The organism is Actinosynnema sp. NPDC050801 (genome assembly GCF_040673975.1).
Taxonomy (GTDB): Bacteria; Actinomycetota; Actinomycetes; order Mycobacteriales; family Pseudonocardiaceae; genus Actinosynnema.
This window is the reverse complement of sequence record NZ_JBFAQZ010000011.1, coordinates 1-56350: the sequence shown is the minus strand read 5'-3', so window position 1 is coordinate 56350 and position 56350 is coordinate 1. Positions and strand designations below refer to the sequence as shown.

52 protein-coding genes and 1 other RNA gene (1 of these 53 cut by a window edge) are annotated in these 56350 nt (G+C 71.9%); 31 read left to right on the top strand and 22 right to left on the bottom strand.

The window, feature by feature from the left end; genetic code table 11:
- Positions 1 to 172: the final stretch of a cobalamin biosynthesis protein gene (locus AB0K14_RS24005; RefSeq protein WP_360458928.1), read on the top strand. Its footprint begins 797 nt before the window's first position; only the last 172 of its 969 coding nucleotides appear in the window; the start codon falls outside the window, past its left edge; the stop codon is at positions 170 to 172.
- Here the strand turns inward: AB0K14_RS24005 and AB0K14_RS24000 are convergent.
- Genes AB0K14_RS24000 through AB0K14_RS23985 form a run of 4 tightly spaced genes read right to left on the bottom strand, consistent with a single transcriptional unit; the run spans position 114 to position 2811 of the window.
- Positions 114 to 941 (bottom strand): SURF1 family cytochrome oxidase biogenesis protein, encoded by an 828-nt coding sequence (locus AB0K14_RS24000; RefSeq protein WP_360458930.1) that lies wholly within the window; start codon positions 939 to 941, stop codon positions 114 to 116. The two genes, AB0K14_RS24005 and AB0K14_RS24000, sit on opposite strands and share 59 nt — an antisense overlap.
- A 16-nt stretch (positions 942 to 957) precedes the next feature.
- On the bottom strand, positions 958 to 1521 hold the full coding sequence (locus AB0K14_RS23995; protein WP_360458932.1) for a DUF1349 domain-containing protein: 564 nt from the start codon (positions 1519 to 1521) through the stop codon (positions 958 to 960).
- A 7-nt stretch (positions 1522 to 1528) separates the two neighbouring features.
- Positions 1529 to 2359 (bottom strand): fructosamine kinase family protein, encoded by an 831-nt coding sequence (locus AB0K14_RS23990; RefSeq protein WP_360458934.1) that lies wholly within the window; start codon positions 2357 to 2359, stop codon positions 1529 to 1531.
- The gene (locus AB0K14_RS23985; RefSeq protein WP_360458958.1) at positions 2356 to 2811 is read right to left on the bottom strand and encodes a low molecular weight protein-tyrosine-phosphatase; all 456 of its coding nucleotides are present in this window, start codon (positions 2809 to 2811) and stop codon (positions 2356 to 2358) included. The genes AB0K14_RS23990 and AB0K14_RS23985 overlap by 4 nt, the downstream gene beginning before the upstream one ends.
- Before the next feature lie 63 nt (positions 2812 to 2874).
- Between AB0K14_RS23985 and AB0K14_RS23980 the strand changes: the two genes are divergently transcribed.
- The 6 genes from AB0K14_RS23980 to AB0K14_RS23955 all read left to right on the top strand — a co-directional run bounded on the left by AB0K14_RS23980 (position 2875) and on the right by AB0K14_RS23955 (position 8542).
- On the top strand, positions 2875 to 3348 hold the full coding sequence (locus AB0K14_RS23980) for a hypothetical protein (RefSeq protein ID WP_360458936.1): 474 nt from the start codon (positions 2875 to 2877) through the stop codon (positions 3346 to 3348).
- A gap of 407 nt (positions 3349 to 3755) precedes the next feature.
- Positions 3756 to 4715, top strand: a complete 960-nt coding sequence (locus tag AB0K14_RS23975) for a polyprenyl synthetase family protein (RefSeq protein ID WP_360458938.1) — start codon at positions 3756 to 3758, stop codon at positions 4713 to 4715.
- Positions 4716 to 4756: 41 nt separating this feature from the next.
- Entirely contained in the window at positions 4757 to 5800 is a 1044-nt protein-coding gene (gene cobC / locus AB0K14_RS23970; protein WP_360458940.1) for an Rv2231c family pyridoxal phosphate-dependent protein CobC, read from the top strand.
- Positions 5797 to 6663 (top strand): Nif3-like dinuclear metal center hexameric protein, encoded by an 867-nt coding sequence (locus AB0K14_RS23965; protein WP_360458942.1) that lies wholly within the window; start codon positions 5797 to 5799, stop codon positions 6661 to 6663. Before cobC ends, AB0K14_RS23965 begins: the two co-directional genes overlap by 4 nt.
- A complete protein-coding gene (locus AB0K14_RS23960; RefSeq protein WP_360458944.1) occupies positions 6660 to 7397 on the top strand; it encodes a C4-type zinc ribbon domain-containing protein in 738 nt (245 codons plus the stop codon). Before AB0K14_RS23965 ends, AB0K14_RS23960 begins: the two co-directional genes overlap by 4 nt.
- A complete protein-coding gene (locus tag AB0K14_RS23955; RefSeq protein ID WP_360458946.1) occupies positions 7394 to 8542 on the top strand; it encodes a bifunctional RNase H/acid phosphatase in 1149 nt (382 codons plus the stop codon). Before AB0K14_RS23960 ends, AB0K14_RS23955 begins: the two co-directional genes overlap by 4 nt.
- On the opposite strand, the gene ssuE is transcribed toward AB0K14_RS23955, so the two are convergent.
- The gene (gene ssuE, locus AB0K14_RS23950) at positions 8539 to 9096 is read right to left on the bottom strand and encodes an NADPH-dependent FMN reductase (RefSeq protein WP_360458948.1); all 558 of its coding nucleotides are present in this window, start codon (positions 9094 to 9096) and stop codon (positions 8539 to 8541) included. The two genes, AB0K14_RS23955 and ssuE, sit on opposite strands and share 4 nt — an antisense overlap.
- A 222-nt stretch (positions 9097 to 9318) precedes the next feature.
- Between ssuE and rnpB the strand changes: the two genes are divergently transcribed.
- Both rnpB and AB0K14_RS23940 read left to right on the top strand, forming a co-directional pair.
- Positions 9319 to 9719: RNase P RNA component class A (gene rnpB / locus AB0K14_RS23945), an RNA gene on the top strand.
- Between the two features lie 173 nt (positions 9720 to 9892).
- Positions 9893 to 11503 (top strand): DUF6345 domain-containing protein, encoded by a 1611-nt coding sequence (locus tag AB0K14_RS23940; RefSeq protein ID WP_360458950.1) that lies wholly within the window; start codon positions 9893 to 9895, stop codon positions 11501 to 11503.
- A gap of 350 nt (positions 11504 to 11853) precedes the next feature.
- On the opposite strand, the gene AB0K14_RS23935 is transcribed toward AB0K14_RS23940, so the two are convergent.
- A complete protein-coding gene (locus tag AB0K14_RS23935) occupies positions 11854 to 12198 on the bottom strand; it encodes a hypothetical protein (RefSeq protein ID WP_360462520.1) in 345 nt (114 codons plus the stop codon).
- A gap of 383 nt (positions 12199 to 12581) precedes the next feature.
- Between AB0K14_RS23935 and AB0K14_RS23930 the strand changes: the two genes are divergently transcribed.
- The 9 genes from AB0K14_RS23930 (at position 12582) to AB0K14_RS23890 (ending at position 21989) form a co-directional block, all read left to right on the top strand.
- Positions 12582 to 12857 carry a hypothetical protein gene (locus AB0K14_RS23930; protein WP_360462517.1) on the top strand — a complete coding sequence of 92 codons (276 nt, stop codon included), beginning with the start codon at positions 12582 to 12584 and terminating at the stop codon, positions 12855 to 12857.
- 3 nt (positions 12858 to 12860) lie between these two features.
- A complete protein-coding gene (locus AB0K14_RS23925) occupies positions 12861 to 13334 on the top strand; it encodes a hypothetical protein (RefSeq protein ID WP_360462514.1) in 474 nt (157 codons plus the stop codon).
- A gap of 25 nt (positions 13335 to 13359) precedes the next feature.
- On the top strand, positions 13360 to 16176 hold the full coding sequence (locus AB0K14_RS23920) for an ATP-binding protein (RefSeq protein WP_360462511.1): 2817 nt from the start codon (positions 13360 to 13362) through the stop codon (positions 16174 to 16176).
- A gap of 73 nt (positions 16177 to 16249) precedes the next feature.
- On the top strand, positions 16250 to 18181 hold the full coding sequence (locus AB0K14_RS23915) for a hypothetical protein (protein WP_360462508.1): 1932 nt from the start codon (positions 16250 to 16252) through the stop codon (positions 18179 to 18181).
- Positions 18181 to 18789 (top strand): hypothetical protein, encoded by a 609-nt coding sequence (locus tag AB0K14_RS23910; protein ID WP_360462505.1) that lies wholly within the window; start codon positions 18181 to 18183, stop codon positions 18787 to 18789. The genes AB0K14_RS23915 and AB0K14_RS23910 overlap by 1 nt, the downstream gene beginning before the upstream one ends.
- Before the next feature lies 1 nt (position 18790).
- The gene (locus AB0K14_RS23905) at positions 18791 to 19792 is read left to right on the top strand and encodes a C40 family peptidase (RefSeq protein ID WP_360462502.1); all 1002 of its coding nucleotides are present in this window, start codon (positions 18791 to 18793) and stop codon (positions 19790 to 19792) included.
- A gap of 12 nt (positions 19793 to 19804) precedes the next feature.
- Positions 19805 to 20335, top strand: a complete 531-nt coding sequence (locus AB0K14_RS23900; RefSeq protein ID WP_360462499.1) for a hypothetical protein — start codon at positions 19805 to 19807, stop codon at positions 20333 to 20335.
- Positions 20336 to 20372: 37 nt separating this feature from the next.
- Entirely contained in the window at positions 20373 to 20561 is a 189-nt protein-coding gene (locus tag AB0K14_RS23895) for a hypothetical protein (RefSeq protein ID WP_360462496.1), read from the top strand.
- A gap of 21 nt (positions 20562 to 20582) precedes the next feature.
- Positions 20583 to 21989, top strand: coding sequence for an RNB domain-containing ribonuclease (locus AB0K14_RS23890; protein ID WP_360462493.1), 1407 nt, complete (start codon positions 20583 to 20585; stop codon positions 21987 to 21989).
- 3 nt (positions 21990 to 21992) lie between these two features.
- Here the strand turns inward: AB0K14_RS23890 and AB0K14_RS23885 are convergent, their stop codons facing one another.
- Positions 21993 to 23108 carry an FAD-dependent monooxygenase gene (locus AB0K14_RS23885; RefSeq protein WP_360462490.1) on the bottom strand — a complete coding sequence of 372 codons (1116 nt, stop codon included), beginning with the start codon at positions 23106 to 23108 and terminating at the stop codon, positions 21993 to 21995.
- 118 nt (positions 23109 to 23226) lie between these two features.
- Between AB0K14_RS23885 and AB0K14_RS23880 the strand changes: the two genes are divergently transcribed.
- From AB0K14_RS23880 to AB0K14_RS23870, 3 genes are read left to right on the top strand one after another with little or no spacing between them, the layout of a single operon-like run.
- The gene (locus AB0K14_RS23880) at positions 23227 to 24186 is read left to right on the top strand and encodes a TetR/AcrR family transcriptional regulator C-terminal domain-containing protein (RefSeq protein ID WP_360462487.1); all 960 of its coding nucleotides are present in this window, start codon (positions 23227 to 23229) and stop codon (positions 24184 to 24186) included.
- 57 nt (positions 24187 to 24243) lie between these two features.
- A complete protein-coding gene (gene npdG / locus AB0K14_RS23875) occupies positions 24244 to 24912 on the top strand; it encodes an NADPH-dependent F420 reductase (RefSeq protein ID WP_360462484.1) in 669 nt (222 codons plus the stop codon).
- Positions 24912 to 25670, top strand: a complete 759-nt coding sequence (locus AB0K14_RS23870) for a helical backbone metal receptor (RefSeq protein ID WP_360462482.1) — start codon at positions 24912 to 24914, stop codon at positions 25668 to 25670. Before npdG ends, AB0K14_RS23870 begins: the two co-directional genes overlap by 1 nt.
- Before the next feature lie 6 nt (positions 25671 to 25676).
- Here AB0K14_RS23870 and pip read toward each other — a convergent pair whose 3' ends face one another.
- The 3 genes from pip to AB0K14_RS23855 form a co-directional block, all read right to left on the bottom strand.
- The gene (gene pip, locus AB0K14_RS23865) at positions 25677 to 26621 is read right to left on the bottom strand and encodes a prolyl aminopeptidase (protein ID WP_360462479.1); all 945 of its coding nucleotides are present in this window, start codon (positions 26619 to 26621) and stop codon (positions 25677 to 25679) included.
- Positions 26622 to 26795: 174 nt separating this feature from the next.
- Positions 26796 to 27650 carry a 3-methyl-2-oxobutanoate hydroxymethyltransferase gene (gene panB / locus AB0K14_RS23860; protein WP_360462477.1) on the bottom strand — a complete coding sequence of 285 codons (855 nt, stop codon included), beginning with the start codon at positions 27648 to 27650 and terminating at the stop codon, positions 26796 to 26798.
- Positions 27651 to 27826: 176 nt separating this feature from the next.
- The gene (locus AB0K14_RS23855) at positions 27827 to 28633 is read right to left on the bottom strand and encodes an alpha/beta hydrolase (protein ID WP_360462532.1); all 807 of its coding nucleotides are present in this window, start codon (positions 28631 to 28633) and stop codon (positions 27827 to 27829) included.
- 30 nt (positions 28634 to 28663) lie between these two features.
- Between AB0K14_RS23855 and lysX the strand changes: the two genes are divergently transcribed.
- Complete coding sequence (lysX, locus tag AB0K14_RS23850) at positions 28664 to 31924, top strand: bifunctional lysylphosphatidylglycerol synthetase/lysine--tRNA ligase LysX (protein WP_360462474.1); 3261 nt, start codon at positions 28664 to 28666, stop codon at positions 31922 to 31924.
- 17 nt (positions 31925 to 31941) lie between these two features.
- Here the strand turns inward: lysX and AB0K14_RS23845 are convergent, their stop codons facing one another.
- Positions 31942 to 33639, bottom strand: coding sequence for a right-handed parallel beta-helix repeat-containing protein (locus tag AB0K14_RS23845; RefSeq protein ID WP_360462471.1), 1698 nt, complete (start codon positions 33637 to 33639; stop codon positions 31942 to 31944).
- Between the two features lie 57 nt (positions 33640 to 33696).
- Between AB0K14_RS23845 and AB0K14_RS23840 the strand changes: the two genes are divergently transcribed.
- Positions 33697 to 34509 carry a TetR/AcrR family transcriptional regulator gene (locus tag AB0K14_RS23840; RefSeq protein WP_360462529.1) on the top strand — a complete coding sequence of 271 codons (813 nt, stop codon included), beginning with the start codon at positions 33697 to 33699 and terminating at the stop codon, positions 34507 to 34509.
- A 34-nt stretch (positions 34510 to 34543) separates the two neighbouring features.
- Here AB0K14_RS23840 and AB0K14_RS23835 read toward each other — a convergent pair whose 3' ends face one another.
- Positions 34544 to 35293: an SDR family oxidoreductase gene (locus AB0K14_RS23835; RefSeq protein ID WP_360462469.1), complete on the bottom strand. Its 750-nt coding sequence runs from the start codon at positions 35291 to 35293 to the stop codon at positions 34544 to 34546.
- A 120-nt stretch (positions 35294 to 35413) separates the two neighbouring features.
- On the opposite strand from AB0K14_RS23835, the gene AB0K14_RS23830 reads away from it, so the two are divergent.
- Complete coding sequence (locus tag AB0K14_RS23830) at positions 35414 to 36259, top strand: helix-turn-helix transcriptional regulator (RefSeq protein ID WP_360462466.1); 846 nt, start codon at positions 35414 to 35416, stop codon at positions 36257 to 36259.
- On the opposite strand, the gene AB0K14_RS23825 is transcribed toward AB0K14_RS23830, so the two are convergent.
- Together AB0K14_RS23825 and AB0K14_RS23820 are read right to left on the bottom strand one after the other, a co-directional pair.
- Entirely contained in the window at positions 36198 to 36374 is a 177-nt protein-coding gene (locus AB0K14_RS23825; RefSeq protein WP_360462463.1) for a DUF397 domain-containing protein, read from the bottom strand. The two genes, AB0K14_RS23830 and AB0K14_RS23825, sit on opposite strands and share 62 nt — an antisense overlap.
- 12 nt (positions 36375 to 36386) lie before the next feature.
- Positions 36387 to 37202 carry a helix-turn-helix transcriptional regulator gene (locus tag AB0K14_RS23820; protein ID WP_360462460.1) on the bottom strand — a complete coding sequence of 272 codons (816 nt, stop codon included), beginning with the start codon at positions 37200 to 37202 and terminating at the stop codon, positions 36387 to 36389.
- 105 nt (positions 37203 to 37307) lie between these two features.
- On the opposite strand from AB0K14_RS23820, the gene AB0K14_RS23815 reads away from it, so the two are divergent.
- Complete coding sequence (locus AB0K14_RS23815) at positions 37308 to 37526, top strand: hypothetical protein (RefSeq protein ID WP_360462458.1); 219 nt, start codon at positions 37308 to 37310, stop codon at positions 37524 to 37526.
- A gap of 70 nt (positions 37527 to 37596) precedes the next feature.
- Complete coding sequence (locus tag AB0K14_RS23810; RefSeq protein WP_360462455.1) at positions 37597 to 37878, top strand: DUF4287 domain-containing protein; 282 nt, start codon at positions 37597 to 37599, stop codon at positions 37876 to 37878.
- Between the two features lie 21 nt (positions 37879 to 37899).
- Here the strand turns inward: AB0K14_RS23810 and AB0K14_RS23805 are convergent, their stop codons facing one another.
- From AB0K14_RS23805 to AB0K14_RS23795, 3 genes are all read right to left on the bottom strand, one after another.
- The gene (locus AB0K14_RS23805) at positions 37900 to 39399 is read right to left on the bottom strand and encodes a class I SAM-dependent methyltransferase (RefSeq protein WP_360462452.1); all 1500 of its coding nucleotides are present in this window, start codon (positions 39397 to 39399) and stop codon (positions 37900 to 37902) included.
- 28 nt (positions 39400 to 39427) lie between these two features.
- Positions 39428 to 40360 carry a hypothetical protein gene (locus tag AB0K14_RS23800; RefSeq protein ID WP_360462449.1) on the bottom strand — a complete coding sequence of 311 codons (933 nt, stop codon included), beginning with the start codon at positions 40358 to 40360 and terminating at the stop codon, positions 39428 to 39430.
- Positions 40361 to 40486: 126 nt separating this feature from the next.
- Positions 40487 to 42034, bottom strand: coding sequence for an alpha/beta hydrolase (locus AB0K14_RS23795; RefSeq protein ID WP_360462526.1), 1548 nt, complete (start codon positions 42032 to 42034; stop codon positions 40487 to 40489).
- 101 nt (positions 42035 to 42135) lie between these two features.
- Between AB0K14_RS23795 and AB0K14_RS23790 the strand changes: the two genes are divergently transcribed.
- A complete protein-coding gene (locus tag AB0K14_RS23790) occupies positions 42136 to 43851 on the top strand; it encodes an NAD+ synthase (protein WP_360462446.1) in 1716 nt (571 codons plus the stop codon).
- A 6-nt stretch (positions 43852 to 43857) separates the two neighbouring features.
- On the opposite strand, the gene AB0K14_RS23785 is transcribed toward AB0K14_RS23790, so the two are convergent.
- Complete coding sequence (locus AB0K14_RS23785; RefSeq protein ID WP_360462443.1) at positions 43858 to 44481, bottom strand: DUF308 domain-containing protein; 624 nt, start codon at positions 44479 to 44481, stop codon at positions 43858 to 43860.
- A gap of 184 nt (positions 44482 to 44665) precedes the next feature.
- Between AB0K14_RS23785 and AB0K14_RS23780 the strand changes: the two genes are divergently transcribed.
- The gene (locus AB0K14_RS23780; RefSeq protein WP_360462440.1) at positions 44666 to 45883 is read left to right on the top strand and encodes an MFS transporter; all 1218 of its coding nucleotides are present in this window, start codon (positions 44666 to 44668) and stop codon (positions 45881 to 45883) included.
- A gap of 15 nt (positions 45884 to 45898) precedes the next feature.
- Here the strand turns inward: AB0K14_RS23780 and AB0K14_RS23775 are convergent, their stop codons facing one another.
- Positions 45899 to 46369: a MarR family transcriptional regulator gene (locus AB0K14_RS23775; RefSeq protein ID WP_360462523.1), complete on the bottom strand. Its 471-nt coding sequence runs from the start codon at positions 46367 to 46369 to the stop codon at positions 45899 to 45901.
- Positions 46370 to 46460: 91 nt separating this feature from the next.
- Between AB0K14_RS23775 and AB0K14_RS23770 the strand changes: the two genes are divergently transcribed.
- Positions 46461 to 47408, top strand: a complete 948-nt coding sequence (locus AB0K14_RS23770) for a zinc-binding alcohol dehydrogenase family protein (protein WP_360462437.1) — start codon at positions 46461 to 46463, stop codon at positions 47406 to 47408.
- A 12-nt stretch (positions 47409 to 47420) separates the two neighbouring features.
- On the opposite strand, the gene AB0K14_RS23765 is transcribed toward AB0K14_RS23770, so the two are convergent.
- From AB0K14_RS23765 to AB0K14_RS23755, 3 genes are all read right to left on the bottom strand, one after another.
- The gene (locus tag AB0K14_RS23765) at positions 47421 to 48005 is read right to left on the bottom strand and encodes a TetR family transcriptional regulator (protein WP_360462434.1); all 585 of its coding nucleotides are present in this window, start codon (positions 48003 to 48005) and stop codon (positions 47421 to 47423) included.
- A 72-nt stretch (positions 48006 to 48077) separates the two neighbouring features.
- A complete protein-coding gene (locus AB0K14_RS23760) occupies positions 48078 to 49619 on the bottom strand; it encodes an MFS transporter (RefSeq protein ID WP_360462431.1) in 1542 nt (513 codons plus the stop codon).
- Positions 49620 to 49630: 11 nt separating this feature from the next.
- Positions 49631 to 50281 (bottom strand): LppX_LprAFG lipoprotein, encoded by a 651-nt coding sequence (locus AB0K14_RS23755; protein ID WP_360462428.1) that lies wholly within the window; start codon positions 50279 to 50281, stop codon positions 49631 to 49633.
- 151 nt (positions 50282 to 50432) lie between these two features.
- Between AB0K14_RS23755 and AB0K14_RS23750 the strand changes: the two genes are divergently transcribed.
- On the top strand, positions 50433 to 51776 hold the full coding sequence (locus tag AB0K14_RS23750; protein WP_360462425.1) for a glutamine synthetase family protein: 1344 nt from the start codon (positions 50433 to 50435) through the stop codon (positions 51774 to 51776).
- A gap of 59 nt (positions 51777 to 51835) precedes the next feature.
- Complete coding sequence (locus AB0K14_RS23745) at positions 51836 to 55936, top strand: FkbM family methyltransferase (RefSeq protein ID WP_360462422.1); 4101 nt, start codon at positions 51836 to 51838, stop codon at positions 55934 to 55936.
- Positions 55937 to 56350: the final 414 nt, after the last annotated feature.

Here is a 56350-nt window from a genome sequence, read left to right as displayed (position 1 = left end):
CGCGGAGGACCGGCCGGTGCTCGGGCACGGCCGCAACCCCGACGCGGGTCACGTCACGCGCGCGGTGGAGCTGTCGCGGGTGGTCGGCGCGTCGGCGGCGGCCGTGACCGCGGTCATCGCGCTGGCGCGGCCTCGTCTTCGGCGAGCTGTTCGGCGACGGACTTCCGCCTGACCCTGGTCCTGCCGTCCTTGGTCTTGCCCTCCGGGCCGTCGTCCTCGCGCAGCGCGCCGCCGGGACGGATCTCGCGGACGGTGAAGTACAGCCAGCCGCCCAGCGCCATCGCGCCGAACGCGATCCACTGCAACGCGTAGGAGAAGAACGGGCCCGCGTCGAGCTTCGGCAGCGGCAGGGCCTGCTCCACGCCGGGCTGGCCCTCGGTGAGCTGGAAGTAGCCCGGCCGGATGTCGAGCCCGGCGGCCCGGCCGACCACGGCGGAGTTCACCGAGTACACCTGCCGGTGCCGGTCCTCCTGGAACGCGTCGCGGTCGTCCGACTCGTCCCGGCGGGCCAGCGCGACCAGCGTCACGTCCTCGGTCGGCACGGGTGCGAGGTCGGGCACCTTGATGCCGTTGACCGGCCGCACGTAGCCGCGGTCGACCAGCACCACGGGCCCGCCGGCCAGCTGGAACGGCGTCAGCACCTCGAACGCCGCCTCGCCCTGCACGGTCCGCAGCCGCGCCACCGCCTGCCCGTCGGGCAGGTAGCGGCCGGTGAGCGTCACGCGTCGCCACTCGACCTCGGCGGTGGGGCGGTCGAGCAGCGCGGTCACGGGTACCGGGTCGGTGCGGACGGACGAGGTGACCGCGTGGTTCTGCGCCTCCCGCTCGGCGTCGCGGTTGAACTGCCACGGCGCGAGCAGGGTGAAGCACGCGCCCGCGAACACCCACACCGCCAGCGTCAACGCCAGCCAGCCGGGCTGCAACAGGAACCTCAACCGCACGGGACCACGGTAAGCCCTAGGCCGTTGTGACCTGCACCCGGTCGAATCGGGCGGTGAAGCCGGGGCCCGTCGGCGCGGCCACCATGACGCCCGCCAGCGTCCGGACCTCCGGCGGGAAGTACGCCAGCCGCAGCATGGTGGTCGGCTCGGCGTCGCCCACGCCGTAGCGGACGGTCACCGCGTCGCCCTCGCGCGCCGCCGCGATCGTCACCCGGCCCACGTGTCCGGCGGGCACCACCGACCAGTCGGAGAAGTCCCTGGTCACGACGGTGCTGACCTGGAACTCGTCGTCCACCAGCTCGACCCCGGCCTTGATCCAGTTCCGGTCGTCGAGCCACAGCGCGATGCCGGCCTGGTCGTACTGGGCGGCGTAGTCCGCGGTGAACGAGGCGGCGATGGTGAAGTCGCCGGCCAGGGGCACCCCCAGGACGTGGCCGCTGTCGCGGTCGTAGCCGTAGTGCGTGGTGCGCCAGAAGTCGGTCTCCGGGTCGCCGGTGATGGTCAGCCCGTCCTGGTCGCTCCAGGACCGCGGCTCGTTGAGCCACTGCCAGTCGTCACGGTCGAACGCCTTGATCCCCATGCCGTCATCATGGCAGCGATCGCGCCAGTGACAACGCCTGTCGGGCGTATCCGCGGCCGAACAGCACGGCGTGCACGAGCACCGGGAACAGCTGGTGCAGCGGCACGCGGTCGCGCCAGCCGTCGGCCAGCGGCGCGGCCTCGTCGTAGGCGGCCAGCACGCGGTCCAGGTGCGGGCAGCCGAACAGGGCCAGCATGGCCAGGTCGCTCTCCCGGTGGCCGCCGTGCGCGGCCGGGTCGATGAGCCACGCGCGGCCGTCGGCGGCCCAGTGCACGTTGCCCGACCACAGGTCGCCGTGCAGCCGGGCGGGCGGCTCGTCCGGCGCCTCCACCCGGACGTCCTCGACGGTCCGGGCCTCGGCGGCGGTCATCGCGCCCGCGTCCACCGCCAACCGGGCGTAGTGGGCGATCCGGTGCTCGGCGAACCACTCCGCCCAGTCGTCGGATGCGACGTTGCGCATCGGTGCCGCGCCGATCGACGCGTCGACCGGCCCACCGGGTGGGGGAGCGCCGAACGCCGGCGCGCCGGTCGCGTGCAACGCGGCGAGCCGGCGACCGAACTCGGCCGCGGCTCGGGGGGTCGGCCGTCCCGGCTCGATCCGGTCCAGCGCCAACCACTGCCCGCCGTGCCCGCGCACCCGCGGCACCGGCGGTCCCCCGGGTTCGGCCAACCACTCCAGCGAGGCGGCCTCGGCGAGCACCGCGTTCGGCTCCTCGTGCCGCTTCACGACCACCGGGTCGCCGTCGGCGAGGTCGACCTCCCACACGTTCCCGCCGAGCTGCCGGACCGCGGTCGCCGCCGCACCGGTCAGCTCCGCCGCCGCCCCGGCCGGCGTCACAGCCGCTCGCGCACCCACGCCAACAGCCCCGGCACGGAGGCCTCCACCAGCTCCACCACGTGGTCGAAGCCCTCCTTGTCGCCGTAGTAGGGGTCGGGCACGTCCACGCCGTCCGCGTCCGGGTCGAACGACCGCAGCAGCCGGACCCGCTCCGGGTCGGTGACCATCCGCCGCAGCTGCCGCGCGTGCCCGGAGTCCAGCGCGACCAGCAGGTCGGCGTCGAGGTGGTTCCGGCCCACCTGGGCGGCGGTGTGCTCGGTCGGGTAACCGTTGTCGGCCAGCGACTTCGCCGCGCGGGGGTCGGCCGGGTCACCGACGTGCCACCCGCCGGTGCCCGCGCTGGTCACCTCGACAAGATCACCCAGCCCGGCACGGCGCAGGTGCTCGCGGAATATGATCGCGGCCACGGGGGAGCGGCAGATGTTGCCGGTGCAGATGAACGAGACGGTCAGCGTCACGGCAGGAGTCTGCCAGGTCGGGCGCCCCACGACCGGCTCGGTGTTGGGGGTCCAAGCATGTCCGGGGTCGTGGTCGGGGTCGTCGTGCTGCTCGCGGTCGTGGGGGCCGTCGGGGCGGTGGTGGCGGTGCGCCGCCGTGCCTGGCCCGAGACGCCCGCGTTCGCCCGGCCGCGGCGTGTGACGTCGCCCGGCGGGCTCGCCCCCGATCCCAACGCCGGATTCTTCACCGACCGCCGTTTCGTGTTCCGGAAAAGGCATTTCTTCGTCGGCACGGGGTGCCCTCCGGTGCTGGTCGCCGATTTCTCGTCACTCGACGTGTTGCGTCGGGAACAGCCCGTGCGCATTGCCCGGTACGGCATTCGGGTGTGGTGGTGGTTCGAGGACGAGTTCTACCGTGAGGCGGTCGGTCTGGGTGCCGGCGACGTGCGAGCATGGGTGCGCGAGCGAGAACGGAAGCGGTCGGCCCGGCAGGACCGGGCCCGACTGCTGTCAGCGGCGGAAGAGAGTCTGCGAAAGCGTGCTAACGGGTAACGGATCGGCCCGCAATTCCGACGCCAATGGTGTGGGGAATGTGTCGGGAAGGAACGTGGATGACTCGCATGTGTCGTGTGCGGAGGTTTCGTCGGAAGGTCGGCGCCCGGTGGTGACCGATCCCTCCCTGTGCCGGGCGGCCAGGTACGAGGTGCCCTTGCCGGCGCACCTGGTCCTGAGCTTCGCCCTGCTGTTCTTCGCGGTGGCCGCCTCGATGCTCTGAGGCCGCCACGGCGGGCTCGCGCGGCGTTGACGGCGCACGCGATCTCAGCGCGCTCTCAGGTGGGGCGCGGGACGATCACCGTGTGTCCACAGTGAAGTCGTCGAACTCGGGAACACCGTCGGGCCTGGGCAGGTCGTCGAGCCCGGGCAGGTCGTCGGACCAGGGGCGGTCGACCATGCCGACCATGCCGGCGCTCGCCGGTGCGCTGCCCAGGGTCGAGGACGAGATCCGTGCCCTGGCGACGTCGTCGTCGCTGCCGATCGTGAACGACTTCTCCGGCCGCATCACCGCGGCCGGGGGCAAGCGGCTGCGGTCGGTGCTGATCCTGTCCGGCTCGCTGGCCGTGTCGGGTGAGATCACCGACAAGGCCGTCACGGCCGCCGCGTGCGTCGAACTGCTGCACGCGGGTTCCCTGGTGCACGACGACCTGATGGACAACGCCGAGGAACGGCGCGGTGTGCGCACGGTCAACGCGGACTGGGGCACGGGCCCCGCCGTGCTGGTCGGCGACTTCATGCTGGCCCGCGCCAGCCAGGCCGCGCTGGACCGGATCTCGCCGTTCGCCGCGAGCAGGCTCGCGCAGGCCGTGACCGACCTGGTCGAGGGGCAGGTGCTGGAGGTCGTGGACCTGTTCGACCCGCACCGCAGCCCGCACGACGCGGTGCGGTCCATCGAGCTGAAGACCGGCGCGTTGTTCGAGGTGGGCTGCGTGCTGGCGGCGCACTGCGCCGACGCGGACGAGGCCACCACGGCCGCCATGGCCAGGTTCGGCGCGTTGTTCGGGCTGATGTTCCAGATCCTCGACGACCTGCTGGACCTCGCCTCCACCGCGCAGCGGCTGGGCAAGCCGGTCGGCAACGACATCCGCCAGGGCGTCTACACGCTCCCGCTGCTGCGCGCGTTGACCGACGACCAGCGCACCTTGCTGGCCGAACGCGGACGTGAGCTGACCGACGCCGAGCTGGCCGGGCTGCTGGCCGAGCTGCGGCAGACCAGCCTGGTCGCCGACACGCTCGCGCACTGCACGGCGTTGGCCGCGCAGGCGGTGCACGCGCTGCCGGACCTGCCCGACTCGGAGGCGCTGGGCATCCTGCGCGAGCTGCCGGGCGCCTACCTGGACTGGGCCGCCTCCCAGATCGGCTAGCGCGCGGATCGGCCGGCGGCAGGTCGCCTAGACTCGCGCCGATGACCAGCCAGGATTCCGGCCGGGCGCTGCTGCGCCACCACGGGGACGTCGACGCCGCGCCCGGGCTCGCGGACTTCGCGGTGAACGTCCGGTTGCCCGCGCCGCCCGCGTGGCTGCGCGACCGGCTGGTCGCCGCGCTCGACGACCTCGGCTCCTACCCGGCCGCCGCCGCCGACGAACGCGCCCGCGCCGCCGTCGCCGCGAGGCACGGCCGCGACCCGGACGAGGTGCTGATCCTCAACGGCGCCGCGGAGGGGTTCGCGCTGCTGCCCGGCCTGCGCCCCGGCCTGGCCGCGGTGGTGCACCCGTCGTTCACCGAGCCCGAGGTGGCGTTGCGGGACGCGGGCGTGCCGGTGCGGCGGGTGCGGCTGCGGCCCGAGGACGACTACGCGCTGCGGCCCGAGCTGGTGCCCGACGAGGCCGACCTGGTGGTGCTGGGCAACCCGACCAACCCGACGTCCGTGCTGCACCCGGCCGCCGCGGTGGCGTCGCTGAGCAGGCCGGGCCGGGTGCTGGTGGTGGACGAGGCGTTCGCCGACACCGTCCCCGGCGAGCCGGAGTCGCTGGCCGGTCGCGCCGACCTGCCCGGGCTGCTGGTGCTGCGCAGCCTGACCAAGACGTGGGGCCTGGCGGGCCTGCGCGCCGGCTACCTGCTCGGCGCGCCCGACCTGCTGGCCCGGCTCGCGCTGCCGCGACCGCAGTGGCCGGTGGGGAGCCTGGTGCTGGAGGCCGTCACGGCGTGCTGCGAGCCGTCGGCGGTGGCGGAGGCCGAGGCGTCGGCGCGGGAGGCCCGAGAGCACACCGCGCACGCCGTCGCCCGGCTCGGTGACCTGGTCGTCGTGCCACCGGACGCGCCGTTCGTGCTGCTGCGCGTGCCGCAGGGGCCGCGGGTGCGGCAGGCGTTGCGGGACAAGGGGATCGCGGTGCGGCGCGGTGACACGTTCCCGGGCCTGACCCCCGACCACATCCGGGTCGCGGTGCGCGCGCCGGAGGAGTTCGCCGTGCTGGTGGACGCGCTGCGAGTCGTGCTGGAGGAGCTGTGACCACGCTCGGGGACGTGCTGGCCGCGCTGGAGGCCGCCTACCCGCCCGCGACCGCGGAGTCCTGGGACGCCGTCGGCCTCGTCTGCGGCGACCGCGCCGAACCGGTGTCGCGGGCGCTGTTCTGCGTCGACCCGGTTGAGTCCACAGTGGACGAAGCGCTGGAGGTGGGTGCGCAGCTGCTGGTGGCGCACCACCCGCTGATGCTGCGCGGCGTCACCGGCGTGCCCGCCGACGACCCGAAGGGCGGGCTGGTGCACCGGCTCATCCGCGCCGGCGTCGCCCTCTACACCGCCCACACCAACGCCGACGCGGCCAACCCCGGCGTCTCGGACGCCCTCGCCGAGGCCCTCGGCCTGCGCGTCACCGGCCCGCTGGTGCCCGCTGCCGCCGAACCCGGGACCGACACCGGCGCGGGCACCGGCACCGGCATCGGCCGGATCGGCGAGCTCGACCGGCCCGAACCGCTGCGCGAGTTCACCCGGCGCGTCGCCGACGGCCTGCCCGCGACGGCGTGGGGCGTGCGCGCGGCGGGCGACCCGGACCGCCCGATCCGCCGGGTCGCGGTGTGCGGCGGCGCGGGCGACGGCTACCTCACCGCCGCGGCACGCGCGGGCGTGGACGCCTACGTCACCGCGGACCTGCGCCACCACCCGGCCGGCGAGCACCTGGCCGCGGGCGGACCCGCACTGGTCGACGTGGCCCACTGGGCCAGTGAGTGGCCGTGGTGCGAGCAGGCGGCGCACGTCGTGCGCACCGCGCTCGGCGGTACGGTCGAAGTCCTCGTCTCGACCCGCCGGACCGACCCGTGGACCGTCGGCGTGACGACCGAACACCGAGCACCCCGAATGAGAGGCTCACAGTGAAAGCCGATCCCGCCGTGCAGCGCAGGCTGCTCGACCTCGCCCAGGTCGACGCCGAACTGTCGCGCGTCACCCATCGGCGCCGCACGCTGCCCGAGATCGCGGAGATCGCCGAGGCGGAGAAGCAGTTCCGCGCCAAGCAGGACGCGCTGACCACGATCGAGACGACCCTGGGCGACCTCAACCGCGAGGTCAAGCGGCAGGAGACCGAGATCGACCAGGTCCGCGCCCGCGAGGAGCGCGACCGCAAGCTCCTCCAGGGCGGCGCCGTCGGCGCCAAGCAGCTCACCGACCTGGAGCACGAGCTGGCCACCCTCGGCCGCCGCCGCGGCGCGCTGGAGGACGACCTGCTGGAGCTGATGGAACGCCGCGAGGCGGTCGAGGCCGACATCCAGCACGCCCGGGTCGCGCTGGACAAGGCGCAGGAGGCGCTGTCGGACGCGGCCCGCCGCCGCGACAGCGCGTTGGCGGACCTGGAGTCGACCGACACCAAGCGCACCGCCGACCGCCAACGCATGGTCGGCCAGTTCCCCGAGCCGCTGCTCGCGCTCTACGAGCGGGTGCGCAAGCAGAAGAACATCGGCGCGGCGCTGCTGCAGTCACGGCGCTGCGGCGCGTGCCGCATCGAACTGGACCGCAACGCGTTCGCCAAGGTCAAGGAGTCCCCGGCGGACGAGGTCATCCAGTGCGAGGAGTGCGGCGCGATCATGGTGCGGACCGGGGAATCGGGTCTGTGAAGGTCGTCGTCGAGGCCGACGGCGGCTCGCGCGGCAACCCCGGGCCCGCCGGGTACGGGGCCGTCGTGCTGGACGCCTCGGGTGAGGTGCTGGCCGAGCGCTCGGCCGGCATCGGCGTGGCCACCAACAACGTGGCCGAGTACCAGGGGCTCATCGCCGGGCTGCGGGCGGCGGCGGAGCTGGGCGCGTCCACCGTCGACGTGCGGATGGACTCCAAGCTCGTGGTCGAGCAGATGTCGGGCCGGTGGAAGGTCAAGCACCCGTCCATGACGCCGCTGGTCGCGCAGGCGCGTGAGGTGTCGCGGGCGTTCGACCGGGTGAGCTACGAGTGGATCCCGCGCGAGCGCAACCAGCGCGCCGACCGGCTGGCGAACCTGGCGATGGACGAGCAGGCGGGGGTCTCGCGGCCGGCGCGAGCCGAAGCCGCCCGGCCGGAGCCGCAGCAGCCGGACCCGGTGTCGCGGGCCGACGCCGGGACGCGGGCCGACGCGGCGGCGACCACGTCACCCGTGTCGTGGACCGGCGCGGTAGGCGAGCCGACCCGGCTGTACCTGCTGCGGCACGGGCAGACCGAGCTGTCGGTGGCCCGCCGCTACTCCGGGCGCGGCAACCCGCCGCTGACCGAGGTCGGGCGCGGGCAGGCCGAGGCCGCGGCGCGCCGGCTGGCCAAGGTCGAGGGCCTGACCGCGATCGTGTCGTCGCCGTTGGGGCGCGCCCGGGAGACGGCGCGGGCCGTCGCCGCGGCCACCGGCGCCGAGCTGTCGTGGGACGACGACCTGATCGAGACCGACTTCGGCGCGTGGGAAGGGCTCACCTTCACCGAGGCCGCCGAACGCGACCCCGACGTGCACCGGCGGTGGCTCGGCGACCCGTCCGTGCCCGCGCCCGGCGGCGAGAGCTTCGACCAGGTGCACCACCGGGTGCGGCGGGCGCGCAACGCCGTCGTCTCCCGCTTCGGCGCCGCGAACGTCGTCGTGGTCAGCCACGTCACGCCGATCAAGTCGCTGCTGCGGATGGCACTGGACGTGGGCCCGTCGCTGCTGTTCCGCCTGCACCTCGACCTCGCGTCGCTGTCGGTGGTCGAGTTCTACCCCGACGGCCACGCCTCCGTGCGGCTGGTCAACGACACCTCGCACCTGACCTAACCGGCGGGCCGCAGTCGGGGCCGCTCGCGCCGGAGCCGGGCGTCCTCGACGGCCAGCTCGAACCGGTCCACCGCGGCGCGAATCGCCTCGGCGGCTTTCGGCGCGATGGTCGCGTCCTGGATGTCCGGGTCGAGCAGGAATTCGCCGCGCAGCACCGAATCCGCGCCTTTGCTCGCGAGCAGCGGGTTCAGCGCGTAGTCCATCGCGACCACGAATCCCTGGCTGCCGCCCGTCGCCAACGGCAGGATCACCCGGCCGCGCAACGCCTTCTTCGGCAACAAGTCGACCAGCGCTTTCACCAGCCCGCTGTAGGCGGCGCGGTAGACCGGGCTGGCGACCACGATGCCGTCCGCGCGCAGCACCGCGGCGACCGCGTCACCGATCTCCGGGTCCCGCAGGTCCTCGGTGAGCAGCGGCAACGTCGGCAGCTGCCGCACGTGCAGGGTGCGCACCGCGTACCCGGACTCGCGCAGCAGCCCTTCGACGTGCGACACGACGACGCCGGTCCGGGACGTCGGCGACGGGCCGCCGGAAATCAGCAGAATGGAGGACATGGGTCGCTGGCACCTTTCGGGAAAAGGCTCGGAGTACGAGGTAAAAACTGTCAGCGACAACAGATCGCGGCGGCGGTGCGGCCGAAGTCGACGTGCCGGCGGCGGGTGAGTCCCCCGATTCCTGCCATGGTTTCGAGTAGAGCAGCAAGCCCACATCCCGACAAGGTTCCGCCGCCCTGGTTCCACAGCCTGGGAAGGCCGTCGGTACCCTGGTGGTGCGGATGAGTCGGCAGGGCGGCCGCGTCGGCGGGTCCCCGGATCCGCCGCCGAGGAAAGTCCGGACTCCACAGGGCAGGGTGGTTGTCAACGGCAACCAGGGGCGACCCTCGGGACAGTGCCACAGAGAACAGACCGCCCCGGCGCGAGCCGGGGTAAGGGTGAAACGGTGGTGTAAGAGACCACCAGCGTCCCCGGTGACGGGAACGGCTAGGTAAACCCCACCCGGAGCAAGGCCAAGAGGGTGCCCCAGGGCACCTGCGCAGGCGTTCGAGGGCTGCCCGCCCGATGCCTGCGGGTAGGCCGCACGAGCCTGTCGGCAACGGCAGGTCGAGATGGATGGCCGCCGAACGGGACCGCCGCGAGGCGCCCGGGAACAGAATCCGGCTTACATGCCGACTCATCCGCCCTTCGCCTCCGCCCCTCCGGGCCCACCTGTCCGCCTGTAGATCCCCCGCGCGGCAGCGGCGTTACACAAGTGACGCCGTTCGAGTGGTTGTCGGTATCAACCCCGTCCGGTGTGAGTCCTCCTCGCAGACCACGGGCCCTGCCCCGCGGTACCACGAGGAGGGGAAAGCACATGTCCACCACCAAGAGGCGTGCCACCACCTGGCTCGCCCTGACGGGTCTGCTGGGCGCGGCGGCGGTCACGGGAGCCGGCGCCGCGGGCGCGGCCGCACCGGCGGAGCTGCCGGTGTACGAGGTCCGGTCCACCGGCCTCACCCAGGACCAGGCCGCCGTGCTCCAGCGCGCGTTCGGCCTGAAGGACGTCCGGCTCGGCGAGGACGGCTCGGTGTCGTTCGCCGACGAGTCGACCTACCTGCGCGTGCCCGGCCTGGAGCTGGGCGCGGGCAAGCAGGACGAGGACGGCGCCGAGACCGCCCGGACGGCGCTCGACGTCGACTCCCTGAGACGCCTGCGCGCCATCCCGGTCGAGGACGCCACCAAGCGCGCCCTCGAAACCCTGCGCGGGGCCGGTCTGCTGCCCGACAACGCCACGCCCACCGCCGGGCAGACGACGTTCGAGATCGTCGACGCCGACCAGAAGGCGGTCGTCACCGCGCCGCTGGACACCGCGGTGTCGTTCACCTTCACGCTCGACGGCGTGCCGCTGGAAGGCCCGGGCGCGAAGCTCCGGGTCGCCTACGACGGCCAGGGCGCCGTCGCCGGTCTCACCCACAGCACCCGTGAGGTGGTGAAGGCGGGCAGCGTGCCCGTGCTGAGCCTGGACGAGGGGCGCGAGCGGTGCGCCGAGCTGTTCGGCCCGAGCGTGCGGCCGACCGGCGTGTCGTACGTGTACGAGGCGCCGGCGTTGGCCGAGAAGGTCGAGAAGCTGGAGCCCGGCCTGCGGTGCGACGGCGTGAACTCCGACGGCGCGGCCGTCCAGTCGGTGATCGTCGGTGCGGCGGTGGACGCCCGGCTGCCGCAGCCCGGCCCGGCCGACCCGCCGCGCGAGGAGGGTGCGCTCAGCCCGCAGTGGACCAACCGGATCGACGTCGGCAGCGAGGGCACCGGCCCGTGCTCCGGCCTGCCGTGGACGGCGAACAACCTGGCGTCGTTCAACAACCGGTTCACCGCCGCGGGCGTGCCGGTGCAGTTCAGCTGGGTCAACCACAACGCGTGGGAGCGTGACTTCAAGGACCCGGTGTTCCCCGGCGGTCAGGACCACCTGTACGCCGACGACGTCGACATGACGTACTGGCAGGGCCACGGTTCGCCGACCGGCTTCTCGTTCGCCGGGTGCAGCAGCAACACCGACACGTTCCTGTCCAACAACGACGCGCGCTGGGGCAACCGGGACGTCGAGTGGATGAGCCTGTTCACGTGCTCGATCCTGCAGGGCACGTCGGGCGGGCAGAGCTGGGCGACGCGCTGGGGCAAGGCGTTCCGGGGGCTGCACCAGATCAACAGCTTCGACACCGTCTCGTACCACAGCGCCTCGCACGGCGGGAAGTTCGCCAACTACCTCGTGCGGACGCCGTTCCTGTGGTGGAACAAGCCGATGAAGGTCCGCGACGCGTGGGCGCAGGCGTCGATCGACACCCAGCCCGCGTCGGTGAGGTGGGCGACCATGGGCCCGATCGGCCTCGGCGGCCTGGCCAACTTCAACGACTACTTCTGGAACAAGGGCCCGGTCGGCCCCGACACCCAGCCGACCCACGGCTTCTGGCGCATCTCCGGTTCCAGCTGACCCGCGCACCCCTGCGCGCACCCGATGGGGTCCCTTCCGCACCTGGGGGTCGGAAGGGACCCCATCCCGCGAGTCGAACCTCCAGACCCCGCGAGTCGAACCTCCAGATCGCGCGTGTTTTACGTTCGCGTCGCGCGTGTCCTACGTTCAGGACCCCCGAGTTGAACGTTCAGAACAAGATCGACTGTTCTGAGCGTTGAACTCGGGGTACGCGAACGTAGGACACGCGCGTTCTGGACGTAGGACACGCGCGTTCTGGAGGTAGGACACGCGGGGCGTGGAGGTTCGACTCGCGGGTGTTGGGGGTTCGACTCGCGAGGGTGGGGTTGGGTGCGGGGGTGGGAGTGGGGTCAGGTGCGGCGGGAGGGGCGGCCCGGTGGCATGCGGAAGACCGGGCGGAAGGCGGCGCCGCCGTTGTAGCGGCGTTCCAGCTCGGCCACGTAGGCCTCGACCGCCGGGTTCACGATGTCGGCCAGGCTGCGCACGCCCGCCGCCTCCTCGTACGCCGCCAGGTAGGTCGCCGCTGCCCGCGCCCGCGCCAGCACGTCCTGGTCGAAGTTGACCGTCCGCTGCACCCGCCGCCCGGTTTGCCGGTCGCCACCGGTAACCTGATCTTCGCCCGAAACGGTCACGGAGACGGTGATTTCGTTCACTCCGGCGGCTGGTTCGGGCGCGACCTCGGGCGGCTGGGTCATCGGCGAGCCTCCTCGGCGTCGTCACTCCGGCGTGCGGACCGTTCGGGTGCCTGTCGCTCGACCGGTCGGGGGAATCGCCGTGACCGGAGGAGATCGGGCTGGAGGTCGTGCACACTGTGCGTGACCAGGGGGTTCGCAGTCGAGTGAACTATCTCAGCAATCGGGAGAATCCGGGGACGTCGGTTCTCCACCGGCTCCCCCCGAACGATGATGTCTGTGGTCAGATTAGACGTAATCGACTGCCAGGGGAACGGTTATTGATCTACGCACCGCTAGTCACCCGATACACCTCGTGACCAAGACGTGTTCTACTCGATAGCGCATCAACCGGACGGGCACCCCTCGGCTCGCCCGGCGAAGTCCTGCGTACTCAGGAGTACGAGATGACCGCCATGACCCTGGTAACACTCGCCCAGCAGCAGCCGCCCAACCTGGGCACCGGTGGGTTGCGCCAGTGGATGCTCGACAACCTGGTCCCCTTGCTCTTGCTGACCGTCGCCGTCCTGCTGCTCTGGCTGGGCGGTGGCAAGGGCGACAACGCCGGGGTCATGCGCCGCCTCGGTGGCGTCATCATCGCCCTGGCGATCATCGGACTGGCCGTCGGCGGCAACGCGGGCGCCATCGGTTCGTGGATCGCCGGCCTGTTCACCGGCGGGTGACCCTTGCGGGTACGCACTGACGACGAGGTCTACCGGGTCGACGCCGTCTGGCTCGGTCCGCCCAGAGCGACCTTCCCGTGGCGTGCGCGCTACGTCGCGTGGGGTGTCGGAATCGTGGTGTTCCTGCTGGTCACCGCTGTCCAGCGACAGGTCGGCTTCGGTTTCGACTTCATCAACACCGGTTGGGGCTTCGTGATCACGGTCGCCCTGACCAGGTTCATCTGCTCGCGGATCAGCCACGAGCGCCCGCTGTCGTCGGTCTTGACGATGTGGGTGCGCGAGCTGACCGCGCCGCGGGAGACCACGTCCGGTCAGGGTGGCGCGGCGAGCGCCGCGCGGATCCGGGTCAACCCGCAGCGCCCCCGCAGACGTCCCAAGAAGGGGGCGAAACGCGCGAGCGCCGCCACCCGATCCCAGCACCGCGGGCAGCAAGACCGCCGTCAGAAGGAGGTGCGCGGTGTTCGGACGCCGGCGTGACCGTGACCGACGATCCGCTGCGCACGTGGCCCAGCACGCCGCCGCCGCGCGCGACGACCGCAAGGTCTACAGCAAGCGCGGCCGCCGCCTGCCGGGCGAGCAGTCCGTGCCGAACTACACACCGTCGATCTCCGCGCGCAGCATCGACGGCCACCTGCTGCGCACCGGCCAGGAGGTCTACGCCTGGTACCGGCTCGCGCCGCAGCGCTGGTCGTTCCGCTCGGACTCGCAGCGCCAGGACCTGATCGCGGCCATCGCGGGCCAGTACGCCGAGCTCCAGGGCCGCTGGATGCACCTGCGCGTGACGAACCGCCCGTACCCGATCCGGATGTGGGCCGAGGCGCACGTGCACAACGCCGTGCGCCGGCTCCCGGACACCCCCGGCACGCTGAGCTTCGACGACTACATGGTCGGCGAGCAGCAGCAGCTGATGGGCCGGTCGATGGCGGAGAAGGAGGTCTACCTCGGCGTCCAGGTGCAGACCCGCAACATGATGGACCGCGCGGTCGAACGCGCCGCCCCCGTGCTGCGCAAGGTCTTCCCGGACGCGGTGGACGCCGAGCTGGTCGCGATCGAGTCCGAGATCGACCACCTCGACCAGGTGATCGGCTCCGCCGGCCTCGAAGGACGCCCGGCCACGGCCGAGGAGATGTCCTGGCTGATGCACCGGTCGTGCTCGCTGGGCCTGCCCGCGCCGCGCAACCTGCCCGCGGTGCCCGGCGCGCCGTGGGAGCCCGAGGACCTGGCCAGCTTCACCGACGCGGCGGACTTCCACCAGGAGCCGTACTCGCCCACGGTCACCGTGCGCGGCCGCACGGGCTCGAACGCGGGCATCAAGCGGCACGTCGCCGTGCTCACGGTGGGCCTGATGCACGGCCTGCAGATCCCCGAGCAGGACGACCCGTGGGTGCAGCGCTCGGACCGGCTGCCCGCCGCCGTGGAGTGGTCGGCGCGGATCTACGTGCGGCGTCCCGAAGAGGTCTCCGGCGAGTTGCAGCGGCAGATGAGCAAGGTCCGCTCGCAGGTGCGCCACTACACCGACGAGCACGAGCTGGACCCGCCGCAGTCGCTGGCCCGCCAGGCGTCGCGGGTGCTGGAGATCGACGACGAGATGACGTCGGGCTTCACCGCCCTGGGCACGCGGGTGCGCAGCTGGTGGCGGCTCGCGGTGTCCGGCCCGACCGAGCGCGAGGCGTTGCGCCTGGCCCAGGGCCTGCTCGACCTCTACAAGCCGAAGGTGGCCATCGAGCACCCGGAGGCGCAGTACGCGATCGCCCGCGAGTTCATCCCGGGCGAGCCGCTGTCGTCCTCGGCCTACCTGCGCCGCGGCTCGGTGCTGTGGGCGGCGAGCGCCGTCCCGACCGCCACGGCCGAGGTGGGCGACCGCCGCGGCATCCTGCTGGGTGAGACGGTGACCGCGACCCGCCGCCCGGTGGCGTGGGACCCGTGGATGGCGCAGGAGCTGCGCGACTCGTCCGGTCTGACCGCGATGGTCGCCGGTCTGGGCGCGGGCAAGTCGTTCCTCGGCGGCGGCATCGTCTACAAGACGCTGCGCGCGGGCGCGCACTGGACGTTGCTCGACCCGTCCGGTCCGCTGGCCGCGCTGTGCGAGCTGCCCGAGCTCAAGCCCTACGCCCGGCCGATCAACCTGCTCAACGCGCAGGCGGGCATCCTCAACCCGTACCGGGTGGTGGCCGAGCCGCAGCTCGACCACTTCATGGACGAGGAGGACCCGGAACGGGCGTGGCGGCGGGAACGGGCGCTGGCCGCGGCCACCCGCCGACGCCTCGTGCTGGACGTGCTGTCCGGCCTGCTGCCGTTCGAGGTGGCCCGGTTGCCGCAGACCCGGATCGTGCTGCTGCGCGCGGTCCGCACGGTCGGCGGCCGGCCCGACGCGCACCCCGGCATGGTCTTCGAAGCGCTGCGACGGGACGCCAGCGAGCACCACGAGCACGCGGTCGTGGTCGCCGACTTCCTGGACGAGATGCGGGAGCGCATGTCGCTGCTCATTCCCGAGCAGGACCTGGACCCGTACAACGAGGCCCGCGACGACCGGCTCACCGTGCTCACCATGGCGGGCCTGAACCTGCCGAAGGACGGCGTGGGCCGCGAGCACTGGACGGACGCGGAGGCGCTCGGCGTGGAGATGCTGAACCTCGCCGCGTGGCTGACCCAGCGGTCGATCTACGAGCGGCCGAAGGACCTGCGCAAGGGCGTCTGGATCGACGAGGCGTTCTTCCTGTCCGAGGTGCCGACGGGTCGCGTGCTGATGAACCGGTTCGCCCGCGACTCCCGCAAGTGGAACGTGCGGGTGCTGCTGTCGTCGCAGATCCCGGCGGACTTCCTGAAGATCCAGGGCTTCGTCACGCTGCTCGACTCGGTGTTCGTCGGCCGGTTGGACGACGACCAGGCCCAGACCGACGCGTTGCGCCTGCTCAAGGTGCCGATCGGCGCGGGCTACGAGCAGGTGGTGGCGTCGCTGGGCCGACGGCCGGGCGGGGTGCGCACCAACCTCGAACGCGACCGGGCGCCGCGCCAGTTCATCTTCGGCGACGGCGCGGGCGGCGTGGAGCGGATCCGGATCGACTTCTCCGGTCCGCACCTGGAGCACCTGCGCAACTCGCTCGACACCACGCCGGACGCGCTGCGCGACGGCGCGGAGTCGACCGAGGTCGAGGTCTCGTCGCCGCCGCAGGACCCGTTCGCGTACGCCGAGCAGTACACCGACGAGTACGACGACGAGTTGGCCGCCGACCTGGAGGTCGGCCTCACCGACGAGCTGGTCGACTCGGCGCACGGTGAGGGAGGAAACCGCCGACCGGGCCGGGAAGGGCAGGCATGAGCGAGCTCGCGAGCGAATCGTTCGGCACGGGGCTCCGTGCCCTTGCCACGCCGAGCCCCGGCGAGGTGTGCGCATGAGCACGCTCGTCCTCGTGGCGCTGGTCGCCGTCGCGCTCTACGCGCGACGGCGTTTCAGACGCGCTCAAGAGCACGCGGTCGAGCACGGCAAACCCGGCCGTGCCCGGTGGCGCGCGATGGCCGTGGTGGTCGCGATCACCGGCCTCCAGGTGGTCATCGGTGCCACGCCCGCCAGTGCCGCGCCGTGCGGTGAGGCGCCGAACCCGGAACGGCCCGGCTCGGGCATGGTCGGCGCGATCGACCCGCCGATCGGCAACGGCCTGCCGGAGACGCCGTACCTGACCCACGGCTACGCGGGCATGGTCTGGCACACCTACCAGGAGAAGTGCCTGGTGCCCAACGCCACGCCGGTGCTGGACACCTGGATGGGCAACGAGCTGTTCAACGTCGGCAAGAACATCGTCGGCGCGACGAACGCCCTGCACTACACCGTCGTCGGCCAGGGGCTGCTGCAACCGCTGGACGAGGCGGTGAAGAACGGCGTCCAGAGGGTCTACGACAACGTCTACCTGCGCTGGTTCGGCCTGGTCGCGTTGATCCTGGCGGTGTTGATGTTCCGCCAGATCTGGCAGGGCGACCTGGCCTCGATCAGCAAGCGCGGGCTGTGGGCGCTGGCCGCGATGTGGCTGGCGACCTCGACCCTGGCGCTGCCGCAGTTCTACAACCTGCTGGACAGCACCCTGGTCACCAAGACCTCGGAGATCCAGGCCGGGTTCATCGACGTGGACGCGAACCAGGACACCCTGGACAAGCTCCCGTCGGACCTGCACAACACGGTGGTCTACCAGAGCTGGCTGCGCGGTGAGTTCGGCACGCCCGACGCGCCGCAGGCGAACGACTACGGCCGGAGGCTGCTGGCCGCGCAGGCGTGGACGGTGCAGGAGCTCGCCGAGCACAAGGACGGCGACCAGGCCGCGCTCGACGCGAAGAAGGCCGAGTACAAGAACATCTACGCGCAGCTCGGCCCGACCAAGGGCTACTTCAGCGGCGACGACGGCGGCCGCACCGGCGCCGGGTTCCTGTCGTTGCTGCAAGCCGTGGCGTTCTCGTTGTTCCAGCTGTTCGCGAAGGCCGCCGTGCTGCTGGCGCAGCTGCTGCTGAGGGTGCTCACGCTGGCCGGCCCGCTCATCGGCCTGGTCGCGCTGATCCACCACGACCTGCTGCGCAAGGTCGCCCGCGCGGCGGCCGTGACGGTGTTCAACGTGCTGGTGCTGGCGGTGCTGGCGGGCACGCACGCGCTGCTCCTCCAGGCGATCTTCAACGCGAGCGGCCTGACGCTGCTGACCAAGGCGCTGCTCGGGCTGATGCTCACCCTGGTGTGCTTCATGGTCGGCAAACCGCTGCGCCGGATGTGGCAGATGGTGGAGATGTCGGTCGGCTCGGCCAGCAACGCGCTGCCGATGCGCGGCGGCGTGCTGTCCAGGCTGCGCAAGAAGAAGGAAGGCCCGTCGCCGCAGGAGGAGTTCTGGGACACCGTGCGCGACGCGGACCCGGACGGCGCCGAGGTGCCGCAGCGCGACCGGCGGCGGGTGCGGCCCGAGGCGGCCAACCCCGTGGCGGCGACCGCGCAGCGGTTGGACCGGGCCGGGAACAGCGTGGGCGAGCTGGGCGTCGGTGTCGGCGGGAACGGCGCGGCGGCGCTGCCACCCGGCCGGCACGGTGGTCCGGCGGCGTTGCCGTCGGGGCGGTCCAGGGTGGTCGACGCACCGCCCGTGGCCGACCGCAACTACGACCGGCCGAACGACGCGGTGCTCGTGCCGTCCCGCATGCCTCGGGAACCCCTCGGTCGGAGCAACCAATCTCGCGTGCTTGATTCCCAGACCACGCGGCGCCCGATCGTCCTGGAGGCGGAGAAGGAGACGGTGGCGGGCCGGCCGGTCCACGTGATCTACCGGCCGTCACGCGGACTTGAGGTCAGGGACAGCTGATGCCGATCCGAACCAATCGCGGCCGCACGGCCGTGTACCGACGCCTGTGGGGCTGGCCGCTGCGCTCGCCCAGGCACCTGGCGGCTTCGATCGTCGGCGTGGTCGTCCTGGTCACCACGATCAGCGTGGTGATCCCGAACGCGATCAAGCCGCGACCCGGCGGCGGCACGGCGGGCACCACGTCCACCGTGCCGACCGGCGGCAGCGGCGGCAACCAGGTCGGCGTGCTGCCCAGCGCCACCGCCGGCACGTTGCCGACCAAGGCGCCGAGCCCCACCGCGGCGCCCACCTCGGCCCCGGTGAACGCCAACGCGCAGCTGGTCGCCGACATGTGGGTGGACGCGTTCGGCTCGTTCGAGCCGGGCAAGACGACCAAGGAGAAGTGGCTGGCCGGGCTCAAGCCCCACACGTCCGAGGAGCTGTTCCCCCGGTTGGAGTCCATCGAGCCGGCGAACGTGCCGGTGGTGATCGACCAGCCGCTCAAGCCGATCAAGTCGTTCACCGATTCGGCGGAGTTCGAGGCGCAGCTGGAGAGCGGCAAGCTCGTCGTGACCGTGGTGAAGCTTCCCGAGGGTTGGCGCGTGCACGAGTTCGACAAGGTGGGTTGAGATGCTGAAGATCGGGATCGCGGTGGCCGCGGTGGTGGCGGTGGTCGTCATCGCGGTGAGCAACGGTGTCTCGACCGTCATCAACGAGAACACCCCGTCGGAGGAGGCCGCCGGCATCCGCATGGTCGGCTGCAACGCCTCGATCGGCCCGTGGGGCGGCGACGGCGAGGAGCGGGGCCGCCGTGACGCGGAACAGCTCGCCGACGACCAGCTGACCACGGTCGCCAACATCATCTCCATCGGCCGCGAGAAGGGGCTGCCGCCGCTGGCGTGGCAGATCGCCATCCAGGCGGGCATGACCGAGTCCGGGCTGCGCAGCCTCGACTACGGCGACCGCGACTCGCTGGGCATCTTCCAGATGCGCCCGTCGATGGGCTGGGGCACGCCCCAGCAGGTGACCGACCCCCGGTACGCGGTCAACAAGTTCTACGAGGTGCTGCTCAAGCTGCCGGACTGGCAGGAGCAGCGGCCCGGCGACTCGGCCCAGGACGTGGAGCGCTCGGCGTTCCCCGACCGGTACCACAAGTGGGAGGCCATGGCCGCCTTCCTGATCAGCAAGGAAGGCGACGTCAGCGACCCGGCCGGGTGCGGCGAGGGCGCGGGCGAGTACCTGCTCGCGTCCAACGCGGCGGGCACCGCGATCGAGTTCACCAAGCAGCAGCTGGGCGAGCCGTACCTGTGGGGCGGCAACGGCCCGGACGCCTGGGACTGCTCCGGCATCCTGGTCAAGGCGTTCGGCGCGGCCGGCGTGAAGATCCCCCGGGTGGCGAACGACCAGTACATGGCCGGTGGCGCGTACCTGCCGGTGCGCGAGGCCAAGGCCGGTGACCTGATCTTCTGGGCGACCAACCCGGCCAACCCGGTCACCGTCCACCACGTGGCGATGTACCTGGGCAACGACGAGTACATCCACGCGCCGCAGACCGGTGACGTGGTGAAGATCAGCAAGGTCAACTGGGACTACCACGAGTTGATGCCGCTGGCCGTCCGGCCGGGCGTGTAGGGAGGCGCGACGGTGTTCAACCACGAACCGATCCAGCGGCACGCGGGTCCGCCCGCGTCGAGCACGCCGACGCGGGACTACCTCAATACCCGGCCGCCGGGCACCGACCAGTCCTACGCGGTGCTGCCGCGGTCGCTGGTCGAGGCGATGCCGCTGCCGTGGCAGCAGCAGATGGCGCACCTGCTGGCCGACTTCCACCGCACCTACGGGCACCTGAACTGGCCGGTGTACCGGGTCGTGCCGTCCCGGGTGGAACGGCTGGTCGACCTGGACGAGGACCAGTTGGCCGAGGTCGGCGCCATCGTGGAGATCGACTCCGACGGCGAGCTGGTCTACCGGGACCGCGGCGGCGCGGTGATCACCGACCCGGAGCACCGCACGGTGCTGGTGTCGGTGCTCGACCCGATCCCGGGCGAGTTCGCCAACGCCAACCAGAACACGCCGCCGCGCGGTTTCCCCCAGCCGCCGCCGGTGGTGCCGCAGCCGACGTACCCGCAGTCGGGCCCGCTGCCCGTGCAGGCGCCGCCACCGCCCCAGCGGTGAACATGACATGCGCTGCGGCGCATGGAAACCTGGACGCATGGCTTCTGATCCGAACGCGTGGTACTACTGCCTGACCCACCGGACGGTCGAGCGCGGCGTCGGCTGCCGGGGTGGTGACCGCATGGGCCCCTACCCCGACGAGGCCACCGCTCAGCGCGCGCTGGAGTCGGCGCGGGAGCGGACGAAAGCCGAGGACAAGGCCGATAAGGAGTGGGGCAAGCGCTGAGGCCGGCTTAGGGTGCACCCCATGGTGATCCGCACCGGCCGAGCGGACCTGGACTTCGGTGGCATCCGGACCGAGTTCGGCCTGCCCGAGGAGTTCCCGGCCGCCGCGCTGGCCGAGGCCCAGGCCGCGGTGTCGCGCGACGTCGGCCTGGCCGACCGGGAGGACGCGACCGCGCTGCCGTTCGTGACGATCGACCCGCCCGGCGCGAAGGACCTGGACCAGGCGCTGCTGGTGCAGCGGGTGGGGTCCGGGTTCCGCGTGCACTACGCGATCGCCGACCTCGGCGTGTTCGTGGAGCCGGGTGGCGCGCTGGACGCCGAGGTGCGCAAGCGCGGCCAGACGCTGTACCTGCCCGACGGCAACGTGCCGCTGCACCCGCCGGTGCTGTCGGAGGGCGCGGCGAGCCTGCTGCCGGGGCAGACGCGGCCGTCGGTGCTGTGGACGTTCGAGTGCGGCCCGGACGGCGAGCCGGTCGAGGTGCGCGTGCGCCGGGCGGTGGTGCGCTCGACCGCGCAGTTCGACTACGAGGGCGTGCAGGCGCAGTTCGACGCGGGCACGCCGCACCCGTCCATCGAGGCGCTGCCCGACTTCGGTCGGCTGCGGCGCGAGCGCGCGGCCGAGCGCGGTGCGGTGGAGTTGCAGCTGCCCGAGCAGGAGATCGTGCCCAACGGTGACGGCGACTGGAAGCTCGCGGTCCGGCCGCGGGTCGACGTGGACGCCTGGAACGCGGAGATCTCCCTGCTCACCGGCATGTCGGCGGCGAAGGTCATGCTCGCGGCGAAGGTCGGTGTGTTGCGCACCCTGCCCGACGCGGACGACGGCGCGGTGGACGCGTTGCGGCGGTCCGCGCACGCGCTCGGCGTGCCGTGGCCGGACGGCGTGACCCCGGCCCGGTTGCTCGCGGGCCTGGACCCGAGCCGGCCGGAGGCGCTGGCGTTGTTCGTGGACGCGACCCGCCTGCTGCGCGGCGCGGGCTACACCGCGTTCAACGGTGAGATCCCGTCCGTCTCCACCCACGCGGGCCTGGCCGCGCCCTACACCCACGTGACCGCGCCGCTGCGCCGCCTGGTGGACCGCTTCGCCACCGAGGTCTGCCTGGCCGTCACCGCGGGCCAGGAGGTGCCGGAGTGGCTGACCAAGGCCCTGCCGCTGCTGCCCGGCCTGATGGGCGGGTCGGACGCCCTGGCGAGCAAGGTCGACCGGGCGTGCCTGGACCAGGTCGAGGCGTGGGTGCTGGCGGACCGGGTCGGCCAGCGCTTCGAGGCGGTGGTGCTGCGGGCGGACTCGGGTGGCGCCGACGTCTTCGTCTCCCAACCACCGGTCATGGGCCGCTGCACGGGCGAGGACCTGCCGGAGGGCGAGCGGATCGCGGTGCGCCTCGTCGAGGCCGACCCCGAGCGCCGCAAGGTCGTCTTCGAACGGGCCTGAGCCCTACCCGTCGAGCGTGATGGCGTGCTTGGCGCGCTCCACCGACTCCCCGTCGGGCGGGCCGGTCGGGTTCTCGGTGGCCAGGGCCTGGTTGAGCGTGACGAACGGGCGCATCCGCCGCTCGTAGGCCGCGAACGCGGTGGCGTGGTCGACGTCGGCGCGGCCCAGCTCCTCCGCCAGCACGTAGGCGCCGACCAGCGCGAGGCTGGTGCCCTGCCCGGACAGGGCCGAGGCGCAGTAGCCCGCGTCACCGACCAGCGCCACGCGCCCGGTCGTCCAGCGGTCCATGTGGATCTGCGTCATCGAGTCGAAGTAGAAGTCGTCGGCGTCCGCCATGGCGGCCAGCAGGGTCGGGGTCTCCCAGCGCAGACCCGCCAACCTCTCGGCCACGATCCGCTTCTGCCGCGCGACGTCGCGGTGGTCGTAGGCCACCGGCTCGGACCGGAAGCCCAGCGTGACCCGCAGCTCGGTGTTGTCGCGCACCGGGTAGACCGCGCCGCCCGTGCCGGTGTCGGCGTCCTGGAACCACAGCTGCCAGCGGTCCAGGCCCAGGTAGTTGGCCATCGGGAAGATCGACAGGTACTGCCCGAGGTGCCGGCCGAACCGCTCCTCCGGCCCGAACGCGAGCCGCCGCACGGTCGAGTGGGCGCCGTCCGCGCCGATCACGAAGTCGACGGTGCGGGAGCCGCCGCGCTCCAGCTCCACCACCACGCCGTGCTCCTCCTGCCGCAGCGCGGTGACCGAGTCGTCGAAGACGTGCTCGACCCGGTCGCCGGTGGCCCCGTGCAGCATCGCGACCAGGTCCTCGCGCAGCAGTTCGACGTCCCCGTTGTCCAGCCGCCCGCTGCTGAGCGTGTGCTCCTCGGACCGGAACAGCTCGTTGCCGTCACCGTCCAACATGGACATGCCGCGCATCCGCGTGCGCGCGGCCCGCACCTGCTCGCCGAGGCCCATTCGGTCGACCACGTCGAGCGCGACGCCGCGGATGTCGACCGCCTGGCCGCCCTTGCGCCGACCGGGTGCGCGTTCCACCACGGTCACCGAGAAGCCGTTCCGCCACAGCCAGTAGGCCATGGCCGACCCGGCGATGCCCGCCCCCGAGATCAGTGCGTTCCGCATGGTGTTCCTCCTGGAAGACGCTGTACGTTTACGCTGAACACAGTGCCTTCTAGTAGGACTGACAGCCAAGACTGACCTAGTACAGTTCGGATCTGTACCAGCACAGACGGGAGCGGGTGTGCCGGCTGAACCGCGGTACCTGGGCATCGCCGCCGACCTCCGGCGCCGCATCGAGCATGGCGAGTGGGCGCCGGGCGCCAAGGTGCCCTCCACCCGCAGGGTCGCCGCCGAGTGGGGCGTCGCGATGGCCACCGCGGCCAAGGCGCTCGCCACCCTGGCCCGGGAAGGCCTCGTCCGCGCCGAACCGCGCTCCGGCACGGTGGTCGCCGGACCGACCCGGGCCACCCCGGCGAAACCCACCCCGGCGAAACCCACCCAGGAAAGACCCGGTCCGGCCCACGGCGCCAGACCGCCGGAGCTGACCCGCGAACGGGTGGTGCGTGCGGCGATCGCGATCGCCGACGCCGAAGGGCTCGGCGCGCTGTCCATGCGCGGCGTCGCGGCCCGGCTCGGGGTGGCGCCGATGTCGCCGTACCGGCACGTGGCGGGCAAGGACGAACTGGTCGTGCTGATGGCGGACGCCGCGTTCGGCGAGCGCGGCTACCCCGCACAGGCCCCGGACGGCTGGCGCGCCCGGTGGGAACTCGGCGCCCGCACCCTGTGGTCGCTGTACCGGCGACACCCGTGGCTGGCCCAGCTCAGCCCGATCACCCGCCCGCTGCCGCTGCCGAACCTGGCCGTGCACGCCGAGTGGGCGCTCGCCGCGCTGACCGACCACGGCCTGGGCGCCGCCGCTCTGTGCGACCTGCACGTCATGCTCTTCAGCTACGTCCACGGCGTCGCCGTCCACCTGGAACGCGAGCGGCAGGCGCAAGGCGCGTCCGGCATGTCCGAGGACGAGTGGATGGACACCCAGGCGCCGGCGATGGGGTCGATCATCGATTCCGGCCGCTACCCGACGTTCGCGTGGATGCTCACCACCCTGTCCGAGGAGGGCTACGACCTCGACCTGGACGACCTGTTCGAACTGGGGCTGCGCTCGCTGCTGGACGGCCTGGCGCTGCGGCTGGACCGGTGACGTGATCACGCTCGCCATCGCACGGCCGGCCCCGACCAGGTGTGATGTGATGGCCGGGTGACTGATATCCGTGAGCTCACCGTCGGGGTGCTGGGTGGTACCGGTGCGCAGGGCAAGGGTCTGGCGTTGCGGTGGGCCAAGGCGGGCCTGAAGGTCGTGATCGGGTCGCGCAACGCCGAGCGCGCCGAGGCCGCCGCCGAGGAGGTGCGCGCCCAGACCGGCGTCGGGCACGTCAGCGGCGCGGACAACGAGGGCTGCGCCCGGCAGGCGGACGTGGTGCTGATCGCGGTGCCGTGGGACGGGCACGCCGACACCGTGGCGTCGTTGCGCGAGCCGCTGCAGGGCAAGGTCGTGATCGACTGCGTGAACCCGCTCGGCTTCGACAAGCAGGGGCCGTTCGCGCTGCCCGTGCCCGAGGGCAGCGCCGCGCAGCAGGCCGCCGTGCTCCTGCCGGACTCCCGCGTCACGGCCGCGTTCCACCACGTCTCCGCGGTGAACCTGGCCGACCTGACCATCGAGCGGGTCGACAACGACGTGCTCGTCCTCGGCGACGACCGCGAGGCCACCGACCTGGTCCGGGCCCTGGCCGAGACGATCCCCGGCTTCCGCGGCGTCTTCGGCGGCCGGTTGCGCAACGCCCACCAGGTGGAGGCGTTCACCGCGAACCTCATCGCGATCAACCGCCGTTACAAGGCGCACGCCGGCCTGAAGATCACCGACATCTGATGCTTCCCGTCGACGACCTCGGTGAGCCGGTGGCGCTGCCCGGCCCGCCGACCCGCGTGGTGAGCCTGGTGCCGTCGCTCACCGAGGCCGTGGTCACCGGGGGCGTCGACCCGGCGGTGCTGATCGGCGCCACGGACTACTGCACGCACCCGCCGGACCTGGACGTGACCAGGGTCGGCGGCTCGAAGTACCCGGCCGTGGACCGGGTGCTGGCGCTGCGGCCGGACCTGGTGCTGGCCAACGCCGAGGAGAACCGCCCGCAGGACGTCGAACGGCTGCGGGCCGACGGCATCCCGGTGTGGGTCACGGCCGCGCCCGCCACCGTGCCCGCCGCCCTGGGCTCGCTGCGCCGCCTGCTGGGCACGGCGTGGGACGTGGAGCCGGACTGGCTGGTGGAGGCCGAGCAGCTGTGGCGCGAGGTGACGCCGCCGTGGACGCGGGCCGTGATCCCGGTGTGGCGCAAGCCGTGGGTGGTCCTGGGCCGCGACACGTTCGCCGGCGACGTGCTGCTGCGCCTGGGGGTGGTCAACGCCTTCGCCGACCACCCCGAGCGCTACCCGCGCCCCGGGCTGCCCGAGCTGCAGGACGCCGAACTCGTCGTGCTGCCGGACGAGCCGTACCTGTTCACCCCGGACGACGGCCCCCAGTTCTTCCCCGGCCTGCGCCCGGTGCACGTCTCGGGCAGGCACCTGACCTGGTACGGCCCGTCGCTGGTCGCGGCACGGCGAGCGCTGGAGACCGCGCTCGGGACGGCGTGAGCCCGATCAGTCGCCCTTGAACCGGTCGGTGGCCTCCAGCAACGCCCGCAGGATGCCCGGCTCGTCGAACGCGTGCCCGCCGTCGGGCACCACCACCAGCTCCGACCCCGGCCACGCGCGGTGCAGGTCCCAGGCCGTGGTGGCCGGTGTGGCCAGGTCGTAGCGGCCCTGCACGATCACGCCGGGGATGCCCGCGAGCTTGCCCGCGTCACGCAGCAGCTGCCCCTCCTCCAGCCACCCGGCGTGGCGGAAGTAGTGGTTCTCGATCCGCGCGAACGCCAGCGCGAACCGCGGTTCCGCGAACGCCTCCACCAGCTCGGGCCGCGGGAGCAACGTGACCGTCGACCCCTCCCACACGCTCCACGCCACCGCGGCCGGTTCGCGCACGGCGGGGTCGGGGTCGTTCAGCAGCCGCGCGTAGGTCTCGATCACGTCGGCGCCCTCCGGCACGTGCGCCACCACCCGTTCCCACACCTCGGGGAACAGGAAACCGGCGCCACCGCCGTAGTACCAGTCGAGTTCCTTGCGCCGCAACGTGAAGATGCCGCGCAGCACCAGCTCGGTGACCCGGTCGGGGTGGGTCTGGGCGTACGCCAGCGCCAACGTCGAACCCCACGACCCGCCGAACACCTGCCACCGGTCCACGCCCAGGTGCTCCCGGACCTTCTCCAGATCGGACACGAGGTGCCACGTGGTGTTGGTCGACAGGTCCGCACCGTCCTCGGCCGCGTGCGGCGTCGACCGACCGCACCCGCGCTGGTCCAGCAGCACGATCCGGTACGCCGCCGGGTCGAACAACCTGCGGTGCACGGGCGCGCACCCGCCGCCGGGCCCGCCGTGCAGGAACACCACGGGCTTGCCGTAGGGGTTGCCGCACACCTCCCAGTAGACGCGGTTGCCGTCGCCGACGTCGAGCAGGCCTTGGTCGTGAGGCTCGATCTCGGGGTACATGAGCACCACTCTGCCGGAGACCCGGGAGGCGTCCAGCCGGGAGCCGTTCAGCTCGGAGGCGGCTGGGTCAGCAACACGCCCTGCCTTCTGGGTGCCCGTCCGCACATCGGCGGTCGGGAGCCCCCGGTGGCCGCCGCGCCGGCCGGAGCCCGCGCGACGACCACGTGCACGGGGTCAGTGGAAGGTGTGCTCCGGGCCGGGGAACTGGTGGCCCTTCACCTCGGCGGCGAACTGCTCCGCGGCCGACTTCATCACGCCCGCCACGTCGGCGTACCGCTTCACGAAACGGGGCGCCTTGCCGCGCCGCAGGCCCATCATGTCCTGCCACACGAGCACCTGCGCGTCGGTGTCCGGTCCCGCGCCGATGCCGACGGTCGGGATGCGCAGGTCGTGCGTGATCTGCTTGGCGACCTCGGCCGTCACCATCTCCAGCACCACGGCGAACGCGCCCGCGGCCTCGACGGCGTGCGCGTCGTCCACCACGGAGTCGAACGCGTCGCTGCGGCCCTGCACCCGGTAGCCACCGAGTTGGTGCTCACTCTGCGGGGTGAACCCGATGTGCGCCATGACCGGGATGCCCGCCCGCACGATGGCCTCGATGTGCGGTGCGAAGTGCTTCCCGCCTTCGAGCTTCACCGCGTGCGCGCGGCCTTCCTTCATGAACCGCACGGCGGTCGCCACGGCCTGCTCGACGGAGACCTGGTAGGACCCGAACGGCAGGTCGGCCACGACCAGCGCCCGCTTCACCGACCGGGTCACGCCCCGGACCAGCGGGATCAGCTCGTCCACGGTCACCGGCAGCGACGTGTCGTAGCCGTAGACGTTGTTGGACGCGGAGTCGCCGACCAGCAGCACCGGGATGCCCGCCTCGTCGAAGAGCTCCGCGGTGTACATGTCGTAGGCGGTGAGCATGGGCCACGGCTCGCCGCGTTCCTTCATCTCCCGCAGGTGGTGGATGCGCACCTTCTTGCCGGTGGGTGCGTTGCCCGCACCGTTGCCGTAAGGCGCGGTTACCTCTGTCGAGGTCATCGTCGACCGTCCTCCCTCGAAGCCCGCGTCATCGCGGGTCCCCGGGCGCTTGTTGCACGGTTACCCGCCCAGCGTGACACCGACGCGGGGGGATTGGCGCGGAGTGCGAGTAGCTTCACACGGCCCGGCCACGGAGCCGGTCGCGAACTGCACCGATCCGGAAGCGCACCGCCTGCTCAAACGCCGCGCAGGGCCCTGAGCACGGCCAACGCCACCGCGTCCGGCCGGTCGACGGGCACCATGTGGCGGCTGCCCGGCACCGGCACGGTCCGCCCGACCGGGCTCAACGCGGCCAGCGCCACGTGCGCGGGTAACTCCCGCCGACCCGCCGTGAGCACGGTGAACGGCACCGGTGGCAACGGCCGGAACGCCCGCAACCGCTCCACGGCGGCCACCTGGCCGGGGTAGGACGCCAGCTCGTCCAGCACCGCACGTGCCACCGACGGCCGCCCGTACACCGAGCGCAGCACCGCAGCCGACGCCGGATCACGCCGCCCGAGCGTCGCCCCGCGCATGGCCCACCGCCGCAACCGCAACCCCTGAGCGGCCACGACCGGGTCCAGCCCCACCTGCAGCACCCACCGCGCCACCGCCGCCGACAGGTCGAACGGCCGCCCCGCGCCCGGCGTCTCCGGATCGGGGTCCACCAGCACCAGCCCCCGCACCCGCCCCGGCCGCAGCCGCGCCCACGCCTCCACGTGCAGCGCCGCCATCGAGTGCCCCACCAGCACCGCCGACGGCACCCCCACCAGCACCGCGTCCAGCACGGCCACCTCACGGGCCAGCGTCGCGGGCGCCAACGCGGGCTCCGACCACCCCGTGCCCGGCCGGTCGAACGCCAGCACGTGCGCGTCCGGCAGCAGCGCCACCACCGCGTCCCAGTCGAACCACGCGCCGCCCAGCGCCGAGCCCAGCACCACCACCGGCCCGCCAACACGCCCGGACGCGCGAACGTGCACCCGACCGGCGAGTGAGGCGACCATGGTGGACAACCGAGTTCCTTGGAGCGTGTCGTGGCGGTGGCCAGGTGGAAGACGCGGACGGCGGGTGTTGTCGCCACGGTCGTGCAGTTGGCGGCCGTGGCATCGATCGTGCTGTTCCTGGTCGACGAGGAGGCCGACCTCGCCCAGAGCATTCTGCGGGTGTCGTACCTGATCGGCCTACCCGTGGAGGCGAACCTCTTCATCGTCCTGGTGCTGGTCGTGCTCGGCGCGGCCCTGCGCCGGCGCAAGAAGGCGGCCCTGTGGACGTTGCTGCTGTTCGAGGTGCTCAACGGGGTCTCGGTGCTGCTCCTCATCGTCCGCTACTGGATCGACCCGACGCAGTTCCTCGGCGACGACGAGTCACCCGATCGGCTACAGGTCACCCTCGACCTCGGCAGTTTCGTCGTCTTCACCGTCGCGGTGATCGTGCTGCTGCTGGCGATCAAGGACGCGTTCCCGGCCAAGCTGTCGCCCGGCGCGTGGCGGCAGGCGCTGGTCGTGTTCCTCGGCGGGGTCGTGGCGCTGTGCCTGGTCGGCTGGGGCCTGACCGAGCTGTTCCCGGGCCACCTGCACGGCACCTGGCACAAGCTGGGGTGGGCGGCCAACCAGATCACCGGCGAGGTGCTGCCGCAACGCCGGGGTGGCGAGGGCCCGCCCTGGCTGAGCGTGCTGCTCGGCTTCGGCGGGATGCTCGTCGCGATCGCCGCGCTGTACGTGTTCTTCCGCGGCGTGCGGACCAGCCGGTCGCTCGCCGACACCGAGGAGCTGGACGTGCGGCGGCTGCTGGCGGCGCACGGCGAACCCGACTCGCTGGGCTACTTCGCCACCCGCCGCGACAAGAGCGTGGTGTTCGCCCCGAACGGCCGGGCCGCGCTCACCTACCGGGTGCTCGCCGGCACCACGCTGGCCAGCGGCGACCCGGTCGGTGACGAGGAGGCCTGGCCGCTGGCCGTGCGGGCGTGGCTGACCGAGGCCGGGCGGTACGGCTGGCTGCCCGGCGTGCTGGGCGCGAGCGAACGGGGTGCCCGGGTCTACGCGGCGGCGGGGCTCAAGGCGTTGGAGATCGGTGACGAGGCCGTGCTGGACGTGCGCGAGTTCACCCTGACCGGTCCGGAGCGCCGGGCCGTGCGGCAGGCCGTGAACCGGGTCGAACGCGCCGGTTACACCTCCCGCGTCCGCCGGCACGCCGAGATACCGGCCGACGAGCTGGCGTCGATCCTCGACCTGGCCCAGCGCTGGCGCGGCGCGGAGACCGAACGCGGTTTCTCCATGGCGCTGGGCAGGCTGGGCGACCCGACCGACGGCCGGTGCGTGATGGTCGAGGCCTACGACGCGGCCGGTGAGCTGCGCGGACTGCTGTCGTTCGTGCCGTGGGGCAGGCGCGGGCTGTCGCTCGACCTGATGCGCCGCGACCGCGCCGCGGAGAACGGCCTCAACGAGTACATGGTGGCCGAGCTGGTCGCGGCCGGCGCCCGGCTGGGCGTGCAGCGGGTCTCGTTGAACTTCGCCATGTTCCGCGCGGTGTTCGAGGAGGGCGAGAAGATCGGCGCGGGGCCGGTGCTGCGGGCGTGGCGGCGGGTGCTGAGCCTCGGGTCCCGGTTCTTCCAGCTCGAATCGCTGTACCGGTCCAACGCCAAGTACGGCCCGGACTGGCTGCCCCGCTACCTGTGCTTCACCCGCACCCGCCACCTGCCCAGGGTGAGCATCGCGGCGGGCGTGGCCGAGGGGTTCGTGCCGAACCTGAGGGCGTTGTTCCGACGCGGTTCGTCCCGCGCGCTGCGCTACGAGAACTCCGACGCGGGCTTCGCGTCGGCGGTGGCGGAGATCGACGCGATCAAGGTCGAGACCCGGCAGGTCCGCCGGCCGGAGCAGGTGCGCGTCCGCATCGCCAAGCTCGACCGCCTGCGCGACCGCGGCATCGACCCGTACCCGGTGAACTACCCGCGTGAGCAGTCGGTGGCCCGGGCGCGGGAGCTGTTCGGCGACGTCGTGTCGGTGACCGGCCGGGTGGTGGTGCTGCGCGAGCTCGGCGGCCTGTGCTTCGCCCGCATCCGCGACTCGACCGGTGAGATCCAGCTCATGCTCGACGCCGGACGGGTGAACCTCGACCCGTGGAAGGCGGGGGTGGACCTCGGCGACCACGTCGGCGTGCGCGGCGAGGTGGTCTACTCACGGCGGGGCGAGCTGTCCGTGCTGGCCGACGAGTGGACCGTGACCGCGAAGTGCCTGCACCCGCTGCCGGACCGGCGCAAGGGCCTGTCCGATCCGGAGGCCCGCGTCCGCAGGCGGTACCTGGACCTGGTGGTGAACCCCGACTCGGCGCGGATGCTGCGGCTGCGCGGCGACGTCGTGCGCGGCATCCGCGACTTCCTGCACGACCGCGACTACCTCGAAGTCGAGACGCCGATGCTCCAGGCCGTGCACGGCGGCGCCAACGCCCGGCCGTTCGTCACCCACATCAACGCCTACGACATGCGCATGTACCTGCGCATCGCGCCCGAGCTGTACCTGAAGCGGCTGTGCGTGGCGGGCGTGGACCGGGTGTTCGAGCTGAACCGGAACTTCCGCAACGAGGGCGCGGACGCCTCGCACAACCCCGAGTTCACCATGCTGGAGGCCTACCAGTCCTACGCCGACTACACCACGATGCTGCACCTCATGCGGGAACTCGTGCAGCACGCCGCCGTCGCCGCGCACGGCCGCCCGGTCGCCGTGCGCGACGGCGTGGAGGTGGACATCTCGGGGGAGTGGCCGATCGTCCCCGTGCACGAGGCGGTCTCCCGGGCGCTCGGTGCGACCGTCACGCCCGACACCCCGTTGCCCGAGCTGCGCTCACTGCTGGCCGGTCACGGCATCGAGCCGGGCGACGACGCCGACCACGGCGCGCTGGTGCAGGAGGCGTACGACGAGCTGGTGGAGCCCAACACCGCCGGACCCACCTTCTACACCGACTTCCCGACCTCGGTGTCACCCCTGACCCGGCCGCACCGCGCCGACCCCCGCCTGGCCGAGCGCTGGGACCTGGTGGCGTTCGGGGCGGAGATCGGCACGGCCTACTCGGAGCTGACCGACCCGTTGGAGCAGCGCCGCAGGCTGGAGGCGCAGTCGTTGCGGGCCGCCAGCGGTGACGTCGAGGCGATGGAGCTGGACGAGGACTTCCTCACCGCCCTGGAGCACGGGATGCCGCCCACCGGCGGGCTCGGGATGGGCGTGGACCGGGTGCTGATGATGCTCACCGGCACGTCGATCCGGCAGACCGTGCTGTTCCCGCTCGTCCGGCCCGCCCCGTGATCAGGCCTCCCCCTTGATCAGGCGCGGGGCGTGCGCAGGCCCGCGCGGGCCCGGATGTCGGCGGTGGCGGCGTCGAACCCGGCCCGGTCGGTGATCGTCGTGTTGTCCTCGTAGGTGACGCCGTCCGGCACGGCGTCGCCGCCGACCGGGTCGGCGTCCCAGAAGTTGCCCCGGTAGACGACGTGCTCCAACGGCGGTTGGACGTCCAGCACGGCCGTGTTGTCCGCCCGGGCCACCACGTTCTCCGACACCGTCACCCAGCTCGCCCCGTAGTCGGTGTACAGGCCGAAGTTGTACGGGGTGCGGACGTCCTCGATGACGTTCCCGCTGATCACCGCGCCGCGCTCGGCGTCGCCCTGCGGGCCGGACAGGTAGATCCCGCCGCCGTCGGCCAGCACGGTCATGGCGCCGGTCACCAGGTTGTGCGTGACGCGGGAGCCCCGGCCGGGACCGACGACGATGCCGTTGTGCGGTACGTCTTGGACGTGGTTGTGCGTGATCGTGCCGTCCTCGGTGCCCTGGACGGTGATGCCGGGCGAGCCGGAGTGGTCGAGGCCGACGTGCCGGACGAGGTTGTCCTCGACCAGCACGTCCCGGCCGCCGGTGACCGAGACGGCGGAAGCGGCGAGGGTGTCGAAGTCGCAGCCGCGCACCACCAGGTCCGCGCCGCCGGTCACGCCGAGGCCGGTGGCGCCCAGGCGGGTGAAGCGACAGCCCTCGAACCGCACCCCGGTGGTCCCGTCGAGCCGCACGGAAGCCGGGACCTGCTCCTGGCCCTCCGGGGCGGTCAGCCACGCCCCCTCGCCCATGTCGATCTTCACGATCGGGCCGCCGTCGTAGTGGCCGTTGCCGTGGTAGTGCGGGAAACCGTGGTCGCCGCCGGGCCGCAGCCAGGTGGTGTCGGCGAACGTGAGGCCCCGGAACGTCACGTCCCGCGTGCCGGTGGCGTGCACCAGCACTTCCAGCGCGGGCGCGACCACCTGCGGGTCCTCGTCGGCTCGCGGGAGGTAGTGCAGGACGTGCCGGCCGGGCCGCGACCGGTCCAGGGCGAACGTGCCGGGTTCGGTGAGGAACGCCGGGTCGTTCTCGATCCGGGTCGGCGCCGGCGGACCGGCCGTCACCTGGCCGTACCACTCGGCGTTGTACAGCTCCAGGGCCAGGTCGAACCCGGGCCGCGCCATGGTGATCACGGTCTCGTCGCCGTCGCGGGTGACCGACGCGACGGCCAGGCGTGCCTCCGTCCACGGGTAGACGCCCCGGTGCACGAACTCGACGCCCGCCGGGTTGCGCCAGTCCAGCGGGTGGTCGGTGACGTAACCGGTCGGCGTGCGGCGCACGGTCCCGGGCAGCCCGTCGAGACCCGCCCGCTCGGCCCGCCGGCCGTTCACCGCGAGGTGTCGGGTGACCAGGTCGCCGACCTCGGCCACCCACACGCCGTCCGGCCCCTGTTGCCCGACGACCTCCCGCCCGCCGCTGATCACGACGTCCTCCGGCGCGTCGGTGCCGAAGCCGAACGCCTGGTAGACGACGTGGGAGTCCTCCTCGGTCAGCTCGAACGGCTCGGTCAGCACGTGCGTGCCCGCTCGGAGGTGCACAGTGGCGCCACCTCCCGCCTCGCGGGCGGCCCGTCGAGCGCGCGCCAACGTGCGGAACGGGTCATCGGCCGTGCCCGCCGCGGAGTCGTCCCCGGCGGGGGAGACGTGGAAATCGGTCATGGAGAGCCCCCAAGCTGTTTATGGCATAAACTTCAACAGGTATACCATGGAGGCGTGATGGGGAATGCGGGCGATCCGGACCGCTCGGTCGAGCTGCTGTGGGACGGGCGAGGAGGGCTGAGCCTCGACGCGATCGTGGGCGCGGCGGTCGAGGTGGCCGACGCGGAGGGCCTGGCCGGGCTGTCCATGCGCAAGGTCGCCGATCGGCTCGGCTTCACCACCATGTCGCTGTACCGCCACGTGCCCGGTCGCGACCACCTGGTCGACCTGATGCGCGACGCCGTGCACGGCGACCCGCCCCCGGCGGAGGGGAGCGGCTGGCGGTCGAAGCTGGAGGCGTTCGCGCGTCGGAGCTGGGAGCTGCGCGAACTGCACCCCTGGCTGGCCGAGGTCCCCGGTCGGTACGTGCCGGGGCCCAACGCGCTGGCCCACTACGAGCACGCGTTGAGCATCCTCGCGGATACCGGCCTCACCCCGGCCGAGGTGGTCGCGGCGGTCGGCTTGGTCGGCCGTTTCGTGGACGCCGAGGCGTCCGCCCTGGTCGAGGCCGCGCGGGCGGAGCGCGGCACCGGGGTGAGCGATGAGGAGTGGTGGGGCGCGCGGGATTCGTTGTTCGCCCGCTTCGACCGCTACCCGACCCTGACCCGGCTGTGGGAGACCGGTGGCTTCGACCAGCCGGACCCGTTCGGGTTCGGCTTGGCCCGGGTCCTCGACGGCATCGAGCTGCTGATCCAGCGGCGTGATGAAAAGCGTGATGAAACCTGTCGGGTCTGCGGCCAGCCGGTGGCGCAACCCGCGTCCGGACGACCCCGCGCGTACTGCTCGCGGGCGTGCCAGCAACGCGCCTACCGCGACCGCCGGTCGACGTGAGCCGCCCACCGGGCGGTGGGCGGCTCGGCCGGGCTCAGACCTGGACGGTCGGCAGCACCACGAGCTGCCGCAGGTTCACCTGCTTGGGCCGGCTGGTGGCGAACCCGACCACGTCACCGATGTCGGCCGGGTTCAGCGGCGGCACCAGCTCCCGCCACGCCGACAGGTGCGCGTCCACGTCCGGGTTGTCCATGTGGTCGGCCAACTCGCTGCTGACCAGGCCGGGCTCGACGTTGGTCACCCGCACGCCCAGTGGGCCGAGCTCGGTGCGCAGGTTCGCCGACAGGTGCGTGACGGCGGCCTTGGTGGCGGTGTAGACGCCGTAGTTGGGGAAGGTCAGGTGCGCGCCGACGGACGAGATGTTCACCAGGTCCGCGGTGCCGCCCGCACCGGCCTCGACCAGGTCGGCGGTGAACGCCTTGGTCACGTTCAGCAGGCCCTTGAGGTTCGTGTCGATCATCCGGTGCCACTCGTCGTCACGGCCCTCGGTGACGGGGTTGGCCAGCATCACGCCCGCGTTGTTCACCACCAGGTCGACCCGGCCGAACGCGGTGTGGATGGCCGCCACGGCCTCGGTGAGGTCGCCGGTCACGTCGGCCGACACCGCGAGCGCGCGCCCACCCTCGGCGGCGATCTTGTCGGCCAGCTCGGTGAGCCGGTCCGCCCGACGGGCCAGCAGCGCGACCTTCGCCCCGGACCGGGCGAGGACGAGCGCGATCTCGGCGCCGATGCCACTCGCGGCACCGGTGACGACGGCAGTGCGGTTGTTCAGGTCGTAGGTCATGCCCAGAACACTGGACCCGGTCACGGCCGGTACCAGAGGCCCTGGTCAGCCTGGGGCGCGTGGTTCCCTAGGTCTGCCAGTACCCAGGTTGGGCGCCGCCGCGGCGGCCATACTGGGTGGGTGAACCACGACCTCGGCGAATTCCTCCGCAGCCGCCGGGCTCGCGTCCGCCCGGACGACGTCGGCCTGCCCGGTGGTGGCCGCCGCCGCGTGCCCGGCCTGCGCCGCGAGGAACTGGCGCTGCTGGCCGGCGTGAGCGTCGACTACTACATGCGCCTGGAACAGGGCCGCACGCCCGCCGTCTCCGACTCGGTGCTGGACGCCGTCGCCCGTGTGCTGCAACTCGACGAGACCGAACGCGCCCACCTGCGCAACCTCGTCCGACCGGTGGCGTCCAAGCGCCCCGCGCCGCAACGCGTGCGACCGGGTCTGCGGCGGCTGCTGGACATGGTCGAGGACGTGCCCGCGTTCGTGATGGGCAGGCGCGCGGACATCCTCGCCTGGAACCCGCTCGCCGACGCCCTCTACGGCTTCGGTGACCTGCCGGCGGAGGACCGCAACTCCGCCAGGCACACCTTCCTGCGGCCCGAGTCCCGCACCTTCTACCGCGACTGGCCCACCGTCGCCGCCGACATGGTGGCGTTCCTCAGGCTCGACGCGGGCCGCTACCCGGACGACGCCAGGCTCGCCGCGCTGGTGGGGGAGCTGTCGGTGAAGGACGAGACGTTCCGCAAGCTGTGGGCGCAGCACAAGGTCCTGGAGAAGACCCACGGCACGAAGCTCATGCACCACCCGGTGGTCGGCGACCTGGACCTCGACTACGAGACCCTGCAACCGACCGGCGACCCGGACGTGGTGCTCGCCGTCTACACCGCTCGCGTGGGCTCACCGACCGAGGAACGTCTCAAGCTCCTGGCGAGCTGGGCCGCAGTGCCTTCAGGAACGCCCTCAGAGCAGCAGGCGTGAACTCCAGCACCGGTCCGTCGACGTTCTTCGAGTCCCGCACGGCGTCCAGCCCCGCCCGCACCTCGACGCACTCTCCGCCACTATTGCCGCTGTAGCTGCTCTTGCGCCAAGTCATGGCCCAACGCTATCAAGCAAAATCCGCCACCGAGACGGCCAACAGCTCCTCGAAAACCGTCTCGTAGTGGGAGATCCGGCTCTCCTCGTCCACCAACAGCCCGTCGGTCAACGTCTCGACGTACACGGTCTTGGGGCGGTCGCCGGACGGTGTGAGGATCGAGAACGGGAAGTAGAGGGCGCTGGTCAGCCCGACGCGGTCCGGGATGATCCGCAGGGTCACGTGCGGCAGTTCCGACAGCCGTTTCAGGTGGGCGATCTGCTCGGCCCTGGTTCTCTTCGATCCGACCGGGGCCCGCAACACCGCCTCCCGCACCACCATCGCGAACTCGGGCGGATTGGGTCCGGTCAGCCGCGCCTGCCTGGCCATCCTCGCTTGCACCAGGCGCGTGATCTCGTCGGGCCGCAGCGCGCTGTTCGTCTCGATCACCGCCCGTGCGTAGTCCTCGGTCTGCGCCAATCCGTGCAGGAGGTCCGGGCGGTAGGACTCGATCTTGCGTGCCGTCTCCTCGGTGTTGAAGAACTTCCGCAACCGGTCCGGGATCGCCGAACCCCACGGTGTCTTCGGCCGTCGCCGCCGAGCCTCCTCTCCCAGGTGCAACAGGTCCGCCCGCTCCTCACCCTCGACGCCGAACAGGTCGAGCAGAGCGGCCAGTTCCAGCGGCGGGACGGACGTGTCGCCGCGCAGGATCGTGCCGACCTTCGACACCGAACAGCCCAGCGTCCGCATGATGTCCGCGCGGTCCTTGCCGCTGCGCCGCATGAGCTCCTTGAGGCGTTCGGCGAGTCGTGCGCGGTAGTCGGTCGGGCTCTGACCGCTGGTGGTCATGGGTCTCCTCGCTTGATCACCGCCAGTCTGCCGGAGCGCGCATAACCATCTCGTCACCCAGACAGGCGACTATTCAACCTGAGCGCTCACCTTTAGCGTTTCGGTATGACCAGTGAAGAGCGCGAGATGGTGGCGGAGGAGGCTCCGCGCTTGTTCGCGGTGGTGGAGCGCGGCCCGGAGTTGCAGGTGGCCGCGTGGGGTCTGGCCTTCGAGGACAGCGCCCAAGTCGTCTCCGAGGACGGCTCGCTCCGCATGAGCCTCCGAGGTCCCGAGAGCTGCCTGCACCTGTTCAAGGGCTCGGAACTGCTCTGGATCCAGCCGTAGGACAAAAAATCTTGTCAAGACAGGAAAACTTGTCCTAGACTGGCGGCACACCGACGAACAGGAGCCAGTCATGTCCTTCCAGGCCTACCTCGACACCATCGAGCGGAAGACCGGCAAGACCCCCGCCGAGTTGCTGGCGGAGGCCGGTGAGCGGGGGTACGGCGCGACGACCAAGGCGGGTGTCGTGCTGGAGTGGTTGAAGGACGACTACGACCTGGGTCGCGGTCACGGGATGGCGCTCTACCACGTGCTCAAGAACGGCACCGCGATCAGCGACAAGCACGTCGGCAGCACCGGGACCCACCGGGACGCCTCGGCGACCCTGCGGGTCGACGGCATCGCCAACCGTTGATCCGGCTCTGGCCAGTGGTCTCTAGGCGGGGCGGCGCACCACGTGCACCTGGTGCTCGGTCTCGATGTCGTAGAGGTTGCGGATCTCCAGCCCGTGCTCCCGGTGCGTCGCCGAGTTGACCAGCAACGGGGTGAGGCCGGAGTAGATGCCGTACCCGCCGGGCGCCAGCAGGTTCGCGTACATCCGGGCGAAGCGCCGCGGGCTCTCGGTGTCGTCGCCGATCTGGTTGTTGAGCAGGCCGCCCGAGTTGATGACGAAGTCGGCGGCCTTGAGGCCCACGTCGTCCAGCATGGCCGCGGCGTCGTAGCCGTACTGGAACATGTCCTGCACGAGGGCCGTCGTCTTGGCGAACGGGTGGCTCTTGGCGAGCGCGGCGAAGCGCTCCTTCGCGACGACGATGTCGTCCTCGCTGTAGTCGACCACCACGTACCTCACCCGCAGGTCGCCCTGGGGACGTGCCTCGCCCAGCTCCCTGATGATCCGTTCGGCCAGGTCGCCGTTGCCGCCCGCGATGTCCAGGACGGTGATCGCGTCGCGCTCCGGCGGCACCACGCTGAGCAGGTACTGGGCGATCTTGGGGTGGACCTCGGCGTAGTAGGTCCGGCGGTTGCCGCCCTTGTCGATGCGCCAGTCGGCGGCCTTGCCCTGCCAGTGCGCGTCACCCGCGAGGTTCAACGCCATGCGGCTGGTGTCGTACTCGACCTGGTCGCCCGCGTACAGGCGGCGCTGGCTGACGAGGTTGCCGACGAAGTTGCCGCCGACCTGCGCGCGCGAGGTCCCGTCACCGAGCACGACGCGCCCACCGGTCACCGTCTTCTGCGTCAGCTTCGGGTCGAGCACACCCTCCACCCGCACGACCGGGATCCCGCCGAGGTCGAACTTGGAACCGCTGGTGTCCACGCGCAGGATCTTGTGGTTCACGCCCAGCGTGGCCGACCAGTCGTCGTCCGACACCGGTGTGAAGGTGCTCTGCGCCAGGTTCTGCCGCAACGAGTCCAGCGCCGCGGGCAGTTGGCCCTCCGGGAGCTTCGGCGGCGCGCTGCGGCCCTCGGTCACGCGGAACTTGAACAGCTCGGACACCTTCTTGTCGGTGCCGGCGAAGAGGGCGTCGGTGATGGACGGCAGGCCGACCAGCAGCTTGGTGCGCTGCGCGGTGACGGTCTCCATGGCCCGCTTGCGCAGCTCCATCAGGTGCGGCTCGCCGGGCAACCCCGCGCCGGTCGGCTGCGGGTGCTCGACCAGCAGCTCGGTGTACTCGCACGTGTAGGAGTAGGCGATCCAGGCCAGCGCGACGTCCGGGTTGTCGTTCGTGCTCAGCGCCTGCGCCTCGACGCCGTCGAAGAGCCTGCTGACGCGGGCGCGCTGCCCGATGTGGGAGGCGTGCAGCAGTTCCATGGTCGCGCGGTGCTCGGTGAGCAGCTGGACGTGCACGCCGCGGCGGAGCACGGCGGAAATGCGGTCGAAGACGTCGGCGAGGTTGCCGACCCGCATGTCGTCGAGTTCGTACGGGGGCTCGGTCATGGTGTGGTCCTCCCGGTTGTCGACGCGGTCAGGCCAGGTCGTCGAACCACGCGTCGATCACCCCGTACAGGTTCCCGGAAATCCACGCGATCATTTCCGCGTCGTTCGACTCGTTCAGGTGCGGGATGCTCACCGAGGTGACGTTCGCCCATCCCGTGACGGCATTCCAGCCCTGCACGGATTGCATCGGGTAGCACTGGAGCGGAACGACCAGTGCCGCACCGGGGGCCGGGACGATACCGTTGGCCAGCACTTGGGGGCTCACCGTCCCCACTGGCGGGAAGAGCGTCAGCCCGTCGCTGGAGCCGTGCCCGATCGTGATGACGATCAAATGTCCGGGGGTCGGCTGGGGAACGGGAACGGTGATGGTCCGCTGCGCGGTCGAGAATTGGTAGGGCCGCGCACCGGGCGGCAGGTTCGACTCGTTCGGCAAGCGGATCAGCGAATCGTCGGGCGGCACGTGGAACGTGATCCGGTCATCGACGAACTCCGCCAGCACCTCCTGCACCTGGCGCATGGCGTCGGGGTGGATCCACTCCTGGTCGAGGGCCTGGTGCGCGACGTGGACCGGGACGCCATCGTAGATCAGCCCGGCGAGTTGCTCGGTACTGGCGCGATTGGTCCGCAACGCCTGGTCGGCCTGCACGTACTTCCTCCGCATGGGCGGGAGGTATTTCTGCGCGAGTTTGCCGCCGGCCCAGATGACGATCGCGTGGGTGCCGCCGACGATCCGGGCGCGATCCTCGCTGTAGGCGAATTCGGCGTCGTTCAGGTCGGTGAACCGCTGGAGGACGGTCGGATCCTTGAGGCTGTGCGCCGCAGCTTCGCCGATGAGCGTGACGAGCAACCGGTTCATCGGGGATCGCCGGTGGTTGTTGATGTCGATTTCTTTGTCCTGGAGCTTCAGGCGTAATCGTTCCAGCGACTCTTCGGTGGCTGTGGTGATGCCGTCGACGGCCATGCGAACCCCCTTGGAAGTATGACGGCGAGCCTAGCCCTCGGCGGCGCGGTGGCACGCGGGATCACACGGTCGGCCTATGCGGAGACCGCAGGGAGGCGGAAAAAAACGTGGAAAAGTGTGGACCGCTCAGGAACAGCGCTTTCCGTCGGCCGGCAGCTTCACGTCGATCAGGTACTCGTGCCCGGCTTCGTCCACGCAATCGTTGCCCTGGAGGTAAACGGTGTGCTGGTTGCCCTCGAACGTGAGCAGCCCGCCACCCAGTTCCTTCGCCAGGCTCGCCCCGGCCTCGTACGGCGTGGCCGGGTCGCCGGTCGTCGAGATCACCAGCACCGGCGGCAGCCCGGACACCGGCTTCTGCTCCTGCACGCTCGGCGGCACGGGCCAGAACGCGCACGCGTCCAGCGTGCCCGCCGCCGGCTGACCGTCGTCCATGAACGGCGCCGCCGCCTTGTACCGGCGCGCCACGTCGTCCAGCACGTTCCGGTCCGTCACCCGCGGCTCGTCCACGCACTTCACCGCCACGAACGCGTCGGTGATGGTCGAGTACCGACCCTCCTTGTCGCGGTCGTAGTAGTTGTCCGCCAACAGCATCAGCACGTCACCGCGGTTGTTCTTCAGCTCGGTCAACCCGGTGTTGAGCGGCGCCCACAACTCCTCCGAGTACATCGCCTGGATGGCCCCGGTCATCGCGTCGTTGTACGACAGCTTCCGCTCGCCCACCGCCACCGGTCGCTGCACCAGCGGCAACGTCAGCTCGCGGAACGCCTGGTTCGCCTTCGCCGGGTCCGAGCCCAACGCGCAGTCCTGCCGCTTCGCGCACCACGCGGCGAACGCGTCGAACGCCTTCTGGAACCCGGCTCCCTGCGCGATCAGCGACTCCACCTGGTTCTGCGTCGGGTCCACCGCGCCGTCCAGCACGAGCGCCCGCACGTTGCCCGGGAACGCCTGCGCGTACAGCGCGCCGATGTGCGTGCCGTAGGAGTAGCCCAGGTAGGTCAGCTTCTCGTCGCCCAGCGCGGACCGCATGACGTCCAGGTCGCGCACCACGTCGCGGGTGCCGACGTTGGCCAGCACGTCCACCCCGGTCACCGAGGCGCACTTCTCGGCGTACGCCTTGTTCTCCGCCTCGGTCTGCGCCACCCCCGCCGGCGAGGTGTCCACGTCGACGTCCAACCGGTCGGCGTCCCGTTCGGCGTCGGTCAGGCACTTGACCTGCGGCTCGCTCGCACCGACACCGCGCGGGTCGAACCCGATCAGGTCGAACCGCTCGCCCACCGCCGACGACTTGACCTGCGCGCCCATGCCGGCCGCCGCCGCCATGCCGGACGCGCCCGGACCGCCCGGGTTGATGATCAACGAGCCGATGCGGTCGCCGGTCGCGCGTTGCCGCAGCAGCCCGATCCGGATCGTGCGCCCCTCGGGCTTGGCGTAGTCGAGGGGCACCTCCATCCGGGCGCACTCGATCGACTTCTTGTTCTTGAACAGCGACGTCGTCGTACCGGTCGTGGCGTACGGCGCGCAGTCCTCCCAGCCGAGCTCCTGGCCGTAGAAGCGCTCCAGGCCGGTGGGCACGGCCCCCGCGGGCCCTCTCTGCTCCAGCGCCGTGCCCGCGGTCGGTGACCCGGGCAGCACGCTCGTGCACGAGGCGAGGAGCGGGAGGGCGAGGAACAGCATCATCATCCGACGGCGCACAACCTCGATCGTAGGTGTGACCCGGTGTGACTCGTGGGCCACAACGGCCGCCAAGGTTGCGCCGGGTGAGCGAGAATGCCTCCATGCCACAGCTCCGACTCGCCCTCGCCCAGGTCAACGCCTGTGTCGGCGACCTGGCGGGCAACACCGAACTCGTCGTCGAGTGGTCCCGCAAGGCCGTGGAGGCGGGCGCCCACCTCGCGGTCTTCCCCGAGATGGCGCTGACCGGCTACCCGGTCGAGGACCTGGCGCTGCGCCTGTCGTTCGCCGAGGCGTCCAGAGAAGCCCTGACCGGGCTCGCGGCCAGGCTGGAGGACGAGGGGTGCGGCGAGCTGGCGGTCTTCGTCGGCTACCTCGACCGCGACGAGCACGGCATGCGCAACGCCGCCGCCGTGCTGCACCGGGGCGGGGTGGTGGCGCGGCAGAACAAGCACCACCTGCCGAACTACGGCGTGTTCGACGAACGCCGCTACTTCACGCCCGGCGACACGCTGGACGTCGTGCGGGTGCACGGTGTCGAGGTCGGCATGGTGATCTGCGAGGACCTGTGGCAGGACGGCGGGCCGATCGCCGCCCTGGGCGAGGCGGGCGTCGACCTGGTGGTCTCGCCGAACGCCTCGCCGTACGAGCGCAAGAAGGACGACGCCCGGCTGCCGCTGGTGGCGCGCCGCGCGGTCGAGGCGGGTGCGCCGCTGGCGTACGTGAACCTGATCGGCGGGCAGGACGAGCTGGTGTTCGACGGCGACACGATGGTGGTCGCCGCGGACGGCACGCTGATCACCCGCGCGCCGCAGTTCGTGGAGCACCTGGTCGTGCTGGACCTGGACCTCCCCGGTGGTGCGCCGCGCACCGAGGGGAGCTACGGCGGGTTCGTGGTGCACCGCCGGTCCTTGACCCACGACCCGTTGCTGGCCTACGACCCGCTGCCCGTGCCGGAGCCCGCCGAGCCGCTGTCCGACGAGGCGGAGGTCTGGCACGCGCTCGTCACCGGTCTGCGCGACTACGTCCACAAGAACGGCTTCCGCTCGGTCGTCCTGGGCCTGTCGGGCGGCATCGACTCGGCTGTGGTGGCCGCGCTGTCGGTGGACGCCCTCGGCGCCGACCACGTGTACGGCGTGTCCATGCCGTCGGTGTACTCGTCGGACCACTCGAAGTCCGACGCCTACGACCTCGCCCAGCGCACCGGCTGCCACTACTCGGAGCAGCCGATCGCGGACATGGTCGGCGTGTTCGTCGAGCAGCTCGGGCTGACCGGGCTGGCGGAGGAGAACGTCCAGGCGCGGTGCCGCGGCGTCACGTTGATGGGCCTGTCGAACCAGCACGGCCACCTGGTGCTGGCCACCGGCAACAAGACCGAGCTGGCGGTGGGCTACTCGACCATCTACGGCGACGCGGTCGGCGGGTTCGCCCCGATCAAGGACGTGCTCAAGACGCTGGTGTGGGACTTGGCCCGGTGGCGCAACGCGCAGGCCGAGAAGCTGGGCGAGCTGCCGCCGATCCCGGAGAACTCGATCAGCAAGCCGCCGTCGGCCGAGCTGCGCCCCGGCCAGGTCGACACCGACTCGCTGCCGGACTACGAGCTGCTCGACTCGGTGCTGGACGACTACGTGGAGGGCGACAAGGGCTACCGCGACCTGATCGCGATGGGCTTCACGCACGAGCTGGTCGACAAGGTGCTGCGCATGGTCGACAAGGCCGAGTACAAGCGCCGCCAGTACCCGCCGGGCACCAAGATCACGTTCAAGGCGTTCGGCCGCGACCGCCGGCTGCCGATCACCAGCGGCTGGCGCGAGGGCTGACCTCCCTCAGGCGGTGGCGGTCGTCCCGGTGGGCGCGGCCGCCCTCGCCTTCCCCGGGGTGCGGTGTGCGCCGACCGCACCCGCGACGGTCATCGCCCCGAAGACGATCAGCACGATGGCCAGCAGCCAGACCAGCGCGATCAGGCTCCCCACGGGCCAGACGAGCACCACGATCCCGCCGATCACCGTGACCGCCCCGGAGAGCACCGCCCACCCGCTCCTGCCGACACCGTGGAAGACCTCGGCCACACCGCCGACGACCCAGGTCGCGCCGAGCAGGAGCGCCAGCACCGTGATGGTCTGGAAGGGCGCGCGCAGGCACAGGATCCCGGCGACCAGCGCCAGCAACCCGGCCACCGCCAGCAGCCACCGCTGCCGACCCATGGCGTCCGCGGTGAACGAGCCGACGAGCCAGAAGACGCCGGTGATCAGCATCTGCACGCCGAACAGCACGGCCGCCGTGAGCAGCGTGAGGCCGGGCCAGAGCAACACGGCCAGCCCGATCACCAGGGTGATCACCCCGAAGGCGATCCACAGCGTTCGACCCTCACCCGCCGCCGGCGGGGTCGCCGTGCCTTGAGCCGTGTCGCCCGAGCCCTGACCAGCGGTGTTCGCATCGGGATACGTCATGCGGCCATGGTCCGTCCGTTCACGGGCACCCGCAGCGGCCACCACCGCACTCCCACCTTTCGGGTGACCCCGTCCGAGGCGGGGTGACCCACGGCACATTCCATCTCCACCGTTGGAGTTAGCGCGTGGCGGTCGTATGCTCGAACTCCAACGCCAAGGTTGGACTTCATCCGCAGGGAGTCAGGTGCGCAACCCCACCCGCTCGCCCCAGACCGAAGCCCCCGCACCCCGCACGACCCCACCCGGCCCGGCGGCGGTGGCCGTCCTGGTCGCGGCGGTGATCCTGGCGGTGGGCCAGCTCTACCTGACCGTGCCGCTGCTACCCGGCGTGGCCGAGCGCTACGGCGTCACGCTGTCGGCGGCCGCCTGGGTGGGCGGCGGCTTCGGCTTCGCGTTCGCGCTGGGCAACCTGCTCTTCGGCACGGTCTCCGACCGCTACGACCGCCGTCACGTGATGGCCGTCGGCCTCGTCCTGGGTGCCGTGGTCGGCGTCGTCGCCGGCGCGTCGACGGCCTTCGGCCCACTGCTCGCGGCCCGCGCCGTCCAGGGCTTCCTGGCCGCCTCGATCCCGTCCGTCTCCCTCGCCTACGTGGCCGAAGCCCTCCCGCCCGCCCGTCGCGCCGTGGGCATGACCGCGGTTTCCGGGTCGTTCCTCCTGGCGGGCCTGATCTGCCAGGCCTACGCCCTGGGCGTCGACACGGCGCTCGGCTGGCGCCGGGTGTTCTGGCTGCTGGTCCCGGCGCTGCCGGCGGTGGCCCTGGCCATCACCCGCCTGCCCGAGGTCCCGCGCCCGACGCCCATCGCCCTGACCGCGACCTTCACCCGCCTGGCCCGCCTGCTCCGCCGTCCACCGCTGCTGGTGACGTACGCGGGCGCGATCACCCTCCTGCTCACGTTCGTCGGCATGTACACCGCGCTCACCACGGCGGTCGGCGAGCGGTACGGCATCCACGGCGCGCTCGACCTCCTCCTGCTGCGCCTGCCCGGACTGCCCGGCATCGCCCTGGGCCTGTTCGCCGGACCCCTGATCGCACGCTTCGGCGCGCACCGCGTCGCACCCGCGGCGTTGCTGGTCGCGGCCGCCGGCCTGGCCCTGGAGGCCGCCTCCTCCACGCTTCCGGTGCTGCTGATCGGCAGCGCGATCTTCGTCGCGGGCCTCGCGGTGACCATCCCGGCGCTCGTGTCCCTGGTGGCCCGGGCGTCGGGCGACGCCAAGGGGGCAGGCATCGCGGGCTACGGCTTCCTGGTCGGCCTGGGCGGCGGCATCAGTCCGGTCCTGGTGACCGCCCTCGCCCCGGCCGGCTTCACCGCGGTCTGCCTGGTCCTCGCGGCCGTGCTGATCACCGCCGCCGCCACCCTCGCCTTCGGTCCTCGTCCGACACCCGCAGCCCCGGCACGTTGACCCCCGACGCGTCGACTAGGTGCGCGGGGATGGTGACTTGGCGGGTCGGGGTGTCTGTTCGACCAGCGTGTCCGCGGCCCGGTCGAGCAGGTCGCACAACTGCTCGTGCTCGGCCGGGGTGAACTTGTCGACGAAGGCCTTCTCCAGCACGTTGACCTCTTGGAAGGCCGCGTCGAGCAGGTCCCGGCCGGCGTCGGTGAGGGTGGCGATCATGACCTTGGCGTGCACGGGCGACGGCTGCCGGTCGATGAGCCCCTTGGCCTGCATGCCGGTCAGGACCGTGGCCGTGCTCTGCTGGGTGACGCCGCAGGCGCGGGCCAGTTGGGCTCCGGACATCCCGTCCCCGCCGGCGAGGGCGAGCAGCACCGTGTACTGGGTCATGGTCAGCCCATAGGTGCGCAGGAGGGCTTCGTGGTGCGCCATCAACGCCTGTTCGGCGCGGCGGATCCTGGTGCACAGGTAGTCCTCGGCGGGCACGTCGACCATGGCTGTCACAACATCCTCACTTGACTCAGCATCTTGATACTCACTATCGTTCAGTCTCAGGATACTGAGTCAACCAAGAGGGCTGTGAACCATGAAGGCTGTCGTACTCACCGCGGACGACCAGTTCCGCGTGACCGAGGTCCCCGAGCCCACCCCGGGGCACGGGGAGGTGGCGATCCGCGTCGCCTACGCGGGTGTCCAGTGGGGTGATGTGCTGATCCGCGACGGCCACTTCCCCGCGCCTCGGCCGTTCGTGCCCGGGTTCGAGGCGTCCGGGTGGGTCACCGCGGTCGGCCAGGGGGTGGATCCCTCCCGCGTCGGCGAGCACGTCATCGCGCTGGCCGGCTCGGGCGGCTTCGCGGAAGTCGTCGTCGTGTCCTCGGTGCTGGCGATCGCGGCGCCCACCGTGGACTCGCGCACCGCCGCCGCGTTCGGCTGGGTCACCTCCACCGCCTACGACCTGATCAACACCGTCGCGGCGGTCCGACCGGGCCGGCGCGTCCTGATCCACGCGGCGGCCGGCGGGGTCGGCACACTCGCCGTGCAGTTCGCCCGGGCCGCCGGTGCGGAACGCGTCGTCGGCGTCGTCGGCAACCCGGAGCAGGTCGATTACGCGCGCGAGGCCGGCTACGACCAGGTGCTCAGCCGCGAGGAGTTCCCCCTGGCGTTGGGCGCGGAGCAGTTCGACGTGATCCTCGACCCCATCGGCGGCCAGACCCGGCTGGCCAACCTGCAACGCCTGGCGCCGCACGGCCGGATCGTGGTCTACGGCAACATCGCCACCTTCGAGCCGATCCCGGTCTCGGCCAACGACCTGCTGGTGCAGGGCACGTCGATGCTGACCTACAACAGCAACCTGCTCAGCCGGACCAGTCCGGAGCGGCTCGCCGACAGCGCACGCCGCGCGCTGGAGCTGATCGCCGACGGCGAGGTCCGCATCGACATCACCGCCGAGTACCGCCTGGCCGACGTCGCGACCGCCATCGCCGACCTCGCCGGCGGAGCGACCCGCGGCAAGAGCATCGTCCGGATCGGCTGACACCAGGCCGGTTCAACCGACGTGCGAGTTCGCCGCCAACCGGCGGGCCGCGTCGACCACGACCGCCCGCCGCCGTTCGACGTCGTCCGGGCCCGTCACCATCCGGGCCACCTGGGGCACGGCGAACCACCAGGCCGCCAGCGACATGACCGTGAACACCAGGTCGGCGGCCTCCGGCGAGGCGTCCACCACCCCGTCCGCCTGCGCCGCCCGGAACGCCTCCACCTTGCGCCGGTAGTGCGCGACCCGACCTTCCTCGTCCGGCACCGCGCCGTCCCCGTACGCCAGGGCCTCCCACTGCAACAACCGCACCAGGTGCGGATGGGCCAGGTGGTAGTCGAAGCACCGCCCGGCGTACTCGCCGACGTCCCGCAGCCCGTCCAACGGCACGGCCGCCGCGATCTTCGCCAGCTCGTCCGACAACACCGCGTGGAACAGCCGGTCCTTGTCGCCGAAGTAGTTGTAGAGCCGTTCCTTGTTCACCCCGGCCCGCGCCGCGATCCGCTCCACCCGGGTGCCCGCCAACCCGTGCGCGGCGAACTCCACGACCGCAGCCTCCTTCAGGCGCCGACGCGTCTCCTCGGTGTTCCAGGCCACACCGCGATGATAACCAACCGAACCGTTGCCTTCACCACTCGCCCGTGGTCCTCACCGGTCGGCGCGTTGCCCTCACCGGTCTGCCCGTCGCCCTGACCGGTCTGCACGCGGCAGCAGCAACGACACCACCGCGCCCACCGCGCAGATCACGGCCGTGATCCAGAAGATCTCGTGGTACTCCGTCAACAACGCCGCCGTCAGCGCCTCCCGGTAGGCCTCCGCCTTCTCGGCGAACTCCTCCGGCGACACACCGAACGGCAGCGGCGTGTCCAGGTCCGCCGTCAGCTCCCGGAACCGGTGCAGGCCCCAGGCCGACAACCCGGCCACCCCGACCAGCATCCCGGTCATCCGCGCCACCACCACCGCCGCCGAGGCGACACCGTGCTGCCCGGCCGGCACGACCCGCAGCACCGCCGCCGACACCGGCGCGATCACCAACCCCAACCCGAACCCGGCCACCGCCAGGTCCCGACCCACCACGAACGACGACACCGCGGCCGGCCACTGCGCGATCAGCACGTAGGCGCAGCCGGCCAGCACCAATCCCCCGAACGAGACCCACCGGTCACCCAACCGGGTCCGTGCCGCCAACCACCCACCCACCAGCGCACCCACCGGCAACGCGATCAGGAACCGCGCCAACATCCCCGCCGCCGCGGCCGAGTCACGCCCCAGCACGGTCTGCGCGAACAGCTCCACGTCCACCAACGTCACCATCAACGCCGCACCGGCCGCCAACGACACGCCCAGCGACGCCAGGAACGGCCGCATCGCCACCCCGGCCGGGTCCAGCAGCCGCACCGACGACCGCCGCTCCCACAGCACGAACCCGACGAACACCACCCCGGACGCACCCAGCGCGGGCCACCCCCACGACGGCAGCACCGACCGCGACGGATCGGGGTTGTAGAGCCCGACGACCAGCGACGCCAGCGCCAGCGCCAGCAACCCGCCACCGACGAAGTCGATCCGCACCGACGACCGGACCGACCGCGGCACGGTCAGCTGCACGACCACCATCGCTACCGCGGCCAGCGGCAGGTTCACCCAGAACACCCACCGCCAGCTCTGCGGCTCCACCGACTCGAAGAACGACCAGGCGTTGAACAACGACGCCAACCCCACGCCGTACAACGTGCCCAGCACGCTGCCCAGCTCCTGCGCCGCGCCCACCACCCCCAGCGCCGACGCACGCCGCTGTGCCGCCCACAGGTCCGCGACCAGCGCCATCGTCACCGGCAGCAACGCACCGCCGGCCAGGCCCTGCACCACCCGCCCGGCCACCAGCAGCGGCAGGTCACCCGCCAGCGCCGTCACCGCCGAGCCGACCGCGAACCCGAGCAGGCACAGGTGCAGCACCAACCGCCGCCCGAACCGGTCCGACAGCTGCCCGAGCAGCGGCATCCCGGCGACGTACCCGAGCAGGTACCCCGTCACCACGGGCGTCGCGCGCTCCAGGTGGTTCACCGGGATGCCCAGGTCGCGCACCATGTCCACGAGCACGCCGACGACCACGTACGCGTCCAGCGCACCCAGCAGCACCGCCGCCGCGCCGGCCCCGATCGCCAGCCGCCGCGCCTTCACCGAACCGGGACCGGACCCGGGACCGGACACGCCGACGACGCTCACGCCGGCGGCGAAACGGTGACGGGCTTGTTGAAGTCGGACAGCTCGATCGTCACCTTCGCCCCGCCCGGCAGGGTGAACAGCGCCTTCTGCAACCGCTCGTCCTTCAGCGAGAACTCCGACGCCACGTCGGCGTCGATGCCCGGCACCAACCCGGCGACCACGTCACGCGGCACGGTCGCCGTCACCACCGACACACCGTCGTCGCTGGAGACCGTCTTGGCGTCACGGGCGTCGGCCAGCACGCGCGCCACGCCCTTGTCCGGGTCCAGGATCGCGGTCGGGTCGTACACCTGGCCGGCCAGCGCGGCGGGCAGCTTGGTGAACCCGCCCGTCGGCCCCTTGAAGTAGAGGTCCTGCCCGACCAGCACGTACTCGACCTCGATCAGCTGGCCGAACTGCTCGACCTTCGCCCGGCCCTGCGACTCGCCCGCGGCGTTCAGGTCGCCCTCGGCGTCCTTCACGGTCACGCCGGGCAGCTCGCCGTCGACCTTGATCGTGAAGTGGGTGCTGGTCACCGACTTCATCCCCGCGGACGCCTTGGTCAGCAGGTCCGGTCCGGCGGGTAGGGACCCGGCGCCACCGGAGGACGTGCAGCCCGCCACGAGGGCGAGCACGAGCGACCCGATCAGGGCGCGACGAGGGAGCATGGGGTGAATCGTAGAACCAGCCGTTCCGCGGCACCGCGAAACCTGACGGCAAGTCCGTGACCTGGGAATTCGCCTTCGGGTGGCAAACGGCGCAGCGCGTTCGGCCGAGTCGGCAACGCGCGGTCGACCGTCCTTACCTAGGCTTCGGGTCATGAACCGCCAGCAGGAGTTCGTGCTCCGCACCCTTGAGGAACGCGACATCCGGTTCGTCCGGCTCTGGTTCACGGACGTTCTGGGCTTCCTCAAGTCGGTCGCCATCGCGCCCGCCGAGCTCGAAGGCGCCTTCAGCGAGGGCATCGGCTTCGACGGCTCCGCCATCGAGGGCTTCGCCCGCGTGTACGAGTCGGACATGGTCGCCAAGCCGGACCCGTCGACGTTCCAGGTGCTGCCCTGGCAGACCCCGGACAAGAGCCACTACTCGGCGCGGATGTTCTGCGACATCGCCATGCCCGACGGCTCGCCGTCGTGGGCGGACCCGCGGCACGTGCTGCGCCGCACCCTGGCCAAGGCCAGCGAGGCGGGCTTCACCTGCTACGTGCACCCCGAGATGGAGTTCTTCCTGCTCAAGGGCCTGCCCGACGACGGGAGCGAGCCCATCCCGGCGGACAACGGCGGTTTCTTCGACCAGACCAGCCACGAGACCGCGACCCACTTCCGCCGCCACGCCATCGAGGCGCTGGAGGCGATGGGCATCTCGGTCGAGTTCAGCCACCACGAGGGCGCGCCCGGCCAGCAGGAGATCGACCTCCGCTACGCCGACGCGCTCACCATGGCCGACAACGTGATGACGTTCCGGTACGTGATCAAGGAAGTGGCGATCACCCAGGGCGTGCGGGCCTCGTTCATGCCGAAGCCGTTCACCGACCAGCCCGGCAGCGGCATGCACACCCACGTCAGCCTCTTCGAGGGCGACCGCAACGCGTTCTACGACGCCGAGGACCCGTACCAGCTGTCCGACACCGGCAAGATGTTCGTCGCCGGCCTGTTGAAGCACGCCCGCGAGATCTCCGGCGTGACCAACCAGTGGGTGAACTCCTACAAGCGCCTGATCGTCGGCGGCGAGGCGCCGACGGCCGTGTGCTGGGGTCACGCGAACCGGTCCGCGCTGGTGCGCGTGCCGATGTACTCGCCGGGCAAGTCGTCGTCGCGCCGCGTCGAGATCCGCTCCCTGGACTCCGCGTGCAACCCGTACCTGGCGTACGCGGTGATCCTCGCGGCCGGTCTCAAGGGCATCGAGAAGGGCTACGAGCTGCCGCCGCCCGCCGAGGACGACGTGTGGTCGTTGACCGACCGGGAACGGCGTGCCGCCGGGTACGACAACCTGCCGCAGAACCTGGGCGAGGCGTTGACCGAGATGGAGAACTCCGAACTGCTCCCCGAAGCGCTGGGGGAGCACGTGTACGACTTCTTCCTGCGCAACAAGCGGGCCGAGTGGGACGGCTACCGCCGCAGCGTGACGCCGTACGAGCTGCGCAACCTGTTGCCGGTCCTGTGAAGGACACACCCGTGCGGGTGGTCCACACCGGGCGCTCGGAGAAGCTAGGTTTGCAGACCGTGACCGAGGTGCCCGCGCGTTCGGAATCCCGTCCCACGTTCATCGCCTGCACGGTGGCCACCGCCGCCGAACTGCCCGCGGTGAAGGTGCTGTCGAGCTCGTTCCTGGCCAACCACCCGCAGGCCAGGTTCATGGCGCTGGTGGTCGACGCCCAGCCGGAGAACTCCGGTCCCGGCCTGGTCACCCCCGCCGACCTGGGCATGAGCCAGGACGAGCTGGCCGAGCTGGCGACCGGCTGCACCGCCGCGCAGCTGTGCGGCCTGCTGCGGCCCAAGCTGCTCGAACAGCTGCTCGGCCAACGCGTGCCGGTGCTGTACCTGGACCCGTGGGTGCAGATCCTCAACCCGCTGACGGACCTGATCGAGGCCGCCGTCGAACGCGGCCCGCTCGTGCTGCTGCCGCGGGCGCTGCGGCCGTTGCCGGACGACGGCCTGCGCCCCACCCCGACCGAGCTGCTGGAGAAGGGCGTTTTCGACCCGGGGTTCCTGCTGGTCGCGCCCGGCGCCGAACCGTTCCTGCGGTCCCTGGGGGAGCAGCTGCGCCGGACGCCGGACGCCACCAAGGCCGTGCTCGACACCGCGCCCGCGCTGGTGAACCTGCACGTGCTGCGTGACGCCACGGTCGGCCTGTCGGTGTGGAACGCCGCCCACCGCGACCTGCACCGACGGCCGGACGGGACGTTGACGACCATCGGCGAGCCGGTGCGCAGCGTCCACTTCGCGGGCTTCGACCCCCACCGCCCCTGGCTGCTGTCCTCCGACTTCGCCGACCGCCCCCGCGTGCTGCTGTCGGAGTACCCGGAGCTCGCCGACCTGTGCACGAGGTACCGGGCGGACTTGGTGCGCAAGGGGCACACGCCGCAGAGGGTGCGCTACGGCTTCGGCCAGCTCCCCGACGGCACGAGGATTCCGGACGAGCTGCGCGCGGACTACCGCGAAGCCGCCCGCTCCCACCCCGGCTCGGCCTTCAGCCCGGAAGGCTGGACCTCCACCGACCCCGCCGAGCCGACCCCGCCGACTTCTCCGTCCGACAGCCGGCCCGCCGCCACCACGGCGGTCTTGGCGACCGGCGCCGAGCCTGCCACCTCGGCGGTTGCGGTGAATGGGTCCGATCGGGTCAACGGCCAGGCGCCCGCGACCGATTCCGCCGCGTCCGCGATCCCCGTGAACGGTGTCGAGCCCGCCGCAGGTCCGGCCGTGCTCCCGCTGTTCGCCGATCCCGCCAACACGGCGATCCCGGTGAACGGTGTTGAGCCTGCGGCAGTGCCGACCGACGCCTCGCCTGGTGCCGATGCCGCCGCCACGGCGGTGCCGGTGAACGGTGTCGAGCCCGCCGATGGCCAGACCGACGTGCCGCCCGCCACCGGAGCCACCGCCGAGCCGGTCTCCGCCGAGGCGCGGCCGGAGGTCTCCGACCTGCCCGAACCTGCCGCCGAGCGCGCCGAACCCCGCCCCCGAACCCGGGCACCCCGCACCACCCCACCCCCCGCCTTCGGCCCCGACGGCGGAGCCGGGTTCGTCAGCTGGGCCGGCGAGCCCGCGCCCGGCCTCCCCGGCAGCACCCGCTGGGCCGCCGCCCTCTGGCGCTCCGACGAGGCGCTCCGCACCCAGTTCCCCGACCCGTTCGGCGCGGACGGCGCGGCTTTCCGCGATTGGTGCGCGGGCGTCGGCGTGGCGGCCGGCCGGTTGCCGGTGGCCGCCGTACCCCGCGCCCGCGCCGAAGCACCCGTCCTGCACGACCAGCTGGGCGTCTCCGTCCTCGGCACCGGCCCGATCGCCGACCTGGTCCGCGCCGCCGCACGAGCGTCCGGCCTGCCGACGTCCACCACCGCCGGCTACCCGGTCGTCATCCGCGTCGGCACCACCGAACGGGTCCCCGACAGCCGTTTCGTGGTCGACTACCTCCTCGACGACGACCGGCCGACCGACGCCAACGAGCTCTGGGTCCCCTCTGAGACGACCCGTGCCACCCTCGAACGCCCAGGCGGCCCGACCGTCCGCGTCCTCCCGCTCCCGGTCCCCGAAGCCGCCGCCCACGACCGCGACGACCGCGAAGGCCTGACCTTCGGCGCCCTCGCCGACCACGCCGTCGACCGCGCGGGCAACGTGCTGGGCGCGGTCTCCGCGTTCCTCTCCGCCTTCCCCGACCGCAACGACGTGACGCTGCGCATCGAGGTCACCCACGCGGACGCCCACCCCGAGGCCGCCGAACGACTGCGCCTGGTCACCGCCGCCGACCCGCGCATCGAGCTGGTCGACACCCTCGGCGCCGTCGACTGCCTCGTCCACCTGCACCGCAGCGGCGCGTGCGACCGGATCGCGCACACCCTCGCCACGCACGCCGCGGCGGCCACACCGATCCTCACCTCCGACCACGGCGCGGTCGCCGAGCTGTTCGACAAGTCCGCGGTGATCTTCGTGCCGTGCCGCCAGGGCGCGGAACCCGACGTCCAGGCCGCCGTCAAGCTCCTGCGCGCCCTCGCCGACGACCTGGCCACCGCCGCCGCGATCGGCACCAAGGGCCGCGACCACGTCCGCGCCACCCGTGACGTCGCCAAGGTCGGCGAACTCCTGCGCGAACGCGTCGAGCACGCCTACCGCGGCTGGCGCGCCCGCCGGGCCAAGCCCTCGCCGACCGTCGACCCGCTCAAGGCCCTGCACTCGGCGAAGCACGCCCTGCTGCGCCAACCCGACGTCGGCACGGCCAGCCGCACGCCCATGGCGCCGCAGCTGCGCAAGGTCGTGCTGCGCGTGCTCGACCACTACGACAACCACATGCGCGACGTGCTCGGCTCCCTGGTCGACGGGGTCGAGCGCACCGTCTCCGAGCTGGTCCGCCGCCAGGACGACATCAACACCGGTATCGGCCTCGGCGAGCTGGAGGTGCTGCGCGCCGAGCTGGAACAGCACGCCGAGCACCAGGGCCACCTCGCCGACCAGCTCGTCGGCGTCGACGACGGCGTGGTCCGGGTCCGCGCGGACATGGCGGGCCAGGGGCGGCGGCTGCGCGAGATCGAGGACGCCGTCGTCGCCGAGGCGGGCAAGCGGGCCAAGCAGAGCGACGCCCTGGCGCAGCGGATCGACAAGCTCGCCGTCGCCCTCGAACGCACCCTCGACCGGATCGACTCGCTGGAGTCCAAGGTCGTGGACGTGCTGCGGGACCGCGACACCAAGCTCGACGCCGGCCTGCGCGCGGCCAACCAGGCCCAGCAGACCGCCGACGCCCTACGCCGCGTCGTGGTGCGCGAGCACGAGCGCCACGGCGACGCCGTGCCGCGCAGCTCGCTGGTGCTGACCGACGTCGGCCTGCTGCGCCTGCCGTCGGACGACGCGTTCATGCTCCCGATGCTGTCCAGCAACGGGGTGTGGGAGACCGAGCTGTCGGAGCTGATCGACTCGGTGGTCGAGCCGGACGGCATCTTCCTCGACGTCGGCGCGTACGTCGGGTACCAGACCGTGCGCATGCTCAGCCGGTTCGGCACCGGCGGCGCGGTGGTCGCGGTCGAGCCGTGCCCGTCCGCGCGTGCCCTGCTGCGGCACAACGTCGACGTCAACCTGCCCGAACGGGTCGCCCAGCAGCTCGTGCTGGTCGACGCCGCCGCGTGGGAGAGCGCCGGTGAGCTGGCCAGCCGGCCGTCGTTGACCGGTGGCGTGTCGGTGGCGCCGCTGCCGGATGACGCCGGGGACGACGTCGTGCGCGTGCGCGCGACCCGGCTCGACAAGGAGCTGGAGGCCGTGCCGACGTTGCAGGGTCGCAAGCTTTCCGTCGTTCGGGTGGACGCCCCGGGTCGTGGTCACCGTGCGCTGGCCGGACTGGTGCGCCTGCTGCGCCGGGATCGCCCGCACGTGTTCCTGGAGTTCTCCGCCTCGGCGACGGAGGGTTTCGGCGACGATCCGGTCACGGTCCTGAAGGAGTTCCGCATCTGGGGCTACGACCTGGTGCCGGTGGCGACCCGCGAGCCGGCCGCGCCGGAGCAGATCGTGGCCGCGATGCAGGGGATGCGGACCATCTCGTTGTGGCTGCGACCGCGTCCCGTGCAGCCCAAGGGCCCCGGTCCGCAGGTCGCTGCGCCGGTTCGCACCGCTCCCGCAGTCCGCTGACCAGGAGATTTGACATCGCCGAAGGTCATGAGTAACTTTTACCGAGTCGCCAGCAAGAACCTCGGAACGAGCGGTTGACACCGCGAATCGGGCCGAGTAGACTACTGCGGCGTCAAGCCTCCAGAAACGAATAAGCAGCACAGCGTGCTGCCTCCGCTCTGGAATCAGAACAAAAATGAATGCAAAGCGAGTTTGTCGCGGAGCCGAGAAGCCGAAACCGGCCGATTTGACACCGCGAAAACGAACAAGCTAAGCTTCAGCCAGAACGAAACACAAAGCCCCGGAATGAACTGCGGTAAGACGCGGGACAAGATGGTGAGCGCGTGTTCTTTGAGAACTCAACAGCGTGCCGAATAGCCAGTAAATTTATGAACCTCGTCAAGAGGTTTCCTTTGAGATTGTTACTGGACAACT

Excerpts from the sequence above, each read along its gene's own strand:
- AB0K14_RS23995 (WP_360458932.1), bottom strand. The coding sequence starts at position 1,521 with ATGGGGATCAAGGCGTTCGACCGTGACGACTGGCAGTGGCTCAACGAG.
- AB0K14_RS23980 (WP_360458936.1), top strand. The coding sequence starts at position 2,875 with ATGTCCGGGGTCGTGGTCGGGGTCGTCGTGCTGCTCGCGGTCGTGGGG.
- AB0K14_RS23975 (WP_360458938.1), top strand. The coding sequence starts at position 3,756 with ATGCCGGCGCTCGCCGGTGCGCTGCCCAGGGTCGAGGACGAGATCCGT.
- cobC (WP_360458940.1), top strand. The coding sequence starts at position 4,757 with ATGACCAGCCAGGATTCCGGCCGGGCGCTGCTGCGCCACCACGGGGAC.
- ssuE (WP_360458948.1), bottom strand. The coding sequence starts at position 9,096 with ATGTCCTCCATTCTGCTGATTTCCGGCGGCCCGTCGCCGACGTCCCGG.
- AB0K14_RS23940 (WP_360458950.1), top strand. The coding sequence starts at position 9,893 with ATGTCCACCACCAAGAGGCGTGCCACCACCTGGCTCGCCCTGACGGGT.
- AB0K14_RS23935 (WP_360462520.1), bottom strand. The coding sequence starts at position 12,198 with ATGACCCAGCCGCCCGAGGTCGCGCCCGAACCAGCCGCCGGAGTGAAC.
- AB0K14_RS23930 (WP_360462517.1), top strand. The coding sequence starts at position 12,582 with ATGACCGCCATGACCCTGGTAACACTCGCCCAGCAGCAGCCGCCCAAC.
- AB0K14_RS23915 (WP_360462508.1), top strand. The coding sequence starts at position 16,250 with ATGAGCACGCTCGTCCTCGTGGCGCTGGTCGCCGTCGCGCTCTACGCG.
- AB0K14_RS23910 (WP_360462505.1), top strand. The coding sequence starts at position 18,181 with ATGCCGATCCGAACCAATCGCGGCCGCACGGCCGTGTACCGACGCCTG.
- AB0K14_RS23905 (WP_360462502.1), top strand. The coding sequence starts at position 18,791 with ATGCTGAAGATCGGGATCGCGGTGGCCGCGGTGGTGGCGGTGGTCGTC.
- AB0K14_RS23895 (WP_360462496.1), top strand. The coding sequence starts at position 20,373 with ATGGCTTCTGATCCGAACGCGTGGTACTACTGCCTGACCCACCGGACG.
- AB0K14_RS23890 (WP_360462493.1), top strand. The coding sequence starts at position 20,583 with ATGGTGATCCGCACCGGCCGAGCGGACCTGGACTTCGGTGGCATCCGG.
- AB0K14_RS23885 (WP_360462490.1), bottom strand. The coding sequence starts at position 23,108 with ATGCGGAACGCACTGATCTCGGGGGCGGGCATCGCCGGGTCGGCCATG.
- AB0K14_RS23870 (WP_360462482.1), top strand. The coding sequence starts at position 24,912 with ATGCTTCCCGTCGACGACCTCGGTGAGCCGGTGGCGCTGCCCGGCCCG.
- pip (WP_360462479.1), bottom strand. The coding sequence starts at position 26,621 with ATGTACCCCGAGATCGAGCCTCACGACCAAGGCCTGCTCGACGTCGGC.
- panB (WP_360462477.1), bottom strand. The coding sequence starts at position 27,650 with ATGACCTCGACAGAGGTAACCGCGCCTTACGGCAACGGTGCGGGCAAC.
- AB0K14_RS23855 (WP_360462532.1), bottom strand. The coding sequence starts at position 28,633 with ATGGTCGCCTCACTCGCCGGTCGGGTGCACGTTCGCGCGTCCGGGCGT.
- AB0K14_RS23845 (WP_360462471.1), bottom strand. The coding sequence starts at position 33,639 with ATGACCGATTTCCACGTCTCCCCCGCCGGGGACGACTCCGCGGCGGGC.
- AB0K14_RS23840 (WP_360462529.1), top strand. The coding sequence starts at position 33,697 with ATGGGGAATGCGGGCGATCCGGACCGCTCGGTCGAGCTGCTGTGGGAC.
- AB0K14_RS23835 (WP_360462469.1), bottom strand. The coding sequence starts at position 35,293 with ATGACCTACGACCTGAACAACCGCACTGCCGTCGTCACCGGTGCCGCG.
- AB0K14_RS23825 (WP_360462463.1), bottom strand. The coding sequence starts at position 36,374 with ATGACTTGGCGCAAGAGCAGCTACAGCGGCAATAGTGGCGGAGAGTGC.
- AB0K14_RS23820 (WP_360462460.1), bottom strand. The coding sequence starts at position 37,202 with ATGACCACCAGCGGTCAGAGCCCGACCGACTACCGCGCACGACTCGCC.
- AB0K14_RS23815 (WP_360462458.1), top strand. The coding sequence starts at position 37,308 with ATGACCAGTGAAGAGCGCGAGATGGTGGCGGAGGAGGCTCCGCGCTTG.
- AB0K14_RS23810 (WP_360462455.1), top strand. The coding sequence starts at position 37,597 with ATGTCCTTCCAGGCCTACCTCGACACCATCGAGCGGAAGACCGGCAAG.
- AB0K14_RS23805 (WP_360462452.1), bottom strand. The coding sequence starts at position 39,399 with ATGACCGAGCCCCCGTACGAACTCGACGACATGCGGGTCGGCAACCTC.
- AB0K14_RS23800 (WP_360462449.1), bottom strand. The coding sequence starts at position 40,360 with ATGGCCGTCGACGGCATCACCACAGCCACCGAAGAGTCGCTGGAACGA.
- AB0K14_RS23795 (WP_360462526.1), bottom strand. The coding sequence starts at position 42,034 with ATGCTGTTCCTCGCCCTCCCGCTCCTCGCCTCGTGCACGAGCGTGCTG.
- AB0K14_RS23790 (WP_360462446.1), top strand. The coding sequence starts at position 42,136 with ATGCCACAGCTCCGACTCGCCCTCGCCCAGGTCAACGCCTGTGTCGGC.
- AB0K14_RS23785 (WP_360462443.1), bottom strand. The coding sequence starts at position 44,481 with ATGACGTATCCCGATGCGAACACCGCTGGTCAGGGCTCGGGCGACACG.
- AB0K14_RS23775 (WP_360462523.1), bottom strand. The coding sequence starts at position 46,369 with ATGGTCGACGTGCCCGCCGAGGACTACCTGTGCACCAGGATCCGCCGC.
- AB0K14_RS23770 (WP_360462437.1), top strand. The coding sequence starts at position 46,461 with ATGAAGGCTGTCGTACTCACCGCGGACGACCAGTTCCGCGTGACCGAG.
- AB0K14_RS23755 (WP_360462428.1), bottom strand. The coding sequence starts at position 50,281 with ATGCTCCCTCGTCGCGCCCTGATCGGGTCGCTCGTGCTCGCCCTCGTG.
- AB0K14_RS23750 (WP_360462425.1), top strand. The coding sequence starts at position 50,433 with ATGAACCGCCAGCAGGAGTTCGTGCTCCGCACCCTTGAGGAACGCGAC.